This is a genomic window from Pseudomonas sp. 18.1.10, from assembly GCF_024655625.1.
In the GTDB taxonomy this organism is placed as follows: Bacteria; Pseudomonadota; Gammaproteobacteria; order Pseudomonadales; family Pseudomonadaceae; genus Aquipseudomonas.
Map to the genome: position 1 here is coordinate 1 of NZ_JANLGL010000019.1, position 49451 is coordinate 49451.

The window sequence follows — 49451 nt, forward strand, 5'->3', positions numbered from 1 at the left end:
CCTCGGTGTATCAGTGATACCGAGGTGATGCTATCGCAGGCAAGCCAGCTCCCACATTTGAACTGCTGTGTTCTCTCGATTTGTATCAGTTCCAGCCAGCGCGATCCATCAGGCGAATCGCCTCAGCCTGACGCTTGCCCGCCACTTCCACCGGCAAGGTGTCCGCGACGAACTTGCCCCAGGTCGCCACTTCGGCGGACGGCGGCACCGCCGGGTTGGCCGGGAATTCCTGGTTCACGTCGGCAAAGATCTTCTGCGCCTCAGGCGTGGTCATCCACTCCACCAGCGCCTTGGCCGCTTCCGGGTGCGGTGCGTGCTTGGTCAGGCCGATGCCCGACAGGTTCACATGCACGCCACGGTCGCCCTGGTTCGGCCAGAACAGCTTCACCGCCAGCTTCGGGTTCTGCTTGTGCAGGCGCCCGTAGTAGTAGGTGTTGACGATGCCCACGTCGCATTGCCCAGCGTTGATCGCTTCCAGCACCGCGATGTCATCGGAGAACACGTCGGTGGACAGGTTGTTGACCCAACCCTTGACGATTTCCTCGGTCTTGGCCGCGCCATGGGTTTCGATCAGGGTGGCGGTCAGCGACTGGTTGTAGACCTTCTTGGCCGTGCGCAGGCACAGGCGCCCTTCCCACTGTTTGTCAGCCAGGGCTTCGTAGGTGGTCAGGTCACCCGGTTTTACCCGGTCGGTGGAATAGGCGATGGTCCGCGCGCGCAGGCTCAGGCCAGTCCAGGCGTGGTTGGAGGAGCGGTATTGCAGGGGAATGTTCTTGTCGATCACCGGCGAGGTGAACGGTTGCAGGATGCCCATCTGCTCGGCCTGCCAGAGGTTGCCGGCATCGACGGTGAGCAGCAGGTCGGCAGTGGCGTTTTCGCCCTCGGCCTTGATGCGCTGCATCAGCGGGGCTTCCTTGTCGGTGATGAACTTCACCTGTACGCCGGTCTTCTGGGTGTAGGCGTCGAATACCGGCTTGATAAGTTCGTCGATGCGCGAGGAGTAGACCACCACTTCGTCGGCTGCCTGCACGGTGGTGCTGCCGATCAGGGTGAGTGCCAGGGCAGTCAGGAGGCGCTTGGGTGCCAACATGGGGGCGGTCTCTCATTTGCAAAAAGAGGGCAAATGATAAGGACTCACATTTGCTGGCGCTTGATGGAGGCGTTACCAGATGTTGCATGGGCAAAGTTTTGCGGTGGGGCTGATGGCCTCTTCGCAGGCAAGCCAGCTCCCACAGGGGATCGCATTTCAAGGTCAGGGTTTGGCGAGGTCTGGGAGGTCGCCACTTAAACCCAACGCTTGACGCACAAACACCGCTTTCGCTTCGGGCATCTGGTCGACCATCTTGAGCCCGGCATTGCGCAACCAGCGCAGCGGCAGTTGGTCGGCCTGGAACAAGCGCTCAAACCCTTCCATCGCCGCCATCAGCGCCAGGTTATGCGGCATGCGCCGACGTTCGTAGCGGCTCAGGACTTTCACGTCCGCCAGGCGCTGACCGCGTTCGGTGGCGGCCAGCAGCACTTCGGCCAGTGTTGCCGCGTCAAGGAAGCCCAGGTTCACGCCCTGCCCCGCCAACGGGTGGATCACGTGGGCCGCGTCGCCGATCAACGCCAGGCCTTCGGCCACGTAGCGTTTGGCGTGGCGCTGGCGCAAGGGCACGCAGACACGCGGGTCGGCACTGACCACCGTGCCCAGGCGCCCTTCAAAGGCGCGCTCCAGTTCGCGGCAGAAGCTCTCATCGTCCAGCGCCATCAGGCGTTCGGATTCAGCCGGCGTGGTGGACCAGACGATCGAACACCAGTCCTCCTGCCCATCGCGTACCAGCGGCAAAAACGCCAGCGGGCCGGTGTCGGTAAAACGCTGCCAGGCTGTGCGCTGGTGCGGTTGGCTGCTGCGTACGCTGGTGACGATGGCGTTGTGCAGGTAATCCCATTCGCGGGTCGCGGTGCCGGTGAGGCGGCGCACGGCGGAGTTGGCGCCGTCGGCGGCGACCACCAGCGGCGCGCGCAAGGTGCGGCCGTCGGCGAGGGTCAGCAGCCAGTCATCGCCGGAGCGGCGCATCTGCTCCAGGCGCGCATTGGCCAAAAGGCCGAGGTCGCAGTCGTGCAGGCGGTCGAGCAACGCATCCTGGACCACGCGGTTTTCGACGATATGCCCCAGCACTTCGGCATGCACGCTGGCCGCCGAAAAATGGATCTGCCCGGTGCCGCTGCCGTCCCACACCTGCATCTCGCCGTAAGGGCTGGCGCGGCGCTCGACAATGCCGTCCCACACGCCAAGGCGTTCGAGGATGCGCTGGCTGGCCGCCGACAATGCGCTCACACGGGGTTCAAAGGCCGCGTCACGGTCGAAGGGTTTGACACTCAGCGGGCTGCCGTCCAGCAGCAACACTTGCAGGCCACTGCCCTGCAACGCCAGCGCCAGGGCGCTTCCGACCATTCCGGCCCCGACAATCAGCACATCTGCGCGCATGTCCATGGTTTAAGCCTGTCTCGCTGGCGGCTTGCGCCGCACGTAAAGGGTTTTATCGACGCGCGCCACCACGGTGCCGGCGCCGTCATAGATCTGCACCTTGAGGTGGGGCAAGTACTTCTCGCCCCCTTCGGTCTGCCGGCGGATCTCGTCCAGCAAGGCGTCGTCGATGGAAAACTCGGCAAACACCGGGCCTTTGCCCGGCGAGATAAAGTCGATGCTCGCGGCCTTGTCCCAGACGATGTAGTCGCGGCCCAGGTTCTCCATGAGCATCAACATGTAGAACGGATCGACCATCGAATACAGGCTGCCGCCGAACTGCGTGCCGACGTAGTTGCGGTTGTACCAGCCCAGGCCCATGCGCACTTTGACGTGACGAAAATCGGCGCTCATCTGCTGCACGCTCACCCCCGCACCCAGATAAGGTGGGTACAGGGTCATGATCCAACGCAACAGCCGCGCCTTGCCCAGGCGCTCGATCAACCACTTACGCATCGGGACGCGTGCCCAGGCCCATGGCCTGCCGGGCGAACCAGCGCTTGGCCGGCGGCAGCAGGTCGAGGCCGAGCAGGCCCATGTTACGGCCCAGGGCGACCAGCGGTTGGGCGCTGCCAAACAGGCGCGTGACCTGGTCGGAGAAGCCCACGGTCAATTTCTGATCCAGGCGCTGACGCTCGCGGTAGCCCTGCAAGGTCGCCAGGTCACCCGGCACTTGCGGCCCGGCCAGCAAGGCTTCGGCCAGGGCCACGGCATCGCGCAGGGACAGATTGAAGCCCTGCCCGGCAATCGGGTGCAGGCTGTGGGCGGCATTGCCGAGGATCGCCAGGTGGGAACGCACTTGTTCTTCGGCTTCCACCAGGGTCAACGGATACAGATGACGCGCGCCGACTTGTTTCAGTGTGCCCAGGCGATAGCCAAACACGCCCTGCAATTCACTGAGGAAGCTGCGCTCATCGAGATTGGCCAAACGCTGGGCATCCATGCCGATGCGCGTCCAGACCAGCGCGCAACGGTTGTCCGGCAGCGGCAACAGGGCCATCGGGCCATCATCGGTGAAGCGCTCGAAGGCTTCGCCGTTGTGGGCTTCGCTGGGGGTGATGTTGGCGATCAGCGCACTCTGGTTGTACGGGCGGGATTTCACGCCGATCCCCAGTTGCTCGCGCAAGCCGGAGCGGCCGCCATCAGCAAGCACGGCGAGGTCGCATTCCAGCACGGTTTCATCGTTGAGGGTCAGGCGATAGCCGTCGGGCAGCGGTTCCATGCGCGTGACTTCGGCCGGGCAGCGCCAGCTGACCACGTCTTTATCCAGGCCTTGCCACAGGCATTGGCCGAGCCAGGCGTTTTCAACGACATAGCCGAGCGCCGGCACGCCCTCTTCCAGGGCGGACAGGCGTGCCGTGGAGAAACGCCCACGGTCCGACACATGGATCTGCTTGATCGGCTCGGCGCGGCGGGAAATGTCCTGCCACAGGCCCAGGCGCTGATAAATCTGCTTGGCGCCGTAGGACAGCGCCGACGAACGCGCATCGTAGCTCGGCTGGTAGCTGTCGCCCGGCGCGAATGGCTCGATCATCAGGATCTTCCAGCCACGGGCCTTGGCCCCGGCCTGTAACGCCAGCGCGAGGCTGGCGCCCACCAAGCCGCCGCCGATAATCGCCAGGTTGACCCGGCTCATCGGGCAGCCGCCATCAGCGCTTCGATGTCGGCGACGGTCTTGGGCACACCGCCGGTCAGGATTTCACAGCCTTGCTTGGTCACTACCACGTCGTCCTCGATGCGTACGCCAATGCCACGCCATTTCTTTGCCACGTTCGGGTTGTCCGGCGCGATGTAGATTCCCGGCTCCACGGTCAAGGCCATGCCGACTTCCAGCACACGCCATTCACCGCCCACTTTGTACTCGCCCACATCATGCACATCCATGCCCAGCCAGTGGCCGGCGCGGTGCATATAGAAGGCTTTATAGGCTTCGCTGGCGATCAGTTCGCCGACGTCGCCCTGCAACAAGCCCAGCTTGACCAGCCCGGTGGTGATGACGCGCACCGTGGCCTCGTGGGCCTGGTTCCAATGTTTGTTGGGAGCGATCTCGGCAAAGGCGGCTTCCTGGGAGGCCAGCACAATCTCGTAGATCGCCTTTTGCTCCGGCGAAAACCGGCCGTTGACCGGCCAGGTGCGGGTGATGTCGCTGGCGTAGCAGTCGATCTCGCAACCGGCGTCGATCAGCACCAGGTCGCCGTCCTTGAGCTGCGCGTCATTCTGCTGGTAATGCAGGATGCAGCTGTTGCGCCCGGCGGCGACGATGGAACCGTAAGCCGGCATCTTCGCGCCGCCCTTGCGGAATTCGTAGTCCAGCTCGGCTTCCAGGCTGTACTCGTGCAAACCGGCGCGGCTGGCCTGCATCGCCCGTACATGGGCGGCGCAGGAGATACGGGCGGCTTCGCGCATCACCTTCACTTCTGCCGCCGATTTATACAGGCGCATGTCGTGGAGCAGATGATCCAGGGCAACAAATTCGTTCGGTGGCTGGGCGCCGAGGTGCGCTTTAGAGCGGATCACGTTGATCCACTCCATCAGGTGCCGGTCGAATTCGGCATTGCTGCCCATGGCCGAATACACCCGGTCGCGGCCTTCGATCAGGCCGGGCAGGATGTCGTCGATATCGGTGATGGGGAACGCGTCGTCGGCGCCAAAGTCACGGATCGCGCCTTCAGTGCCGGCGCGCAGGCCATCCCACAGTTCGCGTTCGGCATTGCGTTCGCGGCAGAACAGCACGTACTCGCCATGCAGGCGACCGGGCATCAGCACGATCACCGCTTCGGGCTCGGGGAAACCGCTCAGGTACTGGAAGTCGCTGTCCTGGCGGTAGACGTGCTCGACATCACGGTTGCGAATGGCCACGGCGGCGGCCGGCAGGATCGCGATGCTGTTGGGTTCCATCTGCGCCATGAGCGCCTTGCGGCGCCGGGTGTATTCCGCTCTGGGGATATGAATCATGGGCAGATGGGCGTCCTTTCTTAGTGCAGCGACGGCTTGGGTGCGGCGGGTTCAGCGGACTTCTTGGTCTCGGTGAACAGCAGCAGCGGCGCGACGCGCAGGTATTCCATGACTTCCATGTAGTCGCCTTCGCCGTCTTCGGACTCTTCCAAGGCGTCTTGCACCTGGGAGATCGCTGCCAAATCCTGCAACACTTCCTTGGCGTCGGTGCTCAGTTCCAGGCCGCCGGCGTTCACGCCGAAACCGTGGAGGAAGCCCTGGCACCATTGGCCCAGCGCGGCGGCGCGTTCGGTCAGCGGCGCGTCGTCGGTCGGCAGCAGCAGGACCACGGTGACGTCGTCACCGGTCAGCTCGCCCTTGACCATTTCCTGCAGGCCGATCAGCGCATTACGCACGTTCTCGGTCGGCTCGGTTTCCAGCAGCTCAGCCACATCGGCCAGCCAGTTGTCGGCATCAAAGCCTACGCCGGTGCAGCTGCGGCCCAGCAACACGCCGTGCAATTCGGCCGGCGAGCAAGGGTGGCCGCTGGTGCTCAGCAGTTTGGAGAAAGCGTCGTACGGGGAGTTCTGAATGGGCATGGTGAGCTAGGCGCCAGACGGCGCAATGTCTAGAATGGAGCGCTGTATCCTAGCACCGGCAGACGTACCAAGACTATCAAGGGCGTCAGATCGTTTATCCTGCAGTTGCCATTCATCAGACAAATCCAGTGGAACCCAATGGAAGACACCGACCTGCAAGCGCTGATGGCCAGACTCGAATTGCTAATTGATCGGGTCGAGCAACTTAAGAGTCAAAATGGACTCCTACTAGCTCAGGAAAAAACCTGGCGCGAGGAACGCGCTCACCTCATTGAAAAAAACGAAATCGCCCGGCGTAAGGTCGAATCGATGATTTCGCGCCTGAAGGCCCTGGAGCAAGACTCATGAGTTCAAGCAATAGCGTCACCGTGCAGATCCTGGATAAAGAGTATTCGATCATCTGCCCCCAGGAAGAGCGCAACAACCTGGTGAGCGCCGCCCGTTACCTGGATGGCAAGATGCGTGAAATCCGCAGCAGCGGCAAAGTCATCGGCGCCGACCGTATCGCCGTGATGGCCGCGCTGAACATCACCCACGATCTGCTGCACAAGCAGGAACGCCCTGACGTACAGGCCAGCGGCTCGACGCGCGAGCAGGTGCGCGACCTGCTGGAACGTGTGGATCTGGCGCTTTCCAGCGATTCAGACGCACCCAAGGGCTGATTGCCGCCGACGTTTAAGGTATACTCGCCCCACTCCCTGGCGTGTTTGCCAGTCGGCGATGTCCCTGAGCCGATTCGCACTACCCTGGAAGTTGCACGTTGGGCTGGTGTGCATGTCCGCTAGACGGAAAGCCTTAAAGCCTACTGCTTCTTCCACCTTGAACTTTCGGGTTCAAGGGCTAAGTCGACAGCGGCTCTGTCGGGGAGCCTGAATTCCCAAACTCAATGCCAGTCTTCGGACTGGCATTGTTTTATGAGCCGAAACCATGACCGAACCTGCGCCGCTTTCCCGTCCGCAACTTCGACGCATGTTGCGCAAAGCCCGCCGCGAACTCACGCCGAGCGAGCAACGCAAGGCCGCCCACGGCCTGTATCGGCAACTGGCACAGCACCCGCTGTTTCGCCGAGCCAAACATATTGCCTTATACCTGCCGACGGACGGTGAAATCGATCCGCGCCTGCTGCTGCGTGCGGCCCAGCGCCGGGGCAAGGCCACTTACCTGCCGGTACTCAGCGCGTGGCCACGGACCAAGATGGTGTTCCAGCGCGTACGGCGTGGGGAGAAGTTGCAGCCCAATCGCTTCCGCATCCTCGAGCCACGGGTGAACATCGGCCAGCAGCGCAAGGTCTGGGCGCTGGACCTGGTGTTATTGCCGTTGGTCGGTTTCGATGACGCGGGTGGGCGCCTGGGCATGGGCGGCGGTTTCTACGACCGCAGCCTCGCTTACCTGGCGCGCCGCAAAAGCTGGCGCAAGCCGACACTGCTGGGCCTGGCCCATGAATGTCAGAAGGTCGAACGATTGGCGCAGGCGAGCTGGGATGTGCCATTGGCTGGCACCGTCACGGATAAGCAGTGGTATATCGCGCAGACGCCGCAGTAAACAGCGGCGTCTGGAAGAAGGGTCAGCGCTTGAACGGTTGCGGCTGTTGCTGAGTCAGCTCAATGGGTGCATCGGTCTTGTTCGACCAGAGGCTTTGGGCATACCCGGTGGTCACGACGCCCAGACCAAACAAAATAACCAAAATCCATAGTAAATCCGGCTTACGTTGCATCGATTGCCCCCCTTCAGGCACCTCGTACACGATGACAACAACGTTCCAAAGTAGTCCGTTGCAGCGGCGTCAAGCTTAAAAGCGGGCATTCTGCGGTAACGTGAACCAACACGCAAACCTTGACGCCAACCGACTGTCGGTTTGTCATTTAATTGCCTGACAACTTGCCCAATCCCATTTTCAGGAGCGCAAAAATGGCCTATTGGCTGATGAAATCCGAGCCCGACGAACTCTCCATCAAGGGCCTGGAAAAGCTCGGCGAAGCCCGCTGGGACGGGGTGCGCAACTATCAGGCGCGCAATTTCCTGCGCGCCATGGCCGAGGGCGACGAGTTTTTCTTCTACCACTCCAGCTGCCCGGAGCCGGGGATTGCCGGCATCGGAAAAATCATCAAGGCCGCTTACCCGGACCCCACAGCGCTCGAGCCAGAAAGCCACTATTTCGACGCCAAGGCCACCCCGGAGAAAAACCCGTGGAGCGCGATTGATGTGGCCCACGTCAAAACCTTTGCCAAGGTGCTGGGCCTGGGCTACCTGAAACAACAAACCGCCCTCGCCGAGTTGCCGCTGGTGCAAAAAGGCAGCCGGTTGTCCGTGATGCCGGTGACTGCCGCGCAATGGGAGGCGGTGCTGGCCCTGGGTTAACGGGGCAGAACCCGGCGGTCACGCGCCTGGCGCATGCATCTGTGCGCCAAGCGCGTTAGGCTTGCGCTTCATTTGACCGGTATCAACCGCCTCCGGGCGCCGTCCGGTCAAACTAGGACGCTATTGCCGCAGGAAGCCGCCATGTCGCAGAACACCCACACCTCCCGTATTTTCGCCATCGCCCTGATCGCCCTGCTGCTCGGCGCCGGCGGCTTCGGTTACTGGCGCTCGACCCAGGACCGCCTGCCCGAAGGCCTGAGCATGGGCAACGGGCGCCTGGAATCCACCGAAGTGCAGATCGCCGCGAAGATCCCCGGGCGCCTGGCCGAAGTGCGTGTGGATGAAGGCGACAAGGTGCTCAAGGGCCAACTGCTGGCGCGCATGGACACCCGCACCCTCGAAGCCCAACGCGCCCAGGCCGAAGCCGAAGTGCTGCGCGCCAAGGAAAACTTCGCCGCCGCCGAGGCCAATGTGCAACTGCGCCAAAGCGAGCAACTGCTGGCCAACCAGGAACTCAAGCGCACCCAGGAGCTGTACAAGCGCGGCTTCGCCAGCAGCCAATTGATCGACCAGCAGCAAGCCCGGCAAAACACCGGCAACGCGGCGGTGATCGCTGCGCAAGCCCAGGTCAATTCGGTGAAGGCCGCCATCGGCGCCGCCCAGGCCCAGGTTGCCCAGCTCAACAGCGAGATCGACGACAGCAGCCTGCGCGCGCCCATCGACGGGATCATCCAACTGCGCCTGGCCGAGCCCGGTGAAGTGCTCGGCGCGGGCGGACGCGTGCTGCTGCTGATCGATCCGAATGACCAGTACATGAACCTCTACCTACCCGCCTCCGTCACCGGTCGCCTGACCATCGGCAGCGAAGCGCGCATCCTGCTCGACGCCCTGCCCCAGCAACCGCTGCCAGCCAAGATCAGCTTTGTCGCCGCCAAATCGCAGTTCACCCCCAAAGAAGTGGAAACCCGCGACGAACGCCAGAAACTGGTGTTCCGCGTCAAACTGCGCCTGACCCACCCCGACGCCGTGCCCCAAGCCAAACCGGGCATGCCCGGCGCCGGCTATGTGCGCACGGCCGATATCGACTGGCCGGCCAACCTGCAATGACCGGCCTGGCGCTGCACGCCACCGGGATCAACCATCGCTACGGCAAGCAACAGGCCCTGCTCGACATCGCCTTCAGCCTGCCCGCCGGCACGCGCTGCGGCTTGATAGGCCCGGATGGCGCGGGCAAGTCGAGCCTGCTGGGGTTGATCGCCGGGGTCAAAAAGCTCCAGACCGGCGAGTTGCAGGTGCTCGGCGGCTCGATCCAGGACCGCCGCCACCGCAACAGCCTGTACCCGCGCATCGCCTTTATGCCCCAAGGCCTGGGCGGCAACTTGTATCCCGAGTTGTCCATCAGCGAAAACATCCGTTTCTTCGCCACCCTGTTCGGCCTGTCCAAAACCGATTGCGACCAGCGCATGCACAACCTGCTGCTGGCCACCGACCTCGCGCGCTTTGCCGAACGCCCGGCGGGCAAGCTGTCCGGCGGGATGAAGCAGAAACTCGGCCTGTGCTGCGCGCTGATCCATGACCCGGACCTGCTGATCCTCGACGAGCCGACCACCGGCGTCGACCCGCTGTCGCGCCGCCGCTTCTGGGAGCTGGTCGAAACCGTACGCAGCGAACGCCCGCAACTGACGCTGCTGGTGGCCACGGCCTACATGGAAGAGGCCGAACAATTCGAACACTGCCTGATGCTCGATCGCGGCAAGCTGATCGCCGACGGCCTCAGCCGCGAACTGGCCGCCGTCACACCCAGCGGCAAGCTGGATGAAGCCTTCACCCACTTCCAGGGCGACAGCGCCCACAACAACCAGGCGCTGGTGATCCCGCCACGGGAAAGCGACAACACCGACATCGCCATCGAAGCCCACAACCTGACCCTGCGTTTTGGTGACTTCACGGCGGTGAACCAGGTCAGCTTTGCCATTGGTCGCGGCGAGATCTTCGGCTTCCTCGGTTCCAACGGCTGCGGCAAGACCACCACCATGAAGGTCCTCACCGGGCTGATGCCGGCCACCGAAGGCAGCGCCAAGCTGCTGGGCAACCCGGTGAACGCCAAGGACCTGGCCACCCGCAAGCGCGTGGGGTTCATGTCGCAAAGCTTTTCGCTGTATGGCGAACTCAGCGTGCGCCAGAACCTGGTGCTGCATGCGCAATTGTTCGACTTGCCCAAGGCCGACAGCGGCCCGCGCATTGATGAGCTGATCCAGCGTTTCGACCTCGGCGACGTGGCCGAGCAACCCTCCGGCGAACTGCCCCTCGGCTTGCGCCAGCGCTTATCGTTGGCGGTTGCCGTGCTGCATCGCCCGGAGGTGCTGATCCTCGATGAACCGACCTCGGGCGTTGACCCGGCGGCGCGGGATGATTTCTGGCGCTTGCTGATCGAACTGTCCCGCGAACAGGGCGTGACCATCTTCCTGTCCACCCACTTTATGAACGAAGCCCAGCGCTGCGACCGCATCTCGCTGATGCACGCGGGCAAGGTGCTCGCCTGCGACACGCCGGACGCGCTGCAACGGCAATTCCACGGCGACACCCTGGAAGCCGCCTTCGTCACCTGCCTGGAACAGGCCCAGGGCGAGCCCGAACCCAGCGCGCCCACCGCCACCGTCAGCGAAACCGCTGCGCCGCCGGTGAGCAAACGCGGCTTCAGCCTGACGCGCCTGTTGGCGGTGGCCAGCCGCGAAGGCAAGGAGTTGCTGCGGGACAAGGTGCGCATGGCGTTTGCCCTGCTGGGGGCGATGTTCATGATGGTGATCTTTGGCTACGGCATCTCCCTGGATGTGGAAAACCTCGCCTTTGCCGTCTACGACCAGGACCAGACGCCCCAGAGCCGCGCCTACCTGGAAGCGTTTCGCAGCTCGCGCTATTTCGCCGAGCAGCCAGCAATCCAGGACTCGAACGAACTGCACCGGCGCCTGCAACGATCGGAAATCAAACTGGCCCTGGAGATCCCACCGGGCTTTGGCCGCGACCTCTACGCCGGGCGCCAACCCACCGTGGCGGCGTGGCTCGACGGCGGCATGCCGTTTCGCGCGGAAACCAGCCGCAACTATGTCGAGGCCGTGCACCAGGCCAATCTGCAGCAACTGGGCGAACTGAGCAGCCAGCCGCAACACACCCAGGCGGCGGCCAAGCTGGAAACGCGCTTTCGCTATAACCAGGACGTGGTCAGCGTGAACGCCATCGGCCCCGGCGTGATGGCGCTGATCCTGGCGTTTATCCCGGCGATGCTCACCGCCCTCGGCATCGTGCGGGAAAAAGAGCTGGGTTCGATCACCAACTTCTACGCCACGCCGCTGACACGCCTGGAATTCCTGCTGGGCAAACAGGCGCCGTACCTGGCCGTCAGCCTGGTCAACCTGGCGCTGCTGGTGGCGATGAACCGCTGGCTGTTCGGCGTGCCCTTCAAAGGCAGCGGCCTGACCCTGGCGTTCGGCGGCCTGCTGTATGTGCTGGCCACCACCGGCATGGGCCTGCTGATTTCCGCGTTCACCCGCACCCAGATCGCGGCGATCCTCGGCACCATGATTATCACCAGCCTGCCCACCATCCAGTTCTCCGGGCTGATCGTGCCGCGCTCGTCCCTGGAAGGCGCGGCGGCGTTGATGGGCATGCTGTTTCCGGCGGGGCACTTCCTGGATATCGCCGTGGGCACCTTCACCAAGGCCCTGGACCTGCGCCAGTTGTGGCCGCAATGCCTGGCGCTGTTCGGGTTTTTCCTCGGGTTTACCGGGCTGAGCCTAATCATGCTCAAGAAGCAGGAGGCCTGATGCATAAGTTCGCGCACATCCTGCGCCTGGGTCTCAAGGAACTCACCAGCCTGCGCCACGACAGCGTGTTGCTGCTGTTTCTGTTCTACGCCTTCACCGTGGCCATCTATATGCCCGCCGCCGGTTCGGTGATTGGCGTGCACAACGCCAGCGTGGCGTTTGTCGACGAAGACCACAGCGCACTCTCGCGGCAAATGGCCGAGGCCCTGCAACCACCCGAATTCCAGGCGCCCGTGCCGTTGCCCTACGACCAATTGGACAAGGTCATGGACAGCGGCGAGTACACCTTCGTAATCAACGTACCGGCGAACTTCCAAGCCGACCTGCTGGCCGGTCGCCAGCCCGGCGTGCAGGTGAACGTGGACGCCACGGCGATGAGCCAGGCATTCATGGGCGCGGGATACATCGGGCGGATTTTCCAGCGTGAACTGCTGGCCTACGGCGGCCAGACCGACGCCGCCAGCCAGGCACCGGCGCTGCTGACGACGCGGGCGCTGTTCAACACCAACCTCGAAGGCGGCTGGTTTTTGGCGGTGATCCAGATCGTCAATAACATCACCATCCTTGCCATCGTGCTCACCGGCACCGCGCTGCTGCGCGAGCGGGAACACGGCACCCTTGACCATTTGCTGGTGCTGCCGTTGACGGCGCTGGAGATCATGCTGGCGAAAATCTGGAGCAACATGCTGGTGGTGGTGTTGTGTACGTGGATATCGCTGGAGGTGGTGGTCAAGGGGTTGCTCGGCGTGCCACTGGCCGGGTCGCTGAGTTTGTTCCTGTTTGTGACGGCGCTGTATCTGTTTGCCAGTACGGCGCTAGGGATCTTTCTCGCCACCCTGGCCCGCTCGACGCCGCAGTTTGGCTTGCTGGCGATTCCGGTGATTATCCCGATGCTGTTGTTGTCCGGCGGCAGTACGCCGTTGGACAGCATGCCCGAGTGGTTGCAGTGGGTGATGCAGGGGTCGCCTTCCACACACTTTGTGAGCTTGAGTGCGGCGATTCTGTTTCGGGATGCGGGGGTGAGTGTGGTGTGGCCGGATTTGCTGGCGTTGGCGGGGATTGGGTTGGTGTTTTTCTTGGTGGCGTTAGGGCGGTTCAGGAAGAGTTTGGCGTCTTGAGGTGACTGTCAGGACCTCTTCGCGAGCAAGCCCGCTCCCACATTCGACCGCATTCTCATGTTGAAACGCGGTCAACTGTGGGAGCGGGCTTGCTCGCGAATGGCGCGAAGCGCCCGGCTTACTGAATGATGAGGTTGTTGAACAACAGGTCTTCCACCACCGGCTTGCCGGTCTCGTCATTCATCACTTGCTGAGTCTGCTTCAGGGCTTCCTGGCGCAGCTTCTCCTTGCCTTCGACCGTGCTCATGGTCTCGTTGGTCTGCTGGGTAAACAGCGCCACCAACTGGTTGCGGATCAACGCGTCATTGGCCTTGACCGCTGCAGCAGCTTCGGTGCCGGTCACGCGCAGGGCGATGTCGGCCTTGAACACCTTGAGCTTGGCCGTGCCGTCCAGGCCATAGTTGCCCACGAAGGGCGGGCTGAGGCTGATGTAGCTGACTTTCGGCGCCTCGCCTTCTTTGGCTTCTTCGGCCTGGGCTGCCATCGGCAGGGTCAGGGCCAGCATCAACAGGATCCACGCTTTCACAGTTCATTCCTCACATTCGGTTGCGCGCTAGCATAACGCTAGCAACGCTGAGCACAAGCTTATGGCGACTTATCAGGCACGAGCATGCTCGTTGACCCACAGACCTGCCCTTCTACACTTATCGGCCACGACGCCCAAAGGAATAGTCCGATGAAAGCTGTGCTGTGCAAAGCCTTCGGCCCTGCCGAAACCCTGGTGCTGGAAGAGGTCGCCAGCCCAGCGATCAAGAAGAACGAGATCCTGCTGGACGTGCATGCCGCTGGGGTCAATTTCCCCGACACCTTGATTATCGAGGGCAAATACCAGTTCAAGCCGCCCTTCCCGTTCTCGCCGGGTGGCGAGGCGGCGGGCGTGGTCAGTGAAGTCGGTGAGAAGGTCAGCCACCTCAAGGTCGGCGACCGGGTCATGGCCCTGACCGGCTGGGGCAGCTTTGCCGAGCAGGTCGCGGTGCCGGGCTACAACGTGCTGCCGATCCCGCCGAGCATGGACTTCAACACCGCCGCCGCCTTCAGCATGACCTACGGCACCTCGATGCACGCGCTGAAACAGCGCGCCCACCTGCAACCCGGCGAAACCCTGCTGGTGCTCGGCGCCTCCGGTGGCGTGGGCCTGGCCGCCGTGGAAATCGGCAAGGCCATGGGCGCCCGCGTGATCGCCGCCGCCAGCAGCGCCGACAAACTCGCGGTGGCCAAGGCGGCCGGCGCCGATGAGTTGATTAACTACAGCGAAACCAGCCTGAAGGACGAGATCAAGCGCCTCACCGACGGCAACGGCGCCGATGTGATCTACGACCCGGTGGGTGGCGACCTGTTCGACCAGGCCGTCCGCAGCATCGCCTGGAACGGGCGCTTGCTGGTGGTGGGCTTTGCCAGCGGGCGCATCCCCGAGCTGCCGGTGAACCTGGCGTTGCTCAAGGGCGCAGCGGTGGTGGGGGTGTTCTGGGGCTCGTTTGCCCAGCGCCAGCCGCAGGACAATGCGGCGAATTTCCAGCAGTTGTTTACCTGGTATGGCGAGGGCAAGTTGAAGCCGTTGGTGTCGCAGGTGTATGCGCTGGAGCAGGCGGCGCAGGCGATCAATGATTTGGGGCAGCGTCGGGCGGTGGGTAAAGTAGTCGTCCAAACCCGCTAACCAATTTGAAAAGCAGTCAATGTGGGAGCGGGCTTGCTCGCGAATGCGGTGTGTCAGTCAATATATTCAGTGACTGAACCACCGCTTTCGCGAGCAAGCCCGCTCCCACACAAGCCAGCTCCCACATTTGATCTCCTACATTCTCAAGAGCATCAAACGACCCACACTTATCCATTCGCGACATGTTCGTAAGAGAACATGCACTTGTGCTCATTTCCTGTGTTTGCAGATAAGAGGCGATGCTATTTTCGGTAACGAAACTGTAACATTCGCATCCGCAGTCAAAACAAGAAATTTGGAGCTCTTGAATGTTTGCTTTCTTTCGACCTGCCGCACACCAGGCACCCCTGCCTGAAGAAAAAATAGACAGCACCTACCGACGCCTGCGCTGGCAGATCTTCGCCGGTATTTTCTTCGGTTACGCCGGCTACTACCTGCTGCGCAAAAACTTCTCCCTGGCCATGCCCTACTTGATCGACGAGGGTTATACCCGTGGCGAGCTGGGCCTGGCGATGTCGGCCATCGCGATTGCCTACGGCCTGTCCAAGTTCCTCATGGGCCTGGTGTCCGACCGTTCCAACCCGCGCTACTTCCTGCCCTTCGGCCTGCTGGTGTCAGCAGGTGTGATGTTCATTTTCGGTTTCGCACCTTGGGCAACGTCCAGCGTGACCATGATGTTCATTTTGCTGTTCATCAACGGCTGGGCCCAGGGCATGGGCTGGCCGCCAAGTGGGCGGACCATGGTGCACTGGTGGTCGCAGAAAGAACGCGGCGGCGTGGTGTCGGTATGGAACGTGGCGCATAACGTCGGCGGCGGCCTGATCGGCCCGCTGTTCCTGCTCGGCATGGCGTGGTTCAACGACTGGCACGCGGCGTTCTACGTGCCGGCTACCGTGGCCCTGGCTGTGGCGGCGTTTGCCTTCATCACCATGCGCGACACCCCGCAGTCGGTCGGCCTGCCGCCGATCGAGAAATACAAGAACGACTACCCGGAAGGCTACGACGCCAGCCACGAAGACGAATTCAGCGCCAAGGAAATCTTCGTCAAGTACGTGCTGCGCAACAAAATGCTCTGGTACATCGCCTTCGCCAACGTGTTCGTCTACCTGCTGCGCTACGGCGTGCTGGATTGGGCGCCGACGTACCTCAAGGAAGCCAAGCACTTCACCGTCGACAAGTCGTCGTGGGCGTACTTCTTCTACGAGTGGGCGGGCATTCCGGGCACGCTGCTGTGCGGCTGGATGTCGGACAAGATCTTCCGTGGCAACCGTGGCCTGACCGGCATCGTGTTTATGGCCTTGGTGACGGTCGCGACCCTGGTGTACTGGCTCAACCCGCCGGGCAACCCGATGGTCGACATGATTGCGCTGTTCTCCATCGGCTTCCTGATCTACGGCCCGGTGATGCTGATCGGCCTGCAGGCGCTGGAACTGGCACCGAAGAAAGCCGCCGGCACGGCTGCGGGCTTCACGGGCCTGTTCGGTTACCTGGGCGGTTCGGTGGCGGCGAGTGCGGCCATGGGCTACACCGTGGACCACTTCGGCTGGGACGGTGGCTTTGTGCTGCTGATCGGCGCGTGTGTGCTGGCGATTGCGTTCCTGATCCCCACCCTGTGGCACACCAACAGCGTCAGTTCGGCGCGTTAAACGCCTGGACAATCCTTCGCACAACGCTTGAGCCGCGCCTCCAGGTTTTTATCTGGCATGGCGTGGCTACGCAGGGCGTTGACGGTCTGCTCGACATAATCGCGCGTAGTGCCGTAACGCCCGCAAGCGCTTTGCAACACATGGTTCAGCACAATGTCCGGCAAATTGCCGGCGTAGCTGGGCAAGTGCCGCTCCAACACAAACCCTAACGCCTGCACCTGACTGCCATCTTCCAGACGGCAGCTAAGCCAGTGTGGCCGGTACGAAGGATAGGGCATTTCGCGGCACCACAGTGCGTACAGCGAGGCTTCCAGCTGATCTTCCGGCAAGCGGTAGGCAAACCCGCTGCACGAGCCGCCGCGATCCAGGCCAAACACCAACCCCGGCACTTCCGGCGTACCCCGATGCTCGTGGGACCACAAATACAGGCCCCGGTGATAACCGTGGACCCGTGCCCGCACCCGTTGCGTCGAGGAACATTCCGGGCGCCAGATCAGCGAACCGTAAGCAAACAGCCAGACCGGGCCACCCTGATGCCGAGCCATGGTGGCCTGCATCGAGCTCATCAACTGTTCGTGCGTGAGTTGCGGCCCCAGATCGAGCCGCGGAGGGTAAGCCAATTGCATAAGATCGGATTCAATAACGGTCATGACAGATCGCTTAGGTCCCCTGTGTGTTACCAGTTGTAAGCAACTTTACCGTAATAAAACGCACCGCTGTAACCGTACGGCGAAAAAGTGCTATAGGCGAGGTTGCCGCCGCTGCTGGCGAACGCGTTGACCTTTTCCGGGTACTTGTCGGTGACGTTGTCGCCGCCCAGGGTGAAGGTCCAGTTCTGCAATTTGTAGTCCGCCGACAGGTCCAGCACCCACGCTGCCTTGAAGGTCTGGTCGTTGACCTTGTCCGCCTGATAGCTGGTGAATTCACCATAGCGCACCAAATTGCTGTGCAGCGCCCAATTGCCGAAGGTGAAGTCGTTGCCCAGGCTCAGCTTGTGTTCCGGCGTGGTGTCGCCGAGCAAGCCGCTTTTCTCGCGACGGTCCACGCGCACCAAGTTGGCGCCGAGGCTGTCGAGGATCGCCGGGTTGGCCTTCACGTCCGTGACCTTGGTGTGGTTGTAGTTGTAGCCCACGGTGCTGTTCCAGCGGATGCCGTTATCGAACTGGTAGCGATAATTGGCCACCAGGTCGACGCCATCGGTGCTGGTGTCGGTGGCATTGGTGAAGTAGCGCGCGGTGGTGTAGTTGATGTTGCCGACGCCGTTGGCTTGCAGGTAGGCCTGGGTCGCCGGGCTCAGGTTGAGGTTGGACGACAGGCTGATGCGGTCGCGGATATCGATGCGGTACACGTCCACCGTCAGCGTCAGGTCATCGGCGGGTTCCAGCACCAGGCCGAGGCTGTAGTTACGTGACTTCTCGGCCTTCAGGTCTTCTGCGCCGAGCAGGCGCGCGACCTGGCTGGACGCCGGGAACGTGCCGGCCTCGCGGATTTCGCTGCCGATCAGTTGGGACGAGGTAAACGCAAAGTTCTGCTGGGCCAGGGACGGCGCGCGGAAACCGTTGGAAATACTGCCGCGCAAGGCCACTTGCGGGGTGAAGTCGTAGCGTGCCGACAGCGAACCGCTGACGTTGGAGCCGAAATCACTGTAGTCCTCATGCCGCACGGCGGCCGAGGCGCTGAGTTTTTCGGTGAAGTTGGTTTCCAGGTCCAGGTACTGCGCCCAGTTGTGGCGTGAACTGCTGCCGGCGTCAGCCTCACGGAAGCCGCCGAGGCCCGAACTGCCAGTCTGGTAGTAGGACGCAGCGTCGCCCGCTTCGATTTCATAGCCCTGGCGCAGGTATTCGCCACCAAAGGCGACGGACACCGGATACGGCAGGAAGCCCACGTCGAACTCACGGGACAGGTCCAGGCTGACTTGCTTCTGGTCGTTGCTCAGGGTGCCGTTGTCGAACTTGCGCGGCGTAGCCAGGCCCAGGGAGGTGTTGATGGTTTCGGTGCTGAGTTCGTATTGGTTCTTGCCGTAGTTGGCCGACAGGTCGTAATGCCAGTCATAGGCCAGCAACCCGCGCAGGCCCACCACCAGCGAGGTGTCCTCGAGGTTGCCCTTGATTAGCGGCAGGTAGCCATTGGGGTTGAGCGCCGCGATGTTGTTGGACGCATTGCTCGCCCGGTAGAACGCCGCCGTCTCGCCGCGCCGCTTGCTGTAGCCGCCGAAGCTGTAGAATTCGGCCGCATCGTTGAAGGCATATTCGGAATTGAACTGGAACTTGCCTTCATTGGTTGCCGGCTCGCCCTGGCGGAACACCTGCTGGCCGTAGGTGGTGGAACCGATGCTGGCGGCGCGGTAATCCTTGCCCGCGCGGTTGGTGTAATCGTTGTCGGCGCCTTCGCCGGAGAGGCTGATAAAGCCGTTGTCGCCCAGCGCCAGTCCGGTGTTGCCGCTGATGTTGCGCTGGATGCCGTCGCCCTTCTTGTACTGGCCGAACTTGCTGGAGATCGAGCCGCCATGGTCGGCGTGCTTGAGGATCACGTTAATCACCCCGGCAATCGCGTCCGAGCCGTAGCGCGCCGAGGCGCCGTCGCGCAGCACTTCGATATGGTCCACGGCCGACAGCGGGATCGCGTTCAGGTCTGCGGGTGCCGAGCCTCGGCCCACCGCGCCGCCAAGGTTGACGAAGGCGCTGGTGTGACGGCGCTTGCCGTTGACCAGCACCAGCACCTGATCCGGTGACAACCCGCGCAACTGCGCCGGGCGCACCAGCTCGGCGCCGTCCACCAGGCTTGGGCGGGGGAAGTTGATCGATGGGATCAGGCGCGCCAATACCGCACCCAACTCATCGGAGCCGGTGCTGCGCAGGGTGTCGCCGGAAATCACATCCACCGGCGACAGCGAAGCGCTGGCGGTGCGCTCTTGGGCGCGGGTGCCGGTGACGATCACCGTGTCGAGTTTGGGCGCATCGGTGGCGGACGTTTCGGCCGCGAATACTGGATTGAAGCCTACGGCGGTCAGCAAATTGGCCGACAAAATCGCCGCGTACAGCGCGTGTTGCTTGTAGCTCCCCATACCGCTCCCCTTGGAATCAAGACTCAGAGCGTCATGCCCTGAATGCGTACGATCGATCCGGCTGGCGGGCGGTGGCGGTCAGTTATTGGTGGTTGGCAGAAATTCGGTAGTCCGTTGAGATATAGCTTAAAGATATCTATCAGATAAATTAAATACCTTAAAAGAATAAGCAAAAGCATAAGCCGGGGGGCCCGCTCGTCAGGATTTGAGCAGGCATTCCCGCTACCTTCAGCCCCGGTTCAGCCTGGGAACGCAGCAAGCCGTCAAAATAGCGTGCACACAACGACCCACTTAGCCGCCCTTCAAACCGACTATCGAGGTCGCACCCATGAAAAAATTCCGATTGCCGGGCCTGCTGTTCCTGGCCCAGGCCACCACCGCACTGGCGAGCGAAGCGCCAGCGACCGAAGATGACAAAGGCTTCTGGTACGCGCAGACCAGCGTGTACACCCGCCACTTCGCCCCCGACCCCGAGCACAACAACAACCAGGACCTGATTGGCCTGGAGCGCAATGAGGCCTCGGGTTTTGTGTATGGCGGGGCGACCTTTCGCAACTCGTTCCGTCAGCGTTCGTATTACGCCTACGCGGGCAAGCGCTATGACATGACTGACTATCCGGTGTACCTGAAGCTGACAGGCGGGGCGATCCAGGGTTATCGCGGCAAGTACCGCGACAAGATCCCGTTGAACCGTTTTGGCGTGGCGCCGGTGATTATTCCGTCAGTGGGGACCCACTACGGGCCGGTGGCGGCGGAGTTGGTGTTGCTGGGGTTCAATGCGGCGATGGTGACCACTGGCGTGCGCTTCTGACCCTGACACGACACAAATCAATGTGGGAGCGGGCTTGCTCGCGAAAGCGGTGTGTCAGTCAACACATTCGGTGACGGGTCCACCGTATTCGCGAGCAAGCCCGCTCCCACACAAACCAGCTCCCACAGGGGTTCAGCGTAGGGCTTCAGGGGCGGGGGGCGTAGGCAAATACGTCGGCGCGCATCTGGTGCGCATCCATGCCCGCCTCGACCAATGCATCCAGCGTGCCGTAGATCATCGCCGGTGAACCGCTGGCGTAGACATGCACGGCCTTGAGGTCGCTGATGTCTTCGCACACCGCTTCATGCAGCAACCCGCAGCGCCCTTCCCAGCCGCACAGATCGCTGACGACCTTGTGCAGGAACAGGTTGGGCAGTTGCTGCCACTGGTCCCAGTGCTCGATTTCGTAGAAATCTTCCGGGCGCCGCACGCCCCAGTACAGGTGCACCGGGTGCTTGAAGCCGGAAGCGCGGCAGTGTTCGATCAGGCTGTGCATCTGCGCCATGCCGGTGCCGGCGGCGATCAATACCAGCGGCCCGTCCGGCAGTTCGGCCAGGTGGGTGTCGCCAAAGGGCAGTTCGATGCGCGCCATCTGGTCGCGCTGCAGTTGCGCCAGCAGGCTGCGGGCGCTGTCTTCGCGGGCCAGCACATGCAGCTCCAGCTCGCGCCCGCCGTGGGGCGCCGACGCCAGGGAGAACGCCGACTTCTCGCCATTGTCCCGTTCGATCATCAGGTATTGCCCGGCGTGGTAACGCACCGCCTTGCCGGCCGGCGCACGCAGGCGCACGCGCCACACGTCGCCACCGACGTCCACGCACTCGCTCAATTGGCACGACAACTTGCGCAACGGCAACTCTCCCGGCGCCAGCACGCCATCCCACAGCACGATGCAATCTTCCAGCGGCTCGGCAATGCAAGTGTAGAACTCACCGTGGTCACGCACCTCGCCGGCTTGCTGCACCCGGCCTTCCACCAGCAGCGCGGCGCAGATGTGGCACACGCCGTTGCGACAGGCCTGGGGGCATTCGTAGCCCAGGCGGCGCGCGCCTTCGAGGATTCGCTCGCCGGGGACCAGCTCCAGGATGGCGCCGGAAGGTTGCAGGGTTACACGCATCAATCTATTCCCAATTCTTTCCACATGGCATCGACACGGGCCGTGACGGCTTCATCCTTGACGATCACCCGGCCCCACTCACGGGTGGTTTCGCCCGGCCACTTGTGGGTGGCGTCCAGGCCCATCTTCGAGCCCAGGCCCGACACCGGCGAGGCGAAGTCGAGGTAGTCGATCGGCGTGTTGTCGATCATCACCGTGTCGCGCTTGGGGTCCATGCGCGTGGTGATGGCCCAGATCACGTCGTTCCAGTCGCGGGCATTGATGTCGTCGTCGGTGACAATAACGAACTTGGTGTACATGAACTGTCGCAAAAACGACCACACACCGAGCATTACCCGCTTGGCATGGCCTGGGTACGACTTCTTCATGGTCACGATGGCCATGCGGTACGAGCAGCCTTCGGGCGGCAGGTAGAAGTCGGTGATTTCCGGGAATTGCTTTTGCAGGATCGGCACGAACACTTCGTTGAGCGCCACGCCAAGGATCGCCGGCTCATCCGGCGGACGGCCGGTGTAGGTGCTGTGGTAGATCGGCTTGATCCGATGGGTGATGCGCTCGACGGTGAACACCGGGAAGCTGTCGACTTCGTTGTAGTAGCCGGTGTGGTCGCCGTAAGGGCCTTCATCGGCCATTTCGCCCGGGTGAATCACGCCTTCAAGGATGATTTCGGCCGTGGCCGGCACTTGCAGGTCATTGCCACGGCACTTCACCAGTTCGGTGCGGTTGCCGCGCAGCAGGCCGGCGAAGGCGTATTCGGACAGGCTGTCGGGCACCGGAGTCACGGCGCCGAGGATGGTCGCCGGGTCAGCGCCGAGGGCCACGGAAACCGGGAACGGCTGCCCCGGGTGCTTTTCGCACCACTCGCGATAGTCCAGCGCGCCGCCACGGTGGCTCAGCCAACGCATGATTACCTTGTTGCGGCCGATCACTTGCTGGCGGTAGATGCCGAGGTTCTGGCGGTCCTTGTTCGGGCCTTTGGTGACGGTCAGGCCCCAGGTAATCAGCGGGCCGACGTCGCCGGGCCAGCAGGTCTGCACCGGAAGCATGGCGAGGTCGACGTCATCGCCTTCGATGACCACTTCCTGGCACACCGCGTCCTTGACCACCTTGGGCGCCATGGCAATGATCTTGCGGAAGATCGGCAGCTTCGACCAGGCGTCCTTCAGGCCCTTGGGCGGCTCGGGCTCCTTGAGGAAGGCCAGCAGCTTGCCGATCTCGCGCAGTTCGCTGACCGATTCGGCGCCCATGCCAAAGGCCACGCGCTCGGGCGTGCCGAACAGGTTGCCGAGCACCGGAATGTCATAGCCGGTCGGGTTCTCGAACAGCAGCGCCGGGCCCTTGTTGCGCAGGGTGCGGTCGCAAATCTCAGTCATTTCCAGCACCGGGGACACCGGCATCTGGATACGTTTCAACTCTCCGCGCTGCTCAAGTTGCTGCACGAAATCCCGAAGATCCTTGAATTTCATTAACCATGCCACCCGTAAAATAGGCGTACATCCTACCTGCTCCGAGGGGCATTTGGCTGCCGGGCGCTGAAAAAGCGGGCGCAAAAAAAATGGCGCCCCTGAGGGCGCCATTCTTTCGGACCTGAAACGCTGTGTTACTTGCGCTTCATCGACAGGAAGAACTCGTCGTTGGTCTTGGTGGTTTTCAGCTTGTCGACCAGGAACTCGATGGCAGCGACTTCGTCCATCGGGTGCAGCAGCTTGCGCAGGATCCACATGCGCTGCAGTTCGTCGTCGGCGGTCAGCAACTCTTCGCGGCGGGTGCCGGAACGGTTGATGTTGATCGCCGGGAACACGCGTTTTTCCGCGATGCGACGGTCCAGGGGCAGTTCCATGTTGCCGGTACCCTTGAACTCTTCGTAGATCACTTCGTCCATCTTCGAACCGGTTTCAACCAGTGCGGTGGCGATAATGGTCAGCGAGCCGCCTTCTTCGATGTTCCGCGCGGCGCCGAAGAAACGCTTCGGTTTCTCCAGGGCGTGGGCATCGACACCACCGGTCAATACCTTGCCGGAGCTCGGGATCACGGTGTTGTAGGCACGGGCCAGACGGGTGATGGAGTCGAGCAGGATCACCACGTCTTTCTTGTGTTCGACCAGGCGCTTGGCCTTCTCGATCACCATTTCGGCAACCTGCACGTGGCGGGTTGGCGGCTCATCGAACGTCGAGGCAACCACTTCGCCGCGCACGGTGCGCTGCATTTCGGTCACTTCTTCCGGACGTTCATCGATCAGCAATACGATCAGGTGAACTTCAGGATTGTTACGCGCGATGTTCGCTGCAATGTTCTGCAGCATGATGGTCTTACCGGCTTTCGGCGGTGCGACAATCAGGCCACGCTGGCCTTTGCCGATTGGCGCGCACAGGTCGATCACACGGCCGGTCAAGTCTTCGGTGGAACCGTTGCCGGCTTCCATCTTCATGCGCACGGTCGGGAACAGCGGCGTCAGGTTCTCGAAGAGAATCTTGTTCTTCGCGTTCTCGGGACGATCGAAGTTGATCGTGTCGACCTTGAGCAGGGCGAAATAACGCTCGCCTTCCTTTGGAGGGCGGATCTTGCCAACGATGGTGTCACCGGTGCGCAAGTTGAAGCGACGGATCTGGCTCGGCGAGACGTAAATGTCGTCTGGGCCGGCGAGATAGGAAGCGTCAGCAGAGCGGAGGAAGCCGAAGCCGTCCTGGAGAATCTCCAGCACGCCATCACCGGAGATTTCCTCGCCGCTTTTCGCGTGCTTTTTCAGCAGGGAGAAAATCACGTCCTGCTTGCGCGAACGGGCCATATTTTCTATGCCCATTTCTTCGGCCAGCTGGAGCAGGTCGGTAATCGGCTTTTGCTTGAGTTCAGTCAGATTCATATAGGAATGACGTAATCATTTATGGAGGGGGGAAATTAAGCTTTTGGCTTAATGAGGCCGCGCCGCAGAGAAGGCGACAGGATCGCGTACTAATCGAAAAGGAGTGCGTCGGCGACGGCATGCAGGGGGCAGTGGAGAAACCAGTGCGGGGCCGAATGTACCACCTGAGTTTCGGAGCGTCTAGCCCTGTTTCACGAAAAAGCCCCGCAATTTGCGGGGCTTTTTTGACGACGTTTAGAGGCTGGCGTCGAGGAAAGCTTTCAGCTGGGACTTCGACAGTGCGCCTACTTTAGTGGCTGCAACGTCACCATCCTTGAACAGCATCAGCGTCGGGATACCACGTACGCCGTGCTTGGCCGGGGTTTCCTGGTTGTCGTCGATGTTCAACTTGGCGACAGTCAGCTTGCCTTCGTATTCACTTGCAATGTCGTCCAGAACAGGCGCGATCATTTTGCATGGGCCGCACCATTCAGCCCAGTAGTCAACCAGCACCGGGCCAGCAGCCTTCAGTACTTCGGCCTCAAAGGTCGCGTCGGTGACGTGCTTGATAAGATCGCTGCTCATGGATGTCTCCGGTTTGTAAGCAAAAAAAACGTGGCCCATCATAGCCGCCCTTCCACCGTTCAGGAAGCCGCCTCTGATTGAGTCTTGCTATGACCGGTATAGCCCGACTCAAGGCGTTACGGGCGTGACGAAGGCAATGCCGGTGCGCAACGCGGCATTGCGCACGTGTTCCTGCATGGTTTTCTGCGCCGCACTACTGGCACGCCGGGCCAGGGCGCGCAGGATCTTGCGATGCTCCTGCCAGGTTTCCATGGCCCGTTCCGGCCGGATGAACGGTAGTTTCTGGCTCTCCAGGAACACCTCGGCACTGGCGCTGAGAATGCTCACCATCGCCTGGTTGCCGCTGGCCAGCAGGATGCGCTGGTGGAAGTCGAAGTCCAGCCGTGCCGCCGCTTCAAAGTCGCCGGCCTTGAGCACCTTGCGCATCGCCTCGACATTATCCTCAAGGCCGTCCAGTTCAGCCGTGCTCAGCGTCACCGCCGCCAGCCCCGCTGCAAAACCTTCCAGGGCATAGCGCAACTGGAAGATTTCCAACGGCGTGGCCTGCGCCGCAAAGGGCCAGGCAAACCCCGGTGCCTCTTCGGCCGCCTGCACAAACACGCCTTTGCCCGGCTGCACGCTGACCACGCCCAGGGCACTCAACGACGACAACGCCTCACGCAACGACGCCCGGCTCACGCCCAACTGCACCGCCAGATCGCGCTGGGAGGGCAATGCATCGCCCGGGCCGAAGCCTTGTTCCTTGATCAGTTTGCGGATGGCCTGCAGGGCCGCTTCCGGTACGGCTTGGGCGATGGAATTCATAAAAAACTCAAGGTTCCAGTCAACTGAGTGGCTAGTTGTAAAGCTATTCGATGCGGGCGGCAAGCCACGCCCCAAAGGGGCTCGCGGGGTTTTGGCGGCGCTCGAAAAGGGTGCGAAAAATGCAACCACTGTTCAGACCAGTAAGACCACCGCAACGCAACAAAACCCTGGGTTCCAGCCAATCCCACACGTCATGGCATGGGCTGTGCAATCACCGCATGAGCAAAATTCAGAAAAGTCCTTCGCCCTTCGGAGAGTTGCCATGACCAAGCGCTACAGCGCCCTGCTCACTGCCCTGTTTGCCAGCCTGATGCTGGGCCAGGCACCCGCCCAGGCCAACGGTCTGGACGATATCGTCGCCCGTGGCACCCTCAAGGTCGCCGTGCCCCAGGATTTCCCGCCGTTCGGCTCGGTCGGCCCGGACATGAAGCCGCGCGGCCTGGACATCGACACCGCCAAGCTGTTGGCCGAGCAGCTCAAGGTCAAGCTGGAACTGACGCCGGTGAACAGCACCAACCGCATCCCCTTCCTGACCACCGGCAAGGTTGACCTGGTGATCTCCAGCCTGGGCAAGAACGCCGAACGGGAAAAGGTCATCGACTTCTCCAAGGCCTACGCGCCGTTCTACCTGGCGGTGTTCGGCCCGCCTGACGCAGCCATCACCGGCCTGGACGACCTCAAGGGCAAGACCATCAGCGTGACCCGTGGCGCCATCGAAGACATCGAGCTGACCGCCGTCGCACCCAAGGAAGCCACGATCAAGCGCTTCGAAGACAACAACTCCACCATCGCCGCCTACCTGGCCGGCCAGGTCGACCTGATCGCCAGCGGCAACGTGGTGATGGTGGCAATCAGCGAACGCAGCCCGAAACGCGTGCCGGCGCTGAAAGTGAAACTCAAGGACTCGCCGGTGTACGTGGGCGTGAACAAGAACGAGTCGGCGCTGCTGGAGAAGGTCAACCAGATCCTGGTGTCCGCCAAGGCCGACGGCAGCCTGGAAAAGAACGCGCTGCAATGGCTCAAAGAGCCGCTGCCGGCTGATCTCTGAGGCGGAGCTGACCCATGGCCTATCAATTCGACTTTGTGCCCGTGCTGGCCAATACCGACCTGCTGTTGCGCGGCGCACTGTTCACCCTTGAGCTGACGGCCATCGGCGCCCTCCTCGGCGTGGCCCTGGGCACTGTCGGCGCCGTGGTGCGGGCGTGGAAGATCCAGCCGTTTGCCTGGTGCTTTGGCGTGTACGTCGAGTTGATCCGCAACACGCCGTTCCTGGTGCAGCTGTTTTTCATCTTCTTCGGCCTGCCGTCACTGGGGCTGAAGATTACCGAGTGGCAAGCCGCCGTGCTGGCGATGGTTATCAACCTCGGCGCCTACTCCACCGAGATCATCCGCGCCGGCATCCAGGCCATCCCGCGCGGGCAACTGGAAGCCGCGGCGGCACTGGCGATGACGCGCTTCGAAGCGTTCCGTCATGTGGTGCTGCTGCCAGCGCTGGGCAAGGTGTGGCCGGCCCTGAGCAGCCAAATCATCATCGTGATGCTCGGCTCGGCAGTGTGCTCGCAGATCGCCACCGAAGAGTTGAGCTTCGCCGCCAACTTTATCCAGTCCCGCAACTTCCGCGCCTTTGAAACCTACGCCCTGACCACCCTGGTGTACCTGTGCATGGCGTTGATGATTCGCCAACTGCTCAACTGGATCGGCCGCCGCTTCGTGATGAGGAATAGCCGATGAGTGATTTTTCGTTCTGGGACATCGTGCGCAACCTGCTCACCGGCCTGCAATGGACGCTGTTGCTGTCGCTGGTGGCGTTTATCGGCGGCGGCGTGATCGGCTTGCTGGTGATGACGATGCGCATCAGCCGCAAGGCTTTCGCGCGCAACCTCGCGCGCACCTATATCGAACTGTTCCAGGGCACGCCGTTGTTGATGCAGCTGTTCCTGGTGTTTTTCGGTATCGCCCTGCTCGGTATGGATATTTCGCCGTGGCTCGCCGCCGCGATTGCCCTGACCCTGTTTACCAGCGCCTACCTCGCCGAAATCTGGCGCGGCTGCGTCGACTCCATCGCCCACGGGCAATGGGAAGCCTCGGCCAGCCTGGCGCTGAACCCGCTGGAACAGCTGCGCTACGTGATCCTGCCCCAGGCCCTGCGCATTGCCGTGGCGCCCACCGTGGGTTTCTCGGTGCAGGTGGTCAAAGGCACCGCCGTGACCTCGATCATCGGCTTCACCGAACTGACCAAGACCGGCGGCATGCTCGCCAACGCCACCTTCGAGCCCTTCATGGTCTACGGCCTGGTGGCCCTTGGTTACTTTTTGCTCTGCTACCCCTTGTCCCTCAGTGCGCGCTACCTGGAAAGGAGACTGCATGCCTCTGCTTAGAATTTCCGCCCTGCATAAGTATTACGGCGATCACCATGTACTCAAGGGCATCGACCTGACCGTTGAAGAAGGCCAGGTGGTGGCGATCATCGGCCGCAGCGGCTCGGGCAAGTCCACCTTGCTGCGCACCCTCAATGGCCTGGAATCGATCAACGACGGTGTGATCGAGGTCGATGGCGAATACCTGGATGCCGCCCGCGCCGACCTGCGCAGCCTGCGGCAGAAAGTCGGCATGGTGTTCCAGCAGTTCAACCTGTTCCCGCACCTGACGGTGGGCGAAAACGTCATGCTCGCGCCCCAGGTGGTGCAAAAGGTGCCCAAGGCCAAGGCGGCGCAATTGGCCAAACAGATGCTGGAGCGGGTCGGGCTGGGGGAGAAGTTCGACGCTTTTCCCGATCGCCTGTCCGGCGGCCAGCAGCAACGTGTCGCCATCGCCCGCGCCTTGGCCATGTCGCCCAAGGTGCTGTTGTGCGACGAAATCACCTCGGCCCTCGACCCGGAACTGGTCAATGAAGTGCTCAGCGTGGTGCGCCAACTGGCCAAGGACGGCATGACCCTTATCATGGTCACCCACGAAATGCGCTTCGCCCGGGAAGTCGGCGACAAGCTGGTGTTCATGCACCAGGGCAAGGTGCATGAAGTGGGGGACCCCAAGGTGTTGTTCGCCAACCCGCAAACCGCTGAACTGGCGAACTTCATCGGCTCTACGGAACAGCCGGGCTGACCAATTCGAACGTACCCTGCCCTTCCAGCCGCTCCTCATTGCGCACGTGCAGGGCAGCAGACGGCACGTTGGTTTCGACCTCAACCTGGGCGCTCAATCGCTGCCCCGTCACCGGGACTCCAGCGGCGCGGGCCACCAGGACCTGGCCCGGCAACAGCTCACCGCTGGCCGTCTCACCGGGCAGATGGGCCACCTGCCACTCGACGGTGCGCCCATCCACCTGAGCGTGCTTGAGCCGCAGGTGGAAACGCCCCTGTCGACCAAACAGAAAACCTTTACCGTCTGCCGCCCCGATGAAGCGCAACGCCATTGCCGCAGGTGCTGCGCAGGTTACGGTCAACTGCAGCGTGCGAGTGCCAAGCGCCAGGCTGGGCCTCTCGACCAGCGCTTCCCGATGAATGACACCATAGTCGATGCGCGGCTGGCTCACGGTTAACCGGCAATTCTCGGCCTGCACCCCCGGGGCTATCACCATCGTAAAGAGCAGCAAAAAGCCCATACGTTTCGGGTTACCGCCCATGACACACCGCCGATTTAGTCTCATAGAACATGTCATTGTCAGGCTGGGTCCCGGGTTCAAGGCTAATCAGGCAGGTGGAAGAGTCCGGTAATGAAACCCGCAGCGTTTGCGCTTCGTTCGCGTCGTTCAGGAAAATCATGCCCTCGCCCACCACGCTGGTCAGGAACCGATCATCCTTGCCGAACACCGAGGCGCCCTGGGGCAGTTGCCGACCTTGTTGATCGCTGGCCGTGAGCAAGACCCGGCGCACCGTCACCACATCGAACGCCACGGTACTGAAAGACCCTCGGCCGGCGGCGAGCACCTGGGTGCCGTTTTTCAAGTCAACGCGCTTGGGCAGGGACTGGGTCTGCACTTCGACGCGGCTGTTGGTATAAGCGGGCAAACTGGCAATCACCGCCTGCCCGGTAAAATCCGTCCATACCGGCCCTTGCGGGGTATCGACTTTTGCGGCGCCGATATCCCCCACCGACACGATGCCGAACGTGTCCCCCACCGGGTAGGGCGAGAATGTCAGCCCACCTTCGTGAGCCACGACACCACCTTGCAGCTGCCCCGTGTAACTGGTGCCTGATGGGGCACGACTGACGCCAAGGCCAACCCGGGCATAACGCGGCATCAGGTCGACCTGGCCACGCGTCGATTGCTCCTGGGTGCCAAGATCACGCTCGAGGCCCACTTCGTAATTCACATACTCATTGACCCGCTCACTGAGGGCCGTACCGGCGCGGGCCTGGTCGCCACGACGACTGATATAGCTCCTCACCCTGCGCTCTGCGCCCAAGGGCACGCTGACTTGCAGTCGCACTGACAGGTCGTCGTCCAGCGCGGTATCGCGCCCGCGGCTGGCTGGCGAGTCGTCACGGCGAGTACGCGTGCCGCCCACCTGTGAATCGGCGATCAGCGCGACATCGGCGTAGCGGAACGTCTTGTTCCACGAGGCAAAGACATGCTCGGTGCTTTGCCCGTCGAATTGGGCGCTGCGGGTATAGCCCGTGGAGAAACCACCCAGCGTGGGGGACTGCCAGCTCACACCTGCCGTGTATTGGTGCTTGAATCGCGAACCCAGCTCATCGGCCCTGGCCGAACGGCCCGCCTCGAATACCTCGCGATAGTCCTGGTTCTGGGTGGTTACGCTGAGATTGACGTCGACATTGGCAGCCACCGGGCTGCTCAGGGTCACGCTGCTGCGTGCCCCGGATACGGCGTTGCGGCTATCCCGGGAAAGGTTGTGGCGGGCGCTCACGGAAACCCGCTGGAAAAACACACTGCTCAGAGCGCCACCGGCCGACGCATATTCATCGGTGCTCAACAAACCAAAGCCCACCGACGAGTCGCGCCCCAGGCCCCATGTGCCGCTGCCCATGGCAACCACCGGCGATGGTTGCTCTTCCCCCATGTCTTCCCGCATCTTGCCGAGGGAGAAGTAGTAACCCGGCGCTGTCGGTGCAGCCCCCGCGAACGACGCCGCAGGCACCACGAAACTGCGCTTGGCGCCCCGCACATCGATCACGCTGACGTCCAGGTCGCTGGTGCCATTGAGCAACGCCAGCCCCGTCAACCGGAAAGGCCCTTCAGGCACCAGCGTACTGTGGATCAACACACCGGACTGGCGCACCTCAATCCGCGACTGACTTTGGGCCAGCCCCTCCACCACGGCGTTGTTACTGCCTGCCGGTGCTCGCGACTGGCCATCAGGGGAAAACTGCACACCCGACAGCTGGACGCCACCAAACAACGGGTTGTTGCTGGCAATCTGGCCCACCTGGAACGTCGAATGCAGCGCGGCGATATCCCGCTGGGCGTAGGCATACAGGTGCTCAGTGCGGGTATCGCCATTGTCAGACACATAGAACTGGCGACTGCGCACAATCCAATCACCCAGGTTGAAGCCCGCCTCGCTGTAGGCCGACAAAAACCGACTGGTCCCGCCGCGCGAACGGCTGTCGAAGCCCAACACATCGTAATTGAACAGGGCCGCCATGCCGCCCTGGGAAAAATGCCCCGCCTCCCATTGCGGCTCACGAAATGACTGGGTCGGCACCACCAGCGTCACTTCATCGATGCCAGGGCGCAACCGCACCATCGTTGTCGGGAAGGCACCGAGGAAGTCGTGGCAGGCCTGGTCCGCCGTGGCCCCTTTACGAACGACCTCCGGGGGCAGCACCAGCCCGGCTTTTTCCAACAATCCCGGGGTGAAACACAATTGCCCCTGCGCATCGAACTGCGCATCCACCAGCCCAAGCGGGTTGCCATTGACCCGTAGCCCCACCACATGGGTACCCTCGCGAAAACGAGCTGCACTGCGAAAGTAGTCCGAGACCTTGGGGTCAATGCCGTAGGTGGTCAGTGCCGCCAGGTCAAAACCCTCCCCCAACTCCAGGGCGGAGGCGACGCCCGAGGCCCCCCATAGCGTGGCGAACCCCATGAGTAGCGTGGGCACCGGAAGCCTGTTGCTCGAAAGATTGGTCATGAGCCGATCAACCCCCACCGGTACTGATCGAGGTTCGGTAGTTGTCCACCGAAAACCCGTAGACCGTCGCCGGCTGGATCTCGACTTGCGTGAAGTCGCCCAAAGCCCCCTCGACCTTTGCCGCCAAGGTTTCTCCCGGCAGGATGTAGGTACGCGGCAATGTCGCCACGCCCCCTTGAGGCAGCAATTGCACATCGGACGCCAGGCGCACCACATAGGCACTGTCGTTATGCACCGCAAGACGCTCGCCCGACCGCCGCCAGGTCAGCAACTCCCAGGGCGCGTCGTGCCGAGGCAGGCCTCGTGGATGCAGGATCAGCGGCAAATTCTGCCGCACGGTGATGCCGATGGTTGCCCCCCCAGCCGCGCGCGCCTGGGGAATACCCTCGAATGTCACGCGCTTCAAACGCTGGGTCTTCAGCGGCGTCTTCAACGTGGCGATAAAACGCACCAGCTGGGTTTCACCCGCCTCCACCCGCGTAATGGGCGGTGTGACAATCAAGAGCGGTTCGACGTCCTCGGGCACGTTCTCAACGACCGAATGAAGCAGCGCTGGCGCCGCATCGGTATTCTTGATGTTTATCGTGGCCTCGCCCTGTTCTTCATAAAGAATGACCACTGAAGTTTCCGGCAACATACCCTCCGCGACAGCGGCACCGACAAAACAGAGACATCCACTGATACATGACAGTAGCAACTTATTTACAACTGAAAGACTACGCACCCAGTATTCCCCCGCGACCCGTGAGTGAACCTTTGACTTCCAAGCGCCCACATGAAAACAGCCGATAAAAACCTGAGGTCTTTGATCGGCTGTATTTAAATCGCTTAGATGTAATTCAACTCAAGCGATGCACGGCCATCCAGGGTAATGTCACGACTCAGATCCAAGTCCTGGGGTCTATTGATAACCGCCCTCACGGCGATAGTGCCGCTCAGTTGAGAGAGCACGGCGGGGGTGAGCGATGAGCCACTACGCCAGGAGTGCTGGACAGGCAATTGAGCGACTTTGCCATCGTTGCTCTGCCATTGGGTGGCGGTGTCGTTGGCACGCATGATGGGGAACAACGTTGTACCCGAGGACTTGAGATCCCTGAGGGTAATCGCAAAGCCGCCGGTTTTGCGCGCCGCCACCGCCCCCAAGCCATAGTTGTGCGCTTCGGTATAGCCTGCGCCAAGCGCAGTGAGAATGCCCGGGACCTTGCTGGATGCCTGTAGATCCTTGAAGGTCAGCCCGAACTTTGTCGCACCGCTGGCGCAGGTGATGGTCAGGGGAACGGTCCTTTCTTGAAGTGGCGTGAACGCCCCCGGCCGCAGCGAGCCCGAAGGAATGTCGCCATAGTCGACAGTTCCCGACCCCGTCAGGGTGAGGTTACAGGCGGCGGGTTTGATCGTCCCCCTGACGCTCAACTGGGCAGTATTGTTTGCATGAGCGCCGAGTGCTGCCGCCAGGCAGGCGATACCGAGGGTCAATCCAATAATTTTTTTCATATTCGACCTATCACTGAAAGTTTTCAGGTGTATTTATTTTTTGTGCTGAACGATAAAAATCATAAATAAATAACACCACGGCAAAATCGCCGAGTGACAGTCTGCTGCCAAGCCCACCAACTTAAAAATAAGACAGCGCTTCAATTATTGTGGGACCAGCAAACTTGTTCCACCGCCAAAAAAGACCTCAACAGTAGTCCAACATCAAATAGCCTATAAAACACCGGCTTCTGAATTGTAGGGAAAATCACTAATCACATTATTAAAACCTCACACCCATTCACCTACAACAAGTTAGCTCATATAAACAGGCACTCTTAATTACATCCTACATGCCCGACAGCATTTCCCCGCAGACAACACCCGGGAAATTACCCAAGCACAACGCGTTGGCTCCAGCGGTCGATCGTGGCACGATGGCAAGGTTATCGACCGAGACCCCCAAACCATGCCGCAATCCCAAGCCAAGAATCTGTCCCTGATCGCCGCCATCGACCTGGGCTCCAACAGCTTTCACATGGTCGTGGCCAAGGCCCAGAACGGTGAGATCCGCATCCTTGAGCGGCTCGGCGAGAAAGTACAACTGGCTGCCGGGATCGACGACGAGCGCCAGCTCAATGAAGAATCCATGCAACGCGGGCTCGATTGCCTCAAGCGGTTTGCCCAACTGATAAACGGCATGCCCCTGGGCGCCGTACGCATCGTCGGCACCAACGCCCTGCGCGAAGCACGCAACCGTGGCGAATTCATCCGCCGCGCCGAGGAAATCCTCGGGCACCCGGTAGAAGTCATCTCCGGCCGTGAAGAAGCGCGCCTGATCTACCTCGGCGTGTCCCACACCCTGGCCGACACTCCCGGCAAACGCCTGGTCGCCGACATCGGCGGCGGCAGTACCGAGTTCATCATCGGCCAACGATTCGAGCCATTGCTGCGCGAAAGCCTGCAAATGGGCTGCGTCAGCTACACCCAGCGCTACTTCAAGGACGGCAAGATCACCCCGGCACGCTACGCCCAGGCCTACACGGCGGCGCGGCTGGAGATCATGAGCATCGAGCACGCCCTGCACCGCCTGACGTGGGATGAGGCCATCGGCTCATCCGGCACCATCCGCGCCATCGGCCTGGCCCTCAAGGCCGGCGGCCATGGCACCGGCGAAGTGAACGCCGAAGGCCTCGCGTGGCTCAAGCGCAAGCTGTTCAAGCTGGGCGACGCGGAAAAGATCGACTTCGACGGCATCAAGCCTGACCGTCGCACCATTTTCCCCGCGGGCCTGGCGATTCTCGAAGCGATCTTCGACGCCCTCGAACTGCAACGCATGGACCACTGTGACGGCGCCCTGCGTGAAGGTGTGCTCTACGACCTGCTCGGCCGCCATCACCACGAAGACGTGCGTGAGCGCACCCTCAGCTCGCTGATGGAGCGTTACCACGTCGACCTGGAACAAGCGGCCCGGGTGGAGCGCAAAGCCCTGCACGCCTTCGACCAGGTGGCCGAGGACTGGGACCTGGAAGACGGCGTGTGGCGCGAACTGCTCGGCTGGGCGGCCAAGGTGCATGAAGTGGGCCTGGACATCGCCCACTACCATTACCACAAGCACGGCGCCTACCTGATCGAGCACTCCGACCTCGCCGGGTTCTCCCGCGAAGACCAGCAAATGCTCGCCCTGCTGGTGCGCGGCCATCGCCGCAACATCCCCAAGGACAAGTTCGCCGAGTTCGGCGACGAAGGCAGCAAGCTGATCCGCCTGTGCGTACTGCTGCGCTTCGCGATCCTGTTCCACCACATCCGTGGCACCCAGGAAATGCCCCAGGTCACCCTGCGCGCCAACGGCGAGAGCCTGGACGTGGTGTTCCCCAAAGGCTGGCTGGATGAGAACCAACTGACCCAGGCGGACTTCGCCCAGGAAGCGGATTGGCTGACGCGGGTTGGGTTCACGCTGAACGTGCGCTGAGACGCTCTAAAGAACACTGCAAAAACAAATGTGGGAGCGGGCTTGCCCGCGATAGCGGTGGGTCGGTCAACGTATCTGTGACTGATCCACCGCCTTCGCGAGCAAGCCCGCTCCCACACAACCCCGCCTGTCAAAACACCCCCGCCCTTTCGTTAGCCGCTCGTACAAACCTGTCAGATATGACAGTTGTGCCCCTCTCTCGATCAGTCTTTACTCCCGCCCAGCCCTCTCGTTAAACAGAGAGGACCAACAGATCGCAGCGGTCCCAGGGAAGGGCTCATCATGAAATCAGCGGCTGTCACCATTCTGGGCTTTGCCCTCTACGCGATGGGCGTGAGCGTCGCTCATGCGGCCACATGGGCACCCTTCTCTGCCACCGTGGGGGCACAATGCGCGCCGATCGACATCAATGACAGCGGCATCACCGTGGGCAACTGCAGGCCGGCCAGCGCCACCGCCAACAACGTCCCATGGGTGGCCGATGGCGCGGCACACGGCGCCCAGACTGCGCTGGCGCCCCTGGCGAGCGGGCAACCGTGCAGCGTCTGGGCCGTGTCAAACAGCGGGAAAGCCGTGGGCGATTGCAGGGACGCCAACAACTCGTCCTTCGGCGTCGCCTGGAACGCCGCCGCCCCTGGAACAGCGCCCACCAAACTGGACGCCCTACCCGCCACATTATTGATTCCGCTGCTGCGCCCCAAAGATGTCGCCACCAACGGCGCTGCGGTGAATGACCAAGGCGACGTAGCGGGCTCAAGCTTCGACGCCAATAACCGCGCAACCGTGGTGTTCTACGCAGCTGGCAGCGGCGCACCGGAACGCGTATCCGGCTGGGGGGACAATTGCACCGTCGTGGACGTCAACCGGCCCACTACCGGCGCCCCGCAAATTGCCCTCAACTGCCCGAACAATGCCGGCAATTCCACCCCGCGCGTCGCGGAGAAAACCGGCCTGTCGTACACCCTGACCGACCTGGCCCTGCCCGCAGGCGCCAGCTATTGCACAATCAGTGCGTCCACCAACGCCGCCCAATTTATCGGCACATGCGTTTATCCAGACTCTGCAGTGAACGTGGCAAAAAGCGCCTTCTGGAGCAGCAAAACCGCTGCCCCCCTGGTGCTGACATTGTCTTCGGGTTCGAAAAACATGGCGGTCAATGTCAACGAGGCGGGCATGGTGCTCGTCGTGCAGAACACCTCCGATGGACGACAGCAGTACATGTCCTGGCTGCCCTCAACGCTGCCCATTCCAATCATCGCGATCATTACCCTGCCGAGTGGAAGTGTTTGGGGCCAGGCCGGCGCGATTGCCAGCGGCAATGTCGTGGGTTTGAACATCCTCACCAGCGACCAATACTCACAGGCGTGCACCTGGACGCAAACAGCCGGGACCGTATGCCTGCCGTCGATTGGCGGCGGCAAAAACAGCGAGGTGATGGTCATGTCCAAAAACGCCGCGTACATGGCGGGTGTCGTCATGGACGCCACGCAAACCGCTGTTGCGGTAACGACGACGCTGCCCTGAAACGAAGGAGTTATGCGCATGAAATGCACAATGCTCGTCAGGACATTCCTGTGTATGTGGGCCGTCAGCCAAGTCACGATGCCGACGTCTGCCGCTGCCGGAACTTGGAAAAACGGTACATTTTACCCAGGGGGCTCATGGTATTTGGATCGAAGCAATCCGAAGGCAACGGGAGACTCGAATCCAGGGCGTGGCAACTCGGTAAAGGAGCGCAACGCACCTGACATCGCCACCTGCAGAGGTGGCTACCGAATGGTACGAGACAATCCTTACGACACTTACCGAAAAATTCCCTGCTGAGTCACTGACCGAAATACCCATCAGGACCACTAAAAACACCGCAAAACAAATGTGGGAGCGGGCTTGCCCGCGATGACGGTGGGTCAGTCAACTTATCTGTGACTGATCCACCGTCTTCGCGGGCAAGCCCGCTCCCACATGGGGTCCGCGCAAGCCTGAATTAATTCACAGTGAGGATCGGGCTACCCAACCGCTCCAGCAACGTCGCCTGCGCACTGCGCGGGTTCTGGTTGCCGGTTGGCGTGTTGCGCACGTAGCGGCCGTCCGATTGCAGGCTCCAGCTGTGGGTGTTGTCGGTCAGGTAGCTTTCCAGCTCCTTCTTGACCCGCATGATTAGCTTCTTGCCTTCCACCGGGAAGCAGGTCTCGACGCGCTTGTCGAGGTTGCGCTCCATCCAGTCGGCGCTGGAGAGGAACATCTGCTCTTCGCCGCCATTGAGGAAGTAGAACACCCGCGTGTGCTCCAGGAAGCGGCCGATGATCGAGCGCACATGGATGTTATGCGACACGCCGACAATGCCCGGACGCAGGCAGCACATGCCACGCACCACCAGGTCGATGCGCACGCCGGACTGGCTGGCCTTGTACAGCGCGCGGATGATCTTCGGATCGGTCAGCGAGTTGAACTTGGCGATGATGTGCGCCGGTTTGCCGTCGAGGGCGAACTGGGTCTCGCGGGCAATCATGTCGAGCATGCCCTTCTTGAGCGTGAACGGCGCGTGCAGCAGCTTCTTCATGCGCAGGGTCTTGCCCATGCCGATCAACTGGCTGAACAACTTGCCGACGTCTTCGCACAAGGCGTCGTCGGACGTCAGCAGGCTGTAGTCGGTGTAGAGCTTGGCGTTGCCGGCGTGGTAGTTGCCGGTGCCCAAGTGGGCGTAGCGCACGATCTCACCGGCTTCGCGGCGCAGGATCAGCATCATCTTGGCGTGGGTCTTGAAGCCGACCACGCCGTAGATCACCACCGCGCCCGCCGCTTGCAGGCGGCTGGCCAGTTGCAGGTTGGACTCTTCGTCGAAGCGCGCGCGCAGTTCGATTACGGCGGTGACTTCCTTGCCGTTACGCGCGGCATCCACCAACGCATCGACGATTTCCGAGTTGGCGCCGGAGCGGTACAGCGTTTGGCGCACGGCCAATACATGCGGGTCCTTGGCGGCCTGGCGCAGCAGGTCGACCACCGGGGTGAAGGACTCGAACGGGTGCAGCAGCAGGATGTCCTGCTTGCTCACCACGCTGAAGATGTTCTCGCTGTTTTGCAGCAGTTTCGGGATCTGCGGGGTGAACGGCGTGTATTGCAGCTCCGGGTGGCTGTCCAGGCCGGTGATGCTGAACAGGCGCGTCAGGTTCACCGGGCCGTTGACTTGATACAGCTCGGACTCTGCGAGGTTGAACTGCTTGAGCAGGTAGTCCGACAGGTGTTTCGGGCAGGTATCCGCCACTTCCAGGCGCACCGCATCACCGTAGCGCCGCGAGAACAGCTCGCCGCGCAGGGCGCGGGCCAGGTCTTCGACGTCTTCGGAGTCCAGCGCCAGGTCGGCGTTACGGGTCAGGCGGAACTGGTAGCAGCCTTTTACCTTCATGCCCTGGAACAGGTCATCGGCGTGGGCATGGATCATCGACGAGAGGAATACATAGTTGTCGCCAGCGCCCCCCACCTCTTCCGGTACCTTGATGATCCGTGGCAGCAAGCGCGGTGCCGGGATGATCGCCAGGCCGGAATCGCGACCGAAGGCGTCGATGCCTTCCAGCTCGACGATAAAGTTGAGGCTCTTGTTCACCAGCAACGGGAACGGGTGCGTCGGATCGAGGCCGATCGGCGTGATGATCGGCGAGATCTCGTCGCGGAAGTAACGGCGCACCCACGTCTTGATCTTGGTGGTCCAGTGGCGGCGACGGATGAAGCGGACCTGATGTTTTTCCAGTTCCGGCAGCAGGATGTCGTTGAGGATCGCGTATTGGCGGTCCACATGGCCGTGTACCAGCTCGCTGATGCGCGCCAGGGCTTGATGGGGTTGCAGGCCGTCGGCGCCGGCTTGTTCACGGGCGAAGGTGATCTGCTTCTTGAGGCCGGCGACGCGGATCTCGAAGAACTCGTCCAGGTTGCTGGAGAAGATCAGCAGGAACTTCAGCCGTTCCAGCAACGGGTAGGACTCATCCAGCGCCTGTTCCAGCACGCGGATATTGAATTGCAGTTGCGACAGCTCGCGGTGGATGTACAGGCTGCTGTCATCCAGGTTGGTCACCGCGACCACCGGTGCCGGCGCCGGGGCTTCGACCACCACGGCAGGTGGCGCTGGCTCCAGCTCGGGCGGGGTCTCGGTGACTTGTTCAACCACCGGGTGAGCGTCTTTTACGGCAACTTCTGTGAGTCCTTCGGTATTCATCGAGTGTTCCTGTGAGGGCTATTGTTGCTCTCTAAGCAATTGGGCAGCGCGGGCGGCGAAGTAAGTCAGAATGCCATCAGCGCCGGCACGTTTAAAGGCAGTCAGGGATTCAAGGATCACCCCTTCACTCAACCAGCCATTCTGGATCGCGGCCATGTGCATGGCGTATTCACCGCTGACCTGATAGACAAAGGTCGGCACTTTGAATTCCTCTTTGACCCGGTAAAGGATGTCCAGGTACGGCATCCCGGGCTTGACCATCACCATGTCGGCGCCTTCGGCCAGGTCCGCCGCCACTTCGTGCAGGGCTTCCTGGCTGTTGGCCGGGTCCATCTGGTACGAAGCCTTGTTGGCCTTGCCCAGGTTCAGCGCCGAACCCACCGCATCGCGGAACGGGCCGTAATAGGCGCTGGCATACTTGGCCGAGTAGGCCATGATCCGCACATTGACGTGGCCGGCCAGTTCCAGGGCTTCGCGGATCGCCTGGATGCGGCCGTCCATCATGTCCGACGGCGCAACCACTTGGGCGCCTGCGGCCGCGTGGGACAAGGCTTGCTTGACCAGCGCATCGACAGTGATGTCGTTCTGAACATAGCCGTCCTCGTCCAGAATGCCATCCTGGCCGTGGGTAGTGAACGGATCAAGGGCGACGTCGGTGATGACGCCCAGCTCCGGGAAACGCTCGCGCAAGGCGCGGGTGGCGCGCTGGGCGATGCCTTCCGGGTTCCAGGCTTCGGCGGCGTCGAGGGACTTGAGCTCGGGCGGCGTGACCGGGAACAGCGCCAACGCCGGAATGCCCAACTCGACCCAGCCGGCCGCTTCGATCAGCAGTTGATCGATGGTCAAGCGCTCTACGCCCGGCATCGAGGCCACCGCTTCCCGGCGATTTTCACCGTCGAGCACAAACACCGGCAGGATCAGATCATTCGTCGTCAGCACGTTTTCACGGACCAGGCGGCGAGAAAAATCATCACGGCGATTGCGACGCAGGCGGGTAGCGGGGAACAGGCGATTGGCAGGGGTAAAGCTCACGACAGACTCCTGAGCCCGCGTTTACGGGCGAGCGTTGCAGTTATAAGCGGGCATTATGACGAATGAATGACAGTTGTGCTTATCGGTGCGACCTGTAGCCGCATTCACCGTTTATGTAGGAATTGTTCACTTCGTGACACATCTCGATACTTTCACGAATGTTCACGAAGGCGTAGGCTGCGCGTTCATTTCGCCAGCACCCCCAGACCATGCTTCAACAATTTCTGCATGACTTCGGCTACTTTGCGCTCTTCCTGGGCACCTTCTTTGAAGGCGAGACCATCCTGGTTCTCGCAGGCTTCCTGGCGTTCCGTGGGTACATGGATATCAACCTGGTGGTGGTCGTTGCCTTTTTTGGCAGCTACGCCGGCGACCAGCTTTGGTATTACATGGGCCGCAAACACGGGCGCAAATTGTTGGCACGCAAACCCCGCTGGCAATTGATGGGCGACAAGGCCCTGGGGCATATCCGCAAGCACCCGGACCTGTGGGTGTTGAGCTTCCGCTTCGTTTACGGATTGCGCACGGTCATGCCGGTAGCGATTGGCCTGTCCGGCTACCCGCCCTTGCGCTACCTGATTCTCAACGGGATTGGCGCGGCGATCTGGGCGGCCGCACTGGGCGCGGCCGCGTACCACTTCGGCGCAGTGCTGGAAGGCATGCTGGGCAGCGTCAAGAAGTACGAGCTGTGGGTGCTGGGCGCCTTGCTGGTCCTGGGCTTCGGCCTGTGGCTGCGCCGCCGCTTCAAGAACGCGCGCATCGCCCGCGAGGCGTGTGCCGACGCCAAGGCCCGGCTCGCCGCCGAGCCGGCCCCGGTCGAAACGCCTAAGACGCCAGTCGAGTAAGCCGGCTTCTGCAACAGTAGAGGCCGATCACGCTGAGCAGGCTGTAGCTCGCCAAGCCCAGCCAGCCCAGGTTGCTGGCCGGCCACAGCCCCACCTGCGGCGCCAGCCACACCAACGGCACGTTCAGCACCAGCCGCGCCAGTTCGGCCTTCAGCGCCCACGGGCGGTTCTCCAGGGCCACGCCCAGGGTAAACAAGCCCAGCGCCATCGCACTCCAACCCAGGATCAGCGCGGCCGTGGGCAACCCCTCGCCGAAATTCATCAGGTAGCTGCCAAAGCCCACATACGCGGCGAACTGCAGGGCGATGTACACCTGTTGGCGCACATCCAGCGCTACTTCGAACTTACGGAACTGACTCAAGTCGTGCTTGGCCAACGGGTACTTGGCCTTCACATCCGCCGGCCGCCAACCCGTGCGCATGAACCAGATGCGCAGCTTGTCCCACCAACGCTCGGTGCGCCGCGCATCACTCCACAACTGTGCATAAAACTGCAGGTTGGCCCACAACGGGTTCCAGCTGGCCAGGGGCGTGGTCACGCCGAAAATCACCGGCTCGTTGTCGTCTTCTTCCTGGAAGGTGCCGAACAGGCGGTCCCAAATAATGAACACCCCGCCGTAGTTGCGATCCATGTAGAGAGCGTTCTGCGCATGGTGGGCGCGATGATTGGACGGCGTGACGAAGAACCACTCGTACCAACCCAGCTTGGGCACATGGCGCGTGTGCACCCAGAATTGGTACAGCAGGTTGAGGGAAGCCACGCTGATAAACACCACCAGCGGCACGCCGACCACGGCCAGGGGCAGGTAGAAGATCCAGCTCAGCAGGAAGCCGGTGCTGGTCTGGCGCAGGGCGGTGCTGAGGTTGTAGTCCTCGCTTTGGTGATGCACCGAGTGCGCGGCCCAGAGGATGTTGCGCTCGTGCCCCATGCGGTGCAGCCAGTAGTAGCAGAAGTCATAGAGCACAAAGGCGAACACCCAGGTCCAGGGGTTCTGGGCCGGCAATTCAAACAACGCCAGGTGCTTGAGGGCGAAAGCGTAGGTCAACAGGCCCACGCCCTTGGTCAACAGTCCCGTGGTGGTGGACAGCACACCGGTGCTGAGGCTGTTGATGGCGTCCGCCACCCGATAGTTGCGCTCGCCACGCCAGCGGTCGGCGAGCAGCTCCACCATGATCAAGGCGATGAAAAACGGTACCGCGTAAGGCACGAAGTCCATGGGCTAGTCCGGTCTATTTTTGTTACATCTAGAGTAGGTGTAGCGGCGCACGAGCCCATTGGCAACAGGTGACAAATTAGTAGACATTTAACGCCATGAACCCAGGAGAAATGCCCATGAGCAAAAAGATTGCAGTGATCCTTTCCGGCTGTGGCGTGTACGACGGCGCCGAGGTCCACGAAAGCGTCATCACCCTGCTGCGCCTGGACCAGCGCGGCGCTCAGGTCCAATGCTTTGCCCCCGACATTGCGCAACTGCACGTGATTAACCACCTCACCGGCGAGGAGATGCCCGAGACACGCAACGTGCTGGTGGAATCGGCGCGCATCGCCCGTGGCGCGGTGAAGGACATTGGCGAAGCCAACGCCGACGACTTCGATGCGCTGATCGTGCCGGGCGGGTTTGGGGCGGCGAAGAACCTGTCGAACTTTGCCGTGCAAGGCGCAGGGTGCAGCGTCAACCCACAGGTCTTGGCGTTGGCCGAAGCCTTTGCCGAAGCGGGCAAGCCAGTGGGGCTGATCTGCATCTCCCCGGCGCTGGCCGCAAAGATCTACGGCCCCGGCGTGACCTGCACCATCGGCAACTGCGCCGACACGGCGGCGGCGCTGGACAAGATGGGCGCCACCCACCAGGAATGTGCGGTGGACGACATCGTTGAAGACAAGGCACGCAAGCTGGTGAGCACGCCGGCCTATATGGTGGGCAAGAGCATCAGCGAAGTGGCGTCAGGTATCAACAAGCTGGTGGATCGGGTGCTGGAGTTGACCCACGAGAACGACTAACCGGCCCGCATCAATCGAGTCAGGATCCGATCCAGGGCATTGGCAAACGCCTGCTTGTCCTTCTCCCCATGGGGCGGTGGCCCGCCGCCCATCTGGCCCTGTTCGCGCAGATCGGTGAACAGGTTGCGCACCGCCAGGCGTTCACTCATGTTCGCCGGGCTGAATTCCTTGCCCCGTGGGTCGAGGGCCGTAACGCCCTTCTTCACCAGGCGATCGGCCAGCGGCACATCGCTGCAGATCACCAACTCGCCGGGCACGGCGTGCTCCACCAGGTAGTCATCCGCCGCGTCCGGGCCGCTGGGCACCACGATCAGCTTTACGCATGAAAAGCTCGGCTTGATCTGGCTCTGCCCGGCCACCAGCACCACTTCAAACTGGCGCTTGAGGGCGAACTTGACCACCTGGTCCTTGGCTGCCCGAGGGCAAGCGTCGGCATCGATCCATACGCGCATAAACACTCCTCATATCCACAACACAGATTCCATTGTGGGATCGGGCTTGTGTGGGAGCGGGTTTGCTCGCGAAAGCGGTGGATCAGACAAAACATCTGTGACTGACAGACCGCTTTCGCGGGCAAGCCCGCTCCCACACTGACCGTGCCCACTCAAGACTTAAGCAGTGGCGCGACGCTTCTCAGCCAATCGACTACGGCCATACAACACCACAATCGCCACAATCGCCACCGCCTGCGCACTCAACGAGTACGCATCGGCATGAATCCCCAGCCAATCAAAGTCAAAGAACGCCACCGGCCGTGTGCCGAAGATGCCGGCTTCCTGCAATGCCTTCACGCCATGCCCGGCGAACACCACCGACAACGCGCACAACAGCGCCGCGTTGATGCCGAAGAACAACGCCAACGGCAGCTTCGCCGAGCCGCGCAGGATCACCCACGCCAGGCCCACCAACAGCACCAGCGCGGTGGCGCCACCGGCCAACACCGCGTTGTGCCCGGCCGGGCCGGCTTGCAGCCACAGGGTTTCGTAGAAAAGGATCACTTCGAACAGCTCGCGGTACACCGAGAAGAACGCCAGCATCGCAAAACCGAAACGCCCCCCGCCGCCCACCAGGCTGCTCTTGATGTAGTCCTGCCACGCAGCGGCGTGGCGGCGGTCGTGCATCCACACGCCGAGCCACAGCACCATCACGCTGGCAAACAGCGCCGTGCAGCCTTCCAGCAGTTCGCGCTGGGCGCCGCTGACGTCGATCACATACGCCGCCAGCGCCCAAGTGGCCAAGCCCGCCAGCAGCGCCAGGCCCCAGCCGACGTTGACGCTGCGCACCGCCGACTGCTGGCCGGTGTTACGCAGGAACGCGAGGATCGCCGCCAGCACCAGGATCGCTTCCAGGCCTTCGCGCAGCAGGATCAGCAAACCGGAGATGTAACTCAGCGACCAGCTCAGGCCATCGCTGCCCAGCAAGCCAGCGGATTCGGTGAGCTTGCCCTTGGCCACGTCCAGACGTTGCTGCACTTGCTCGATCGGCAGCCCGTCCTGCAACGACTGCCGATAGGCCATCAGGGCTTTCTCAGTGTCCTTGCGCACGTTGGCGTCGACGTTATCCAGGGAGCTTTCCACCAGCTCGAAGCCTTCCAGGTAGGCGGCGACGGACAAGTCGTAGGCCTGCTCGTGATCGCCGTTGCGGAACGCGGCGAGGCTCTTGTCCAGGGTGCTTGCGGTGTAGTCGAGCAACTGCGCCGGGCCGCGCTTGACCTGCGGCGGCTGCGCGCGCTGGGCGCGGAAGGTCGCGGCGGCAGCCGGGCCGCTGGCCGCCAGCACTTCGTTCGGGGTCTGGCGGGCCAGGTCGGCGAGGTTGAACGGTTGTTCGCTCTTGGCCGCAGCCGGGTCGGCGGTGAAGCCGGCGATGTAGGTGGCCAGGTCCCAGCGCTGACGGTCGTCCAGTTGGTCGGCGAAGGACGGCATATCAGTGCCTTCGACGCCCAGGCCGAGGGTGTTGTAGATCGCATAGAGGCTCAGGCGATCCAGGCGCGTGGCGTCCGTCAGATTGGCGGGCGGCGGCGTCATGCCGGTGCCCGCCGGGCCATCACCGGCGCCGGCCGTGCCGTGGCACACCGAGCACTGCTGGGCGTAAAGCGGCGCGCCGCGCACAGGGTCGGGGGTGATCGCCGGGGCCTGGCTGACTTCATAGGCCACCGCCAGCTTGGCGCCCAACTGCCGGGCCTGGCGGGCGACAGTCGCGCCCTCCGCATGGGCCGTGACTGCCGCCAGCAACTCATCGACGCCGGAGATCAACTCGGCGCGCTCGGGCTTGGCCGGCAAATCCGCCACCAAACCCTGCAACACCCCGAGAAACTCCAGTTGCTCGCGGTACTCGGAATCATCGACAACCTTGCCCGCCTCCACCGTCGGCGGGTAGTCGGCGCCAATGTAGTCCAACAAGTGCAGGGCTTGTGGCGCGCCCTCGGTCGTCGCGGCCAGCAGATGAGCGCTGCACGACATCAACGCCGGCAGCATCAGCCAGGCGAGAAAACGGAAGGGGGCAGTCATGAATGAATCTCAAAGGGAAATACGAAGTAACATATTGTTTAACGTTAAGCGCTTTGACTCAAGGCGTTAGTGATTTGACGCAGGGAATAGCGTCGCATCCGTGATGGCTCCCCCCTCTATCCCATAGGCAAAAAGCCATTGTTTTGCCAGCAACGGCGCCTATAATGCCGCGCCCTGTTATCGCGAAAGGGTCTTTATGTCCTCGTTTTAATGAGGAATTGGCACATCAGCTGGTTACGTTCAGGGAAGAAGTCTGCATGGCATTTCGCGCCGTTACCCCGCTTGCGCTCGCGGCGGTCACCTTGCTGTCGGGTTGCTCGATGTTTCGCAGCTACGACAGCGAGCTGCAAGCCACTAACCAGCAGTTGGTCAGCGGCAATGTCGAGGGCGCGCTGACCCTGCTGGAGAAAAACAACAGCGGCGAAGACAAGGATCTGCTGTATTTCTTCGAAAAGGGCGAATTGCTGCGGGCCAAGGGCGACCTCAGCGGCAGCCAGACCGCCTGGCGCAGCGCCGACCTGCAAGTCTACAAGTGGGAAGAGTCGGTCAAGTTCGACAGCGAGCGCTACCTCGCCCAGTTCGGCAGTTTCCTCGCCAATGACAAGGTGCGTCGCTACGAAGGCTATGACTACGAAAAAGTCATGCTGACCACGCAGATGGCCCTGAACCTGCTGGCCCTGAACGACTTCGACGGCGCCCGCACCGAGATCAAGAAGACCCACGAACGCGAAGCGGTGATCGCCGACCTGCGCGACAAGGAATACCTCAAGCGCGAGAACGAAGCCGAACGCCAAGGCGTGACGACGCAGTTCAAGGACCTGCGTGGCTACCCCGTGGAAACCCTCGACGCACCGGAAGTGGTCGGCCTGAAAAACAGCTACCAGAGTGCGTTCAGCCATTACCTCGCCGGTTTCGTCTACGAGGCCCTCGGCGAAAAAGACCTGGCCGCCCCCGGCTATCGCAAGGCCGCCGAGCTGCGCCCCAACACGCCGCTGCTGGAACAAGCCCTGCTCGACCTCGACAAAACCAGCCTCGGCGCCGATGAAACCGACGTGCTGATCGTGGTGCAGAGCGGCCTGGCGCCGGCGCGTGATTCGATCCGCCTGCCGCTGCCGATCCCGATCGACGGCCATCTGGTGATTACCCCGCTGTCGTTCCCGGTCATCAAGGCCGACACCTCCACCGCGCACTTCGCGCAGATCGGTGTGGATGGCCAGCAACAGAACCTCACGGCACTCAACAGCACCACCGCCATGTCGCGCCGCGCCCTGCGCGATGACATGCCGGGGATCATCCTGCGCACCACCGTGCGCGCCGTGACCCGTGGCGTGACGCAAAACAACCTGAACAAGACCAACCCCATGGCCGGGCTGGTGCTGGGCATCGCCTCGGCCGTCACCGAAGGCGCCGACACGCGCACTTGGCGCACCCTGCCGGACCTGACCCAAGTCACACGCCTGCGCCTCAAGCGCGGCGAGCACCAGGTCAGCCTGCCCAACGCCCTGGGCGGCACGCGGGTCACCGTCAAGGCCGACCAGCGCTACCAAGTCATCACCCTGCGCGTGGTCGGCAACCAGGTATTCGCCGGCGGCCTCGCGGCCCACGTGGTGCCAAACCCGGCCACCCAGGCCATCGCCCTCAAACAACCTTAAGGAGCGCGTTATGCGTCATTTTATCCTCGGCGCCCTGGCGCTGGTCCTGCTGGCCGGCTGCGCCACCCCGCCGCCACCGGAACCTGGCAGCGCGGCGAGCAAGATCGTGGTGATGGGCAAGTTCAAGGGCATCGCCGTCGGCGCCATCCGTGTGGCGCGGGAGAACGGCTTCCTCACTGCCAAGGTGCAGCTGAGCAATATCACCAGTAGCAACCAGACGATGTATTACCGCTTCGCCTGGCTGGGTGCCGACGGCTTCCCGGTGGGCGACGAAGACACCTGGAAAGTGCTGAACCTGTACGCCAACCAGGCGACCTTCCTGCCGGCCATTGCCAACTTGCCTCAAGCCGCGGACTTCCGCCTTGAAGTGAAGACGCCTTGACGCCCGCCCCTATTCAGCTCTGGAGAGATTCCCCCATGTTTGCACGCTTTTCGATCCTTGCCGTGGTTGCCGTCCTGGCCAGCGGTTGCTCCAACACCTCGCCGGTGCTGGGCAGCAAGAACATCAGCTACGGCGACACCAAGGCCGTGGAAACCGTGACCAACGAGTTCGGCTCCACCGACCTGCAGATGATCGCCGAAAGCATGACCCGCTCGCTCGCCCAGTCCGGCATCCTGCAAGGCCGCCCGGTGGTGCAGGTGTATGACGTGAAGAACAAGACCAGCGAGTACATCGACACCCGCGAGATCACCACGTCGATCAAGACCCAGCTGATGAAGACCGGCACCGCACGTTTCGCCAGCGACAACACCGACATGCAAAGCCAGGTCGACCAGCTCAAGCTGCAGAACCAGAGTGGCCTGTACAAGAAGTCCACGGTGAGCAAGACCGGCAACATGGTTGCCGCCAAGTACCGCCTGGAAGGCTCCATCAGCTCCATCGTCAAGCGCAGCTCGGACTACAAGGACGTGTTCTACAAGTTCAGCCTGCAACTGGTGGACGTGGAAAGCGGCCTGGCCGAGTGGATGGACGAAAAAGAAATCCGCAAGACCACGGAGCGCTAAGCCATGCGTACATGGATCGGCATGATCGGCCTGCTGTGCGCCTTTGGCGCCGCGGCCGCACCGAAAATCGCGGTGACCGACCTGGCCTATCAGGCGCGGGTCGAGGAATACATCCACGCGGTTTCGGCCAGCAACACCTTCCAGGCCAGCGGCTACCACGCCAGCGGCGCGTCGAGCTACGCCGAGTTCGAGAGCCGCTCCAGCTACATCGAGCAGCTTGAGTTGCGCAAATTCAGCGGTGACATCAAGGGCGAGATCCTCAAGTCGCGCCAGTTCCAGCTGGTGCAAGGCACGCCGTACACCGCCGATGCCAAGGGTGACGTGTATGACGTGATCAAGCGCATCAAGGCCGGCAACTTCAAGGGCGCGGACTACGTGCTGTTCGGCACCCTGTCCGACATCGACTTCACCCAGGACCTCAACGCCATCGACCGCACCAACAGCTACTCGGCGGTGCTGAGCCTGACGCTGGTGGCGGATTTCAGCCTTATCAACACGCGCACCTTCGAGATCACCTCGGCGTTTACCGCCATGGGCGAAGGGCAAGACACCAAGCTGGTGAACAGCCGCGACGTCCGCGTGAACCTGAACCGGCCACGGGTGGTGAGGGACGTGTCGAAAACCTTGGGAGAGGATGTAGCGCGGCAGTTGGCGGAGCAGTTGGGTGGCGGCTATCAAGAACCCGGCCAACCGGTGTTGCGCAACAACCTGCCGAGGGATGAAGCGCCGAAGATTCTGCGCTGAGCCACGATTTCACAAACACCCTAAAACCAATGTGGGAGCTGGCTTGCCTGCGATAGCGGTGTATCAGG

At 62.1% G+C, this 49451-nt stretch carries 46 protein-coding genes and 1 other RNA gene; 23 read left to right on the forward strand and 24 right to left on the reverse strand.

Annotation, left to right across the window (positions count from 1 at the left end; all coding sequences use genetic code 11):
• Positions 1 to 85: 85 nt before the first annotated feature.
• The 6 genes from NUV89_RS05330 to NUV89_RS05355 form a co-directional block, all read right to left on the reverse strand.
• Positions 86 to 1090 carry an extracellular solute-binding protein gene (locus tag NUV89_RS05330; protein WP_017739066.1) on the reverse strand — a complete coding sequence of 335 codons (1005 nt, stop codon included), beginning with the start codon at positions 1088 to 1090 and terminating at the stop codon, positions 86 to 88.
• 162 nt (positions 1091 to 1252) lie between these two features.
• Complete coding sequence (locus NUV89_RS05335) at positions 1253 to 2470, reverse strand: 2-octaprenyl-3-methyl-6-methoxy-1,4-benzoquinol hydroxylase (protein ID WP_257780592.1); 1218 nt, start codon at positions 2468 to 2470, stop codon at positions 1253 to 1255.
• A 9-nt stretch (positions 2471 to 2479) separates the two neighbouring features.
• Positions 2480 to 2965 (reverse strand): DUF4442 domain-containing protein, encoded by a 486-nt coding sequence (locus NUV89_RS05340; protein WP_257780563.1) that lies wholly within the window; start codon positions 2963 to 2965, stop codon positions 2480 to 2482.
• Complete coding sequence (ubiH, locus tag NUV89_RS05345; RefSeq protein WP_257780564.1) at positions 2958 to 4145, reverse strand: 2-octaprenyl-6-methoxyphenyl hydroxylase; 1188 nt, start codon at positions 4143 to 4145, stop codon at positions 2958 to 2960. The genes NUV89_RS05340 and ubiH overlap by 8 nt, the downstream gene beginning before the upstream one ends.
• Complete coding sequence (gene pepP / locus NUV89_RS05350) at positions 4142 to 5464, reverse strand: Xaa-Pro aminopeptidase (protein ID WP_257780565.1); 1323 nt, start codon at positions 5462 to 5464, stop codon at positions 4142 to 4144. Before pepP ends, ubiH begins: the two co-directional genes overlap by 4 nt.
• A gap of 20 nt (positions 5465 to 5484) precedes the next feature.
• Positions 5485 to 6042 (reverse strand): YecA family protein, encoded by a 558-nt coding sequence (locus NUV89_RS05355; RefSeq protein WP_017739071.1) that lies wholly within the window; start codon positions 6040 to 6042, stop codon positions 5485 to 5487.
• A 138-nt stretch (positions 6043 to 6180) separates the two neighbouring features.
• Between NUV89_RS05355 and NUV89_RS05360 the strand changes: the two genes are divergently transcribed.
• The 4 genes from NUV89_RS05360 (at position 6181) to NUV89_RS05375 (ending at position 7584) form a co-directional block, all read left to right on the forward strand.
• Positions 6181 to 6390 (forward strand): TIGR02449 family protein, encoded by a 210-nt coding sequence (locus NUV89_RS05360; RefSeq protein ID WP_003177365.1) that lies wholly within the window; start codon positions 6181 to 6183, stop codon positions 6388 to 6390.
• Entirely contained in the window at positions 6387 to 6704 is a 318-nt protein-coding gene (locus NUV89_RS05365; protein ID WP_181076399.1) for a cell division protein ZapA, read from the forward strand. Before NUV89_RS05360 ends, NUV89_RS05365 begins: the two co-directional genes overlap by 4 nt.
• 30 nt (positions 6705 to 6734) lie before the next feature.
• A non-coding RNA gene (gene ssrS / locus NUV89_RS05370) (6S RNA) lies at positions 6735 to 6913 on the forward strand.
• A 56-nt stretch (positions 6914 to 6969) separates the two neighbouring features.
• Positions 6970 to 7584: a 5-formyltetrahydrofolate cyclo-ligase gene (locus tag NUV89_RS05375; RefSeq protein WP_257780566.1), complete on the forward strand. Its 615-nt coding sequence runs from the start codon at positions 6970 to 6972 to the stop codon at positions 7582 to 7584.
• A gap of 22 nt (positions 7585 to 7606) precedes the next feature.
• On the opposite strand, the gene NUV89_RS05380 is transcribed toward NUV89_RS05375, so the two are convergent.
• A complete protein-coding gene (locus NUV89_RS05380; protein WP_085986534.1) occupies positions 7607 to 7756 on the reverse strand; it encodes a hypothetical protein in 150 nt (49 codons plus the stop codon).
• Between the two features lie 194 nt (positions 7757 to 7950).
• On the opposite strand from NUV89_RS05380, the gene NUV89_RS05385 reads away from it, so the two are divergent.
• The 4 genes from NUV89_RS05385 to NUV89_RS05400 all read left to right on the forward strand — a co-directional run bounded on the left by NUV89_RS05385 (position 7951) and on the right by NUV89_RS05400 (position 13339).
• Positions 7951 to 8400, forward strand: coding sequence for an EVE domain-containing protein (locus NUV89_RS05385; protein ID WP_257780567.1), 450 nt, complete (start codon positions 7951 to 7953; stop codon positions 8398 to 8400).
• A gap of 141 nt (positions 8401 to 8541) precedes the next feature.
• On the forward strand, positions 8542 to 9507 hold the full coding sequence (locus tag NUV89_RS05390; RefSeq protein ID WP_257780568.1) for an HlyD family secretion protein: 966 nt from the start codon (positions 8542 to 8544) through the stop codon (positions 9505 to 9507).
• Positions 9504 to 12221, forward strand: coding sequence for a ribosome-associated ATPase/putative transporter RbbA (gene rbbA / locus NUV89_RS05395; protein WP_257780569.1), 2718 nt, complete (start codon positions 9504 to 9506; stop codon positions 12219 to 12221). The genes NUV89_RS05390 and rbbA overlap by 4 nt, the downstream gene beginning before the upstream one ends.
• Positions 12221 to 13339 (forward strand): ABC transporter permease, encoded by a 1119-nt coding sequence (locus tag NUV89_RS05400; protein ID WP_257780570.1) that lies wholly within the window; start codon positions 12221 to 12223, stop codon positions 13337 to 13339. Before rbbA ends, NUV89_RS05400 begins: the two co-directional genes overlap by 1 nt.
• 118 nt (positions 13340 to 13457) lie before the next feature.
• Here the strand turns inward: NUV89_RS05400 and NUV89_RS05405 are convergent, their stop codons facing one another.
• On the reverse strand, positions 13458 to 13865 hold the full coding sequence (locus NUV89_RS05405) for a flagellar basal body-associated protein FliL (protein WP_099585937.1): 408 nt from the start codon (positions 13863 to 13865) through the stop codon (positions 13458 to 13460).
• Between the two features lie 150 nt (positions 13866 to 14015).
• On the opposite strand from NUV89_RS05405, the gene NUV89_RS05410 reads away from it, so the two are divergent.
• Entirely contained in the window at positions 14016 to 14993 is a 978-nt protein-coding gene (locus tag NUV89_RS05410; RefSeq protein WP_257780571.1) for an NADPH:quinone oxidoreductase family protein, read from the forward strand.
• Between the two features lie 308 nt (positions 14994 to 15301).
• Positions 15302 to 16639, forward strand: a complete 1338-nt coding sequence (gene glpT / locus NUV89_RS05415; RefSeq protein WP_005792400.1) for a glycerol-3-phosphate transporter — start codon at positions 15302 to 15304, stop codon at positions 16637 to 16639.
• On the opposite strand, the gene NUV89_RS05420 is transcribed toward glpT, so the two are convergent.
• Positions 16636 to 17289 carry a gamma-glutamylcyclotransferase gene (locus tag NUV89_RS05420; RefSeq protein WP_257780572.1) on the reverse strand — a complete coding sequence of 218 codons (654 nt, stop codon included), beginning with the start codon at positions 17287 to 17289 and terminating at the stop codon, positions 16636 to 16638. The genes glpT and NUV89_RS05420 overlap by 4 nt on opposite strands.
• 26 nt (positions 17290 to 17315) lie before the next feature.
• Entirely contained in the window at positions 17316 to 19703 is a 2388-nt protein-coding gene (locus tag NUV89_RS05425) for a TonB-dependent siderophore receptor (protein WP_257780573.1), read from the reverse strand.
• A gap of 328 nt (positions 19704 to 20031) precedes the next feature.
• Between NUV89_RS05425 and NUV89_RS05430 the strand changes: the two genes are divergently transcribed.
• On the forward strand, positions 20032 to 20514 hold the full coding sequence (locus tag NUV89_RS05430) for a sn-glycerol-3-phosphate transporter (RefSeq protein WP_257780574.1): 483 nt from the start codon (positions 20032 to 20034) through the stop codon (positions 20512 to 20514).
• 145 nt (positions 20515 to 20659) lie between these two features.
• Here the strand turns inward: NUV89_RS05430 and NUV89_RS05435 are convergent, their stop codons facing one another.
• The 5 genes from NUV89_RS05435 to NUV89_RS05455 form a co-directional block, all read right to left on the reverse strand.
• Positions 20660 to 21628 carry a CDP-6-deoxy-delta-3,4-glucoseen reductase gene (locus NUV89_RS05435; protein ID WP_017736944.1) on the reverse strand — a complete coding sequence of 323 codons (969 nt, stop codon included), beginning with the start codon at positions 21626 to 21628 and terminating at the stop codon, positions 20660 to 20662.
• Positions 21628 to 23094, reverse strand: coding sequence for a 4-hydroxy-3-polyprenylbenzoate decarboxylase (gene ubiD, locus NUV89_RS05440; RefSeq protein ID WP_124526857.1), 1467 nt, complete (start codon positions 23092 to 23094; stop codon positions 21628 to 21630). Before ubiD ends, NUV89_RS05435 begins: the two co-directional genes overlap by 1 nt.
• 134 nt (positions 23095 to 23228) lie before the next feature.
• Positions 23229 to 24488: a transcription termination factor Rho gene (rho, locus tag NUV89_RS05445; RefSeq protein WP_016973082.1), complete on the reverse strand. Its 1260-nt coding sequence runs from the start codon at positions 24486 to 24488 to the stop codon at positions 23229 to 23231.
• A gap of 234 nt (positions 24489 to 24722) precedes the next feature.
• A complete protein-coding gene (gene trxA / locus NUV89_RS05450) occupies positions 24723 to 25052 on the reverse strand; it encodes a thioredoxin TrxA (RefSeq protein ID WP_257780575.1) in 330 nt (109 codons plus the stop codon).
• A 108-nt stretch (positions 25053 to 25160) separates the two neighbouring features.
• On the reverse strand, positions 25161 to 25856 hold the full coding sequence (locus NUV89_RS05455; protein WP_257780576.1) for a FadR/GntR family transcriptional regulator: 696 nt from the start codon (positions 25854 to 25856) through the stop codon (positions 25161 to 25163).
• Between the two features lie 262 nt (positions 25857 to 26118).
• Here NUV89_RS05455 and NUV89_RS05460 point away from each other — a divergent pair, with 262 nt between their 5' ends.
• Genes NUV89_RS05460 through NUV89_RS05475 form a run of 4 tightly spaced genes read left to right on the forward strand, consistent with a single transcriptional unit; the run spans position 26119 to position 28958 of the window.
• Positions 26119 to 26904, forward strand: a complete 786-nt coding sequence (locus NUV89_RS05460) for a transporter substrate-binding domain-containing protein (protein ID WP_257780577.1) — start codon at positions 26119 to 26121, stop codon at positions 26902 to 26904.
• Between the two features lie 14 nt (positions 26905 to 26918).
• A complete protein-coding gene (locus NUV89_RS05465; RefSeq protein WP_257780578.1) occupies positions 26919 to 27587 on the forward strand; it encodes an amino acid ABC transporter permease in 669 nt (222 codons plus the stop codon).
• A complete protein-coding gene (locus NUV89_RS05470) occupies positions 27584 to 28234 on the forward strand; it encodes an amino acid ABC transporter permease (protein ID WP_257780579.1) in 651 nt (216 codons plus the stop codon). Before NUV89_RS05465 ends, NUV89_RS05470 begins: the two co-directional genes overlap by 4 nt.
• Positions 28221 to 28958: an amino acid ABC transporter ATP-binding protein gene (locus tag NUV89_RS05475; protein WP_124526861.1), complete on the forward strand. Its 738-nt coding sequence runs from the start codon at positions 28221 to 28223 to the stop codon at positions 28956 to 28958. Before NUV89_RS05470 ends, NUV89_RS05475 begins: the two co-directional genes overlap by 14 nt.
• Here the strand turns inward: NUV89_RS05475 and NUV89_RS05480 are convergent.
• The 4 genes from NUV89_RS05480 to NUV89_RS05495 all read right to left on the reverse strand — a co-directional run bounded on the left by NUV89_RS05480 (position 28939) and on the right by NUV89_RS05495 (position 33442).
• Complete coding sequence (locus NUV89_RS05480) at positions 28939 to 29478, reverse strand: hypothetical protein (RefSeq protein WP_257780580.1); 540 nt, start codon at positions 29476 to 29478, stop codon at positions 28939 to 28941. The genes NUV89_RS05475 and NUV89_RS05480 overlap by 20 nt on opposite strands.
• Positions 29468 to 31951 (reverse strand): fimbria/pilus outer membrane usher protein, encoded by a 2484-nt coding sequence (locus NUV89_RS05485; protein WP_257780581.1) that lies wholly within the window; start codon positions 31949 to 31951, stop codon positions 29468 to 29470. The genes NUV89_RS05480 and NUV89_RS05485 overlap by 11 nt, the downstream gene beginning before the upstream one ends.
• A gap of 7 nt (positions 31952 to 31958) precedes the next feature.
• On the reverse strand, positions 31959 to 32675 hold the full coding sequence (locus tag NUV89_RS05490; protein WP_257780582.1) for a fimbria/pilus chaperone family protein: 717 nt from the start codon (positions 32673 to 32675) through the stop codon (positions 31959 to 31961).
• Positions 32676 to 32779: 104 nt separating this feature from the next.
• Positions 32780 to 33442, reverse strand: coding sequence for a DUF1120 domain-containing protein (locus NUV89_RS05495; protein ID WP_257780583.1), 663 nt, complete (start codon positions 33440 to 33442; stop codon positions 32780 to 32782).
• A gap of 448 nt (positions 33443 to 33890) precedes the next feature.
• Between NUV89_RS05495 and ppx the strand changes: the two genes are divergently transcribed.
• The gene (gene ppx / locus NUV89_RS05500) at positions 33891 to 35393 is read left to right on the forward strand and encodes an exopolyphosphatase (RefSeq protein ID WP_207040388.1); all 1503 of its coding nucleotides are present in this window, start codon (positions 33891 to 33893) and stop codon (positions 35391 to 35393) included.
• 282 nt (positions 35394 to 35675) lie between these two features.
• Positions 35676 to 36917: a hypothetical protein gene (locus tag NUV89_RS05505; RefSeq protein ID WP_257780584.1), complete on the forward strand. Its 1242-nt coding sequence runs from the start codon at positions 35676 to 35678 to the stop codon at positions 36915 to 36917.
• Between the two features lie 460 nt (positions 36918 to 37377).
• Here the strand turns inward: NUV89_RS05505 and ppk1 are convergent, their stop codons facing one another.
• Positions 37378 to 39600: a polyphosphate kinase 1 gene (ppk1, locus tag NUV89_RS05510; protein ID WP_257780585.1), complete on the reverse strand. Its 2223-nt coding sequence runs from the start codon at positions 39598 to 39600 to the stop codon at positions 37378 to 37380.
• Between the two features lie 18 nt (positions 39601 to 39618).
• Positions 39619 to 40632, reverse strand: coding sequence for a porphobilinogen synthase (hemB, locus tag NUV89_RS05515; protein ID WP_017736958.1), 1014 nt, complete (start codon positions 40630 to 40632; stop codon positions 39619 to 39621).
• A gap of 209 nt (positions 40633 to 40841) precedes the next feature.
• Here hemB and NUV89_RS05520 point away from each other — a divergent pair, with 209 nt between their 5' ends.
• Positions 40842 to 41477 (forward strand): DedA family protein, encoded by a 636-nt coding sequence (locus NUV89_RS05520; protein WP_257780586.1) that lies wholly within the window; start codon positions 40842 to 40844, stop codon positions 41475 to 41477.
• On the opposite strand, the gene NUV89_RS05525 is transcribed toward NUV89_RS05520, so the two are convergent.
• Positions 41458 to 42693, reverse strand: coding sequence for a sterol desaturase family protein (locus tag NUV89_RS05525; RefSeq protein WP_257780587.1), 1236 nt, complete (start codon positions 42691 to 42693; stop codon positions 41458 to 41460). The genes NUV89_RS05520 and NUV89_RS05525 overlap by 20 nt on opposite strands.
• Positions 42694 to 42809: 116 nt before the next feature.
• On the opposite strand from NUV89_RS05525, the gene elbB reads away from it, so the two are divergent.
• A complete protein-coding gene (elbB, locus tag NUV89_RS05530; protein ID WP_257780588.1) occupies positions 42810 to 43475 on the forward strand; it encodes an isoprenoid biosynthesis glyoxalase ElbB in 666 nt (221 codons plus the stop codon).
• On the opposite strand, the gene NUV89_RS05535 is transcribed toward elbB, so the two are convergent.
• Both NUV89_RS05535 and NUV89_RS05540 read right to left on the reverse strand, forming a co-directional pair.
• Positions 43472 to 43927, reverse strand: a complete 456-nt coding sequence (locus NUV89_RS05535; protein ID WP_124526870.1) for a YaiI/YqxD family protein — start codon at positions 43925 to 43927, stop codon at positions 43472 to 43474. The genes elbB and NUV89_RS05535 overlap by 4 nt on opposite strands.
• A 159-nt stretch (positions 43928 to 44086) precedes the next feature.
• Positions 44087 to 45982: a cytochrome c/FTR1 family iron permease gene (locus NUV89_RS05540; protein WP_257780589.1), complete on the reverse strand. Its 1896-nt coding sequence runs from the start codon at positions 45980 to 45982 to the stop codon at positions 44087 to 44089.
• 257 nt (positions 45983 to 46239) lie between these two features.
• Here NUV89_RS05540 and NUV89_RS05545 point away from each other — a divergent pair, with 257 nt between their 5' ends.
• Genes NUV89_RS05545 through NUV89_RS05560 form a run of 4 tightly spaced genes read left to right on the forward strand, consistent with a single transcriptional unit; the run spans position 46240 to position 49383 of the window.
• The gene (locus NUV89_RS05545; protein WP_257780590.1) at positions 46240 to 47634 is read left to right on the forward strand and encodes a COG3014 family protein; all 1395 of its coding nucleotides are present in this window, start codon (positions 46240 to 46242) and stop codon (positions 47632 to 47634) included.
• A gap of 10 nt (positions 47635 to 47644) precedes the next feature.
• On the forward strand, positions 47645 to 48016 hold the full coding sequence (locus tag NUV89_RS05550) for a YcfL family protein (protein WP_017530843.1): 372 nt from the start codon (positions 47645 to 47647) through the stop codon (positions 48014 to 48016).
• Positions 48017 to 48051: 35 nt separating this feature from the next.
• On the forward strand, positions 48052 to 48639 hold the full coding sequence (lpoB, locus tag NUV89_RS05555; protein ID WP_017736965.1) for a penicillin-binding protein activator LpoB: 588 nt from the start codon (positions 48052 to 48054) through the stop codon (positions 48637 to 48639).
• Between the two features lie 3 nt (positions 48640 to 48642).
• On the forward strand, positions 48643 to 49383 hold the full coding sequence (locus NUV89_RS05560; RefSeq protein ID WP_257780591.1) for a penicillin-binding protein activator LpoB: 741 nt from the start codon (positions 48643 to 48645) through the stop codon (positions 49381 to 49383).
• Positions 49384 to 49451 lie beyond the last annotated feature (68 nt).

Bases quoted from the DNA above. Each gene is read 5' to 3' on its own strand.
- NUV89_RS05430 (WP_257780574.1), top strand. From the start codon at position 20,032: ATGAAAAAATTCCGATTGCCGGGCCTGCTGTTCCTGGCCCAGGCCACC.
- trxA (WP_257780575.1), bottom strand. From the start codon at position 25,052: ATGAGCAGCGATCTTATCAAGCACGTCACCGACGCGACCTTTGAGGCC.
- NUV89_RS05505 (WP_257780584.1), top strand. From the start codon at position 35,676: ATGAAATCAGCGGCTGTCACCATTCTGGGCTTTGCCCTCTACGCGATG.
- ubiH (WP_257780564.1), bottom strand. From the start codon at position 4,145: ATGAGCCGGGTCAACCTGGCGATTATCGGCGGCGGCTTGGTGGGCGCC.
- NUV89_RS05365 (WP_181076399.1), top strand. From the start codon at position 6,387: ATGAGTTCAAGCAATAGCGTCACCGTGCAGATCCTGGATAAAGAGTAT.
- NUV89_RS05545 (WP_257780590.1), top strand. From the start codon at position 46,240: ATGGCATTTCGCGCCGTTACCCCGCTTGCGCTCGCGGCGGTCACCTTG.
- NUV89_RS05485 (WP_257780581.1), bottom strand. From the start codon at position 31,951: ATGACCAATCTTTCGAGCAACAGGCTTCCGGTGCCCACGCTACTCATG.
- NUV89_RS05560 (WP_257780591.1), top strand. From the start codon at position 48,643: ATGCGTACATGGATCGGCATGATCGGCCTGCTGTGCGCCTTTGGCGCC.
- NUV89_RS05475 (WP_124526861.1), top strand. From the start codon at position 28,221: ATGCCTCTGCTTAGAATTTCCGCCCTGCATAAGTATTACGGCGATCAC.
- NUV89_RS05385 (WP_257780567.1), top strand. From the start codon at position 7,951: ATGGCCTATTGGCTGATGAAATCCGAGCCCGACGAACTCTCCATCAAG.
- NUV89_RS05410 (WP_257780571.1), top strand. From the start codon at position 14,016: ATGAAAGCTGTGCTGTGCAAAGCCTTCGGCCCTGCCGAAACCCTGGTG.
- NUV89_RS05425 (WP_257780573.1), bottom strand. From the start codon at position 19,703: ATGGGGAGCTACAAGCAACACGCGCTGTACGCGGCGATTTTGTCGGCC.
- NUV89_RS05330 (WP_017739066.1), bottom strand. From the start codon at position 1,090: ATGTTGGCACCCAAGCGCCTCCTGACTGCCCTGGCACTCACCCTGATC.
- NUV89_RS05360 (WP_003177365.1), top strand. From the start codon at position 6,181: ATGGAAGACACCGACCTGCAAGCGCTGATGGCCAGACTCGAATTGCTA.
- NUV89_RS05435 (WP_017736944.1), bottom strand. From the start codon at position 21,628: ATGCGTGTAACCCTGCAACCTTCCGGCGCCATCCTGGAGCTGGTCCCC.
- rbbA (WP_257780569.1), top strand. From the start codon at position 9,504: ATGACCGGCCTGGCGCTGCACGCCACCGGGATCAACCATCGCTACGGC.
- ubiD (WP_124526857.1), bottom strand. From the start codon at position 23,094: ATGAAATTCAAGGATCTTCGGGATTTCGTGCAGCAACTTGAGCAGCGC.
- lpoB (WP_017736965.1), top strand. From the start codon at position 48,052: ATGTTTGCACGCTTTTCGATCCTTGCCGTGGTTGCCGTCCTGGCCAGC.
- rho (WP_016973082.1), bottom strand. From the start codon at position 24,488: ATGAATCTGACTGAACTCAAGCAAAAGCCGATTACCGACCTGCTCCAG.
- NUV89_RS05455 (WP_257780576.1), bottom strand. From the start codon at position 25,856: ATGAATTCCATCGCCCAAGCCGTACCGGAAGCGGCCCTGCAGGCCATC.
- NUV89_RS05520 (WP_257780586.1), top strand. From the start codon at position 40,842: ATGCTTCAACAATTTCTGCATGACTTCGGCTACTTTGCGCTCTTCCTG.
- NUV89_RS05390 (WP_257780568.1), top strand. From the start codon at position 8,542: ATGTCGCAGAACACCCACACCTCCCGTATTTTCGCCATCGCCCTGATC.
- NUV89_RS05535 (WP_124526870.1), bottom strand. From the start codon at position 43,927: ATGCGCGTATGGATCGATGCCGACGCTTGCCCTCGGGCAGCCAAGGAC.
- NUV89_RS05380 (WP_085986534.1), bottom strand. From the start codon at position 7,756: ATGCAACGTAAGCCGGATTTACTATGGATTTTGGTTATTTTGTTTGGT.
- NUV89_RS05355 (WP_017739071.1), bottom strand. From the start codon at position 6,042: ATGCCCATTCAGAACTCCCCGTACGACGCTTTCTCCAAACTGCTGAGC.
- NUV89_RS05335 (WP_257780592.1), bottom strand. From the start codon at position 2,470: ATGCGCGCAGATGTGCTGATTGTCGGGGCCGGAATGGTCGGAAGCGCC.
- ppk1 (WP_257780585.1), bottom strand. From the start codon at position 39,600: ATGAATACCGAAGGACTCACAGAAGTTGCCGTAAAAGACGCTCACCCG.
- NUV89_RS05470 (WP_257780579.1), top strand. From the start codon at position 27,584: ATGAGTGATTTTTCGTTCTGGGACATCGTGCGCAACCTGCTCACCGGC.
- ppx (WP_207040388.1), top strand. From the start codon at position 33,891: ATGCCGCAATCCCAAGCCAAGAATCTGTCCCTGATCGCCGCCATCGAC.
- pepP (WP_257780565.1), bottom strand. From the start codon at position 5,464: ATGATTCATATCCCCAGAGCGGAATACACCCGGCGCCGCAAGGCGCTC.
- NUV89_RS05460 (WP_257780577.1), top strand. From the start codon at position 26,119: ATGACCAAGCGCTACAGCGCCCTGCTCACTGCCCTGTTTGCCAGCCTG.
- NUV89_RS05525 (WP_257780587.1), bottom strand. From the start codon at position 42,693: ATGGACTTCGTGCCTTACGCGGTACCGTTTTTCATCGCCTTGATCATG.
- NUV89_RS05420 (WP_257780572.1), bottom strand. From the start codon at position 17,289: ATGACCGTTATTGAATCCGATCTTATGCAATTGGCTTACCCTCCGCGG.
- NUV89_RS05495 (WP_257780583.1), bottom strand. From the start codon at position 33,442: ATGAAAAAAATTATTGGATTGACCCTCGGTATCGCCTGCCTGGCGGCA.
- glpT (WP_005792400.1), top strand. From the start codon at position 15,302: ATGTTTGCTTTCTTTCGACCTGCCGCACACCAGGCACCCCTGCCTGAA.
- elbB (WP_257780588.1), top strand. From the start codon at position 42,810: ATGAGCAAAAAGATTGCAGTGATCCTTTCCGGCTGTGGCGTGTACGAC.
- NUV89_RS05480 (WP_257780580.1), bottom strand. From the start codon at position 29,478: ATGGGCGGTAACCCGAAACGTATGGGCTTTTTGCTGCTCTTTACGATG.
- NUV89_RS05550 (WP_017530843.1), top strand. From the start codon at position 47,645: ATGCGTCATTTTATCCTCGGCGCCCTGGCGCTGGTCCTGCTGGCCGGC.
- NUV89_RS05400 (WP_257780570.1), top strand. From the start codon at position 12,221: ATGCATAAGTTCGCGCACATCCTGCGCCTGGGTCTCAAGGAACTCACC.
- NUV89_RS05465 (WP_257780578.1), top strand. From the start codon at position 26,919: ATGGCCTATCAATTCGACTTTGTGCCCGTGCTGGCCAATACCGACCTG.
- NUV89_RS05375 (WP_257780566.1), top strand. From the start codon at position 6,970: ATGACCGAACCTGCGCCGCTTTCCCGTCCGCAACTTCGACGCATGTTG.
- NUV89_RS05340 (WP_257780563.1), bottom strand. From the start codon at position 2,965: ATGCGTAAGTGGTTGATCGAGCGCCTGGGCAAGGCGCGGCTGTTGCGT.
- NUV89_RS05540 (WP_257780589.1), bottom strand. From the start codon at position 45,982: ATGACTGCCCCCTTCCGTTTTCTCGCCTGGCTGATGCTGCCGGCGTTG.